Below are 57671 nucleotides of genomic sequence, written 5' to 3' on the forward strand. Positions count from 1 at the left end.
ATGCGCTCGTACGCGGGCTCGCCGAAGCGGGCGGTGAGCGTGGCGTAGTGCTCGGACGGAGTCTTGCCGGTGACCGCCGTGATCTCACCGGCGAGCAGCGCCAGGATGATGCCGTCCTTGTCGGTGGTCCAGACCGAGCCGTCCCGGCGCAGGAAGGAGGCGCCGGCCGACTCCTCGCCGCCGAAACCGAGCGAGCCGTCGACCAGCCCGTCCACGAACCACTTGAACCCCACGGGAACCTCGACCAGTTGACGGTCCAGGTCGGCGGCGACCCGGTCGATCATTCCGGACGACACCAGGGTCTTGCCGATCCCCGCGTCCGCGGGCCAGCGTTCACGGTGGGAGTAGAGGTAGGAAATGGCGGTGGCCAGGTAGTGGTTGGGGTTCATCAGCCCCGCGTCCGGTGTGACGATGCCGTGCCGGTCGGCGTCCGCGTCGTTGCCCGTGGCGATCCGGAAGCGGTCGCGCCGTTCGATGAGCGACGCCATCGCGTAGGGCGACGAGCAGTCCATACGGATCTTGCCGTCCCAGTCCAGTGTCATGAAGCGCCAGGTGGGGTCCGTGAGCGGGTTGACCACCGTCAGGTCGAGTTCGTGCTGCTCGGCGATGCGGCCCCAGTAGGCGACCGACGCCCCGCCCAGTGGGTCGGCGCCGAGAGGCACGTCGGCGGCGCGGATCGCGTCGAGGTCCAGCACGTTCGGCAGGTCGGAGACGTAGGTTCCGAGGAAGTCGTACCGGCTGGTGGTGGAGGCGGCGAGGGCCCGGGCGTAGGGAAGGCGGCGCACGTCCTTCAGCCCGCCCGCGATGATCTGGTTGGCGCGGTCCTGGATCCAGGACGTCGCCTCGGAGCCGGCCGGTCCGCCGTTGGGCGGGTTGTACTTGAAGCCTCCGTCGGCGGGCGGGTTGTGGGAGGGGGTGACGACCACGCCGTCCGCGAGGCCGGCGGAGCGTCCGCGGTTGTGGGTGAGGATGGCGTGCGACACCGCCGGGGTGGGCGTGTAGCCGTCCGCCGCGTCGATGAGCACCGTCACCTCGTTGGCGGCGAACACCTCCAGGGCGGTGACCTTCGCGGGCTCCGACAGCGCATGGGTGTCGGCGCCCAGGAAGAGGGGGCCGTCTGTGCCCTGGCCGGCCCGGTATTCGCAGATGGCCTGGCTGGTCGCGGCGATATGGTCCTCATTGAACGCGGTCGTCAGTGACGACCCGCGGTGTCCGGACGTGCCGAACGCAACGCGCTGCCCCGGTTCGGCCGGGTCAGGGTGCAGTGCGTAGTACGCGGTGACCAGTCGGGCGACGTCGACGAGATCCTCGGGACCGGCCGGCCTGCCCGCTCGCTCGTGCACCATGTGCCCGCTCCTCCACATCTGTTGACCGTCCCTTGCGGTCTCATCTTTCCTTGTCACGGCCGCAGTCCGCGAGTGCCCCACCGGGCAAACCCTGGGATCGGGGCGGGTGTGTCTTCACCTGGGTCTTCCAGGAACCCTCATCGGGCACTGCGCATCCCTGGTGACCGGAGAAGGGGCGGGGCGTCCGGACGGGCCGTCAGACGCTCCTGTTCCGGCCTTACGGTGTGACGGCGGCGACAGCCTCGCTTCCGCCGCCCAGGGCAGCGGACCCGGAGCGGGGCGGAAGGGAGTAAGAGCCGCTGCCGCGGCCGGTATTGGACGCCGGTTCGGGAAGGGGCGCTTCGGGAGCCGCCGGTTCGAGCAGGGACGGTTTGCGGAGCAGGAGCAGCGCCGCGTCGTCGTGGAGCCGGCCGCCCACATGCGCCAGTAGTTCGTCGTGGAGCGCGGTGAGGGTGCGCGACGGCTCGTCGGACACGTGGCGTGCCAGACCTTCGGCGAGCGGGTAGAACTCACGACTGTGGTTGCGGGCCTCGGTGACCCCGTCGGTGTAGAGGAGCAGTTGATCCCCGTCGGCGAAGGGCAGCACCTGCAGGCTGGGAGTCTCGCCCGTGAGGGCGCGGAGCCCGAGGGGTGGGGCCGGATGGGTGGGCTCTACCGCCACGACGGCCCCGGATTCGCGGACCAGCAGCGGAGGCGCGTGTCCGCAGTTGACCACTTCCAGATGCCCTGCCTTCGGGTATCCGGCGACGACGGCGGTGACGAAGTCGTCAAAGCCGAGGTTGCGCGCCAGACTGCGCTCGATCCTGTCGACGACGTCGAGGATGTCGGGTTCGTCGTAGGCGGCCTCGCGGAAGATACCGAGCACAAGTGCGGCGGTCGACACGGCCGGCAGCCCCTTGCCGCGCACATCGCCGACGATCAGCCTGACCCCGTACGGGGTGGGCACCAGTGCGTAGAGATCCCCGCCGATACGGGCCTCCGCCGCTGCGGCGCTGTAGCGGACGGCCACCCGGAACGGGCCGACGGTCGCCGGTATCGGCTTGAGAAGCGCGTGCTGGGCGGCCTCCGCGACCGAGCGGACGGCCGCGAGCACTCGTTCACGACGCCCGCGCAGCACGCTGGCCAGGCCACTCGCCAGAGTCACGGCCACCACGGCGGACAGTACGGCCGCCAGCTCGCGGCCCGGAGCACCGTCCAGCGCTCCGAGCATCGCGCCCAGCGTCACGGCGAGGAGACCGACACTGAGGACTCCGCGCGGCCCGCAGGTGGTGGCGGCCAGGGCGGGCCCGGCCGCGAGCAGTGGCAGCCAGATCATCCCTGCTCCGCCGACGAGGTCGACGAGCGCGATGGCGGAGACGATCAGCACGGGCAGCACCGGCGTACCGGTGGCCAGCTGTGCTGCGACGCGTCTCCGGGCCGACGCCCCGGGACTGGCCACTGGGTTCCTGCACAGCCGTATCAGCCGGTGGTCGCCGCCATGGTCTCGGGCCTGACTCATGTTCTGTCTGCAGTCCTCACCTGGGCGCGGGGCGCATTCCTGAAATGCCTGTTTCATCCAGGAAACGGCCTTCGCTCGGGCGCCACAAGGACAGGATTTTCAGATAGTGAGCGACAGGCTCCTGGTCACACGACTCGCGGTCGGGAGCAGCCGCGCCCGGATCTCCTCAAGTCGGGAAAGCCGGTCCGCCGGAAGTGAGACGCCGAGCGAGCCGAGCGTGTCCCCGCTGTAGACGGGCACGGCGACGCAGACCGTGCCGAGGGCGTACTCTTCCAGGTCCGTGACGGCCGGGGCCATGGGTGAGGAGTCGAGTCGCCGGAGCAGTTCCGGAAGGCTGGTGATGGTCCGTGGCGTGAGGTCGGCGAGGTCGTGCCGGGAGAGGTAGTCCTTGCGGGAGTCCTCGTCCAGCTCGCGCAGCACGGACTTGCCCAGCGCGGTGGCGTGCCCCGCGTCCTCCATTCCCACCCAGAGGTCGACCCGGGGCGCCCGGGGACCGTCGACGATCTCGGCCACCCGGATCTCGCCCTCCTCGTAGAAGGTGAGGTAGGCGGCCGTCGCAAGCTGGTCCCGCAGCGCGGCGAGCGTGGGACGGACCCGGCTGAGCAGCGCCTGCCTGCTGCTCGTGGTGCGCAGCCCCTGCAGCTTGTCGCCCAGGATGAACCCGCCGTCGTCCAGCTTCCGTACGTATCCGTCGTGCACCAGCGTCCGCAGCAGGTGATACGCGGTGGCCAGGGGCAGGTCCGTCTCACGTGCCAGCTGCTTGGCCGGCGCGCCGTTCTCGTGGGTGCTCACCGCTTCCAGCAAGCGGAAGGCCCGCTGCACGGAAGTGATGAGCGTCGGGCCGTCGTGAGCACCCATACGACCAGCGTGCCCCGGGCACGCGCCGCAAGCAAGGCGCGCACGGTCCCGCGCGACCCCGCACACTGGAGCCCGCGCCCGGAACGGAGGGCCGGGACGGGTGATAGGCGTGCGAGGCTTCGACGGTCGGCGAACACGGCCGGAGTCGTGGACCGGCCCCGTACCTCCCCGGGGGCGGGTACGGCGCCGGTCCTGTTTCTACTGGTGAGCCGTGTGGCAGCATCCGGCGGTACCGAGGCGCCGCCAGATCTGGCCGGCGCCGGCGGCGAGGAGCCCGGCGGCCCGTGCGGACGGGCAGCCACGGGTTCCAGGCCGGGCAGATCATCAGGTGGTCCCCCTGACATGCCGCCGGGTGGAGCAATGCCCCGTACGCCGTGCCGGGGCCCAGCAGGCTGGTCCTCTTGCCGAGATCCGTGCCAGGAGTCCCGTGTGTGCAGGCTGCGTCAATCGAGCCGTCAGGTGCGTCGTCCGCTCGTAGGCCCCGCCCCGGGACACCTCGCCGGTTCGACGGCATCCGGGCGCAGGAGGGGGGCAGTGAGGTGGCCGGGCCGCGCCGCGGAAGCAGGTCACCGTGAGTCGCGGCCGGGCGGTGGCGGTGAGGCCTTGCCGGCACCACCGGCGTGGATGCGCTGGATGCCCGTTCTCTACGTCGCGGCCGTCCTGCTGATCGAGCCCCTCACGCCCGTGCAATGGCCGGTGAGCTTCCTGCTGATCGCCCTGCCGCTGGTGGCCGCCTTCGCCCACGGACCCGCGGTCGTCGCGGGCGTCACCGCGTTCGCCATCGCCTTCGAGGGCGTCCTGGCAGGCACCCCGTGCTGCGCGGGCCGTTCCGTCGGTTACCTGTGGGACCGCCACTACGTGGCCGCCTACTTCTGCACCGCTCTCGTCGGCACCCTGGGAACCTTCCTCGCCACCCACCGCACACGACGCGAACGGACCCTCGCCACGGTGCGCTTCGTGGCCGACACCGCCCAGCGCGTCCTGCTGCGGCCGCTCCCCCACCGGATCGGCAACATCCTGGTGGAGAGCTTCTACCTTTCCGCCGCCGCGGAGGCGCGCATCGGTGGCGACCTCTACGAGGCCGTGCCCACCACGCACGGGGTACGCCTGCTGATCGGCGACGTCCGCGGCAAGGGCCTGCTCGCAGTGGAAACCGCCGCGACCCTGCTCGGCGCGTTCCGCGAAGCCGCTCACGACGAACCCGACCTCGCCGAGCTGGCGGGCCGGGTGGAGACCAGCATGGGTCGCAGGGCCGCCCAGCTCCCCGGGAGCGACATGAGCGAGCGTTTTGTGACCGCCGTCTTCGCCGAGATCGTCGCCCAGGACCACATCGTCCGTATCGTCAACTGCGGTCATCCACCGCCCTTGCTCATCCGTCCGGACGGAGTGAGTGAGCTGGAGACGTCCCGGTCCGCTCCGCCCCTCAACCTCGGCATGCTCGTCGGGGAGCCGTACCACGTCGACGAACACGCCTTCTGCCCCGGCGACCAGCTGCTCCTCTACACCGACGGCATCACGGAAACCCGCGACCCGGCCGGCACCTTCTACCCCCTCATCCAGCGCGTCCGCTCCTGGGGCCCGCTCCCGCCGCGACAACTCCTGGACCGCCTCCATCACGATCTCCTCGCCTACAGCGAAAACAACCTGCACGACGACACCGCCGCTCTCACGGCCTGCCTCCTGCCCGATGGGGCACCACCGCTGACCTAACCGGGCAAGCGTCCGAAGACCGGCCGCGCCCAGACCGGCGGATCCGGAGCCCGCCCCGGCTGCCGCACGCCCGAAACACCGCGGGACCCCGCCTGCACGGGCGCATACGCTCCCTTGTCGGCTCCGCCCGCGGCAGCCCGCAATGCCGCCACGAACTCCAGACAGGAGTCGTAACGGTCCTCGGGAACCTTCTCCAAAGCCTTGGCCAGAACGCCGTCCAACGCCGGCGCGATCCCCTGCCGCTTCTCACTCAGGGCAGGGGGCTGATCGTATTGATGCGCCCACAGCAGCGCTATGTCCTCATCCCGCTGGAAAGGCGGACCGCCTGCAAGGGTTTCGTAGACGACGCAGGCGAGGCTGTAGAGATCACATCTGCCATCCACCGGTCGGCCCGAAATCTGCTCCGGCGCCACATAGTCCAGGGTGCCGACGAACTCGCCCACGGTCGTGAACCCGGTCAACGACAAGGACTTCTTGGTGAGACCGAAATCCGTGAGATAAACATGCTCAGGATGATCGCTGTCAGTCCCCTGAGCAACAAGAATATTGCCCGGCTTGACATCGCGGTGCACCAAATCATGCTCATGAGCCGCATCAAGCGCCGACGCCACCTGAGCGGCAATACGCAGCGCGGTTTCCACCGTCAACGGACCGTCCCGGTCGAGCAGAGCCCGCAGGTCCAGCCCCGACACATACCGCATGGCGATATACAGCACACCATCCATCTCACCGGCCTCAAAGATCGGCACAATATGAGGATGGTCAATCGCGGCGGCCACACGTGACTCGTGCGTAAAGCGGCGCCGGAACGTGTCATTGCGCGCCATCTCGGGCGCAAGCAATTTCAACGCAACCGTACGCTCCAGGCGCAAATCCTTCGCACAATATACAACGGCCATACCCCCACGGCCGATCTCACGCTCCACGCGGTAACCCGCGATCTGCGCCCCGATCAGCCCCGATGGCCGACCCGAATACTGACTCGCCCCATCCGGCGCGGAATCCATCACACATCACCCCCACTCCACCGTGCGAGAGCGCGGAACTCGTCAGTCCCAGAGTTTGTACGTCACTTCCCGCTGCTGCAGCCGCGGGGGCCTGTTGTCGGTATAGATCAGCCGCAGCCGGGTGAAATGCTGCAGTCCAGGATGCTTTCGCCAGCTCTCCGGGCGGTCGAGCCGCACGCTGACAGGGAAGGTGTGGAATTTTCCGGCGGCACAGTAGGGCAGACAGTCATTCACTGCGTCCAGTCCGCTACCCACCGCGGACGTCGGCCCCCAATGGAACCACCGCAGCGCCGTCAGGCGGTTGTTGCCGTCCCCGCAGGCCAGCAAGAAGTCGCGCGGCCGTATCTGCGCCTTCGAGAAACAGTCGACGGCCACCACACGAGTTTCCGCAGGCGACTCAGCGGAAGCGGACGCCGGCACCACTGCCCCCGCCAGCGCCGCGGCGGCACACAGCAGAACCGCTGACTTGAGCTTCTGTCTCTGCATGCCGGCTCCCCAGCTGCCTCATTGCGAGCCCACGCGGCCCTCGGTGCACACCTCATCCGCCCGCGCACCTCGGTCAGCGCGCCAGGAGCAGTCGCCCGTGACAACGGCGCCTCATCCAGCAGTTGCTCCTCACTCGACGCTACGACCACGCCCCGCGATACACCACCCGAACAAGCGAGACCATGCATCGGCACGGGTCGACAGCGGTACGCGCCGCCCCTCCCCCGTTCAGCCGCGTTACACCGGGTTTTGGCGGAAGCCTCGTCGTGCGGGACCTGCGGCGGGGCACGCGATTCACGAGACGCGCCGCCCCGGTTCTCGCACAGGCAAGCACAAAACGTGTGTTATTCAGCCATGCACACACATACGCGGCGCACCTTGCTCGGTGCCTCGATCGTGGCCGTCGGCTCGGGATTCCTGTCTGCCTGCTCAGGGACCGACTCCCGCTCAGGGACCGATTCCGGCTCAGGGACCGACTCCGGCGCCCGCCCAGGGCCCGGCTCGCACCCGGAGCCCGGATCCCACGCGAGGACCGACTCCCACTCGAGGTCTGCGACAGCCGGGCACGGCAGCAGGGCCTTCGTCCCCAAGGGGCCCAAGGGATACGTGAACCCGTCCGATCCCGAGGTCATCGCCGCCGAGAAGGCCCGCGGGCCCGGCCCCGTCCGCAGGTTCAGGCTGACCGCCGCCGAGACCACCCTCGACCTGGGCGGGCGAACCGTCAGGTCATGGGCGTACGGCGACACACTGCCCGGCAAGGAGGTCAGGATCACCGCGGGCGACATCCTCGACCTGACGCTCGCCAACCACCTGCCCGTGACGACGACGCTGCACTCGCACGGTGTCCGCATGCGCTGCGACATGGACGGCGTACCTGGTCTGACCCAGTACCCCATCGAGCCCGGCGCGGACTTCAGCTACCGCTTCGCCGTGACACACCCAGGCACGTACTGGCTGCATTCGCACTCGGGAATGCAGCTCGACCGCGGCCTGTACGCCCCGCTGATCGTCGAGGACCGCAGGGAGCCCTTGTCCTACGACAAGGAGTGGGTCATCGTCCTCGACGACTGGGTGGACGGCGTCGCCGGCTCCACTCCGGACGGCGTGCTCGCGCAGTTGCACCACGGCAAGAGTGCGATGGACATGGACATGGGCATGGATGAGGGCAGCGAACACGACGGCTCCGGCCATGACAGGTCCGCCGGCCCCTCCCGCGTCCTGCGGAACTCCCACAGCCGCATCCTGCACAGCGAGGGCGGCAATGTCGACTACCCGTTCTACCTGATCAACGGCCGCCTCCCGCACACTCCTTCGGTTTTCCGGGCCCGCCCCGGGGACCGCATCCGGCTGCGGATCATCAACGCCGGGGGCGACACGGCCTTCCGCGTGGCACTGGGCGGCCACGAGATGACGGTGACGCACACGGACGGCTACCCGGTCGAGCACAAGAGGACGGACGCGCTGCTGCTCGGCATGGCTGAACGCTACGACGTGCTGATCACCGCAAAGGACGGGGTGTTCCCGCTGGTCGCGCTGGCCGAGGGCAAGAACGCCCGAGCCCTGGCACTCCTGCGCACCGGCGGCGGGGCCAGCCCCCGGGCATCCGTACATCCACGGGAACTCGAGGGCCAGATCGTGCCGGCCAGACGCCTCGTACCACACGAATCCGTGGCCCTCTGCGGCCGCAAGCCGGACCGTGAGATGCGCGTCAGGCTGACCGGCAGCATGCGGAGATTCGACTGGAGCTTCGACCACCAGCCCTACTCCATCCAACAACGCCACCCGGTCCGAGAGGGGGAACGGGTCCGCCTGACCCTCATCAACGGCACCGACATGTGGCACCCCTTGCACCTGCACGGCCACACCTTCGCCCTCAAGGGCATCGACGCGGTCGGAGCCCGCAAGGACACCTCCGTGGTACTTCCGCACCGCAAACTCGTCGTCGACTTCAACGCCGACAACCCCGGCCTGTGGATGCTCCACTGCCACAACCAGTACCACTCCGAATCCGGCATGATGACCATCCTCGGCTACCGAAAGTGACCACGGTGTCGACTACCCGCCCACCACCGTCGTCATAGCACCGCAATGGGCTTATCGGCCTCCGGAGTTGTCATGAATACCTCCCCTTGCCGAGTGCAGGGCCGGGGGTGGCCGTCTCCAGCTCCGGAGGTACCGAAGGAGCCCGGGAATCGAATGTGTGAACGACTGCCCAGCCGGCTGCCGTCTCCTGGTAGCGCGGGGTGACGAGGATCGGACGGCACTCACCGCTCGGCACCTGGACCACGGCAACAGACCTCCGGCGATCAGACACCAACTGCTCATCGATGAGGGGAAGTTGCGCATGGAGTTGTAGCCGACCGCCCGAACCCCCGGGCCCATCTGCCGCGCTTGACTTCGACGCGATCATATGCGTAAGTTAGAGGCGGATTAAACCAAATGTCCGTCTTCACCTGATGAGACGAACAATCTCAACACGCGACCGCCGATCACCCGGTCGTCGGTTGTACGACGGACGAATGCCCCGCCGCGGGGACTGCCGAACTGAGCAGCCTCGTCGGGCCCGATGCTGCGCATTCAGCGCATGAGTCGGCGACGGCAACTCCCGTCAATTCCAAGGCCGATGTACCGGACCCCTTCGCGAACGTATCAGTGCCCCACAAGGTGCTGACGTCACCGCGAGCGTGCGGAGCTCGGAGCCGTCGACGCTCCCGGGAAGGGGAACACCATGCGGGTTATGACATCAACGGCTTTCCGGCTGCTCGCCAGCCTGTTCGCTGCCCTGGCTCTGGCCCTGGGCGGAGCAAGCATCGCCAGTGCCACCACCACGGGCCACCACGATTCGTCCGACGACAACTGCAGCAGCAGTTACTGGAGCGGCCACGACTCGTGCAATGACGACGACTGGGGTCGCAGTCACGACGACCATGGGAACCGTGACTCCGATAACGATCACGGTGGGTACGGCAATGGCGACCACGGCAACGGTGACCACGGCAATGGCGACCATGGCAACGGCGGCCACGGCAACGGCGGGCACGGCAATGGCGGGCACGGCGGCGGCGGTCACGGTGGCGGCGGTCACGGTGGCGGCGGCGGTCACGGCGGCGGCGGCGGAAACGGCGGCCACTGACGCTTGAAGTTTGACGGCGAGTCAACTCGGCAAGCCAGTTGGGCCCTCTCTGGTAGCCCCGCGTCGCCACAGCTACGCGGGACTACTTGTCGCGCCGCGCATGGGTCGCACCCCCGCAACACCGGCCGGGCGTAGAGAAGTTACCCGGATCCGCTCGGATTCGAACGAGGGGCCGGAGCCTGTAAGGGTTCCGGCCCCTCCCCACGGGTCAACGCACATCTGACGGACCGTGAACCGACGAAAAGCGTGTGAGCTCTACGTCGTTGGGCGCGCCAGGAGTGTGGCGCTGAACGGAGTGACGGGGCGCTCAAGGACTTCACCGTCCACGGTGATGTCGACTGCTTCGTTGTAGAAGGCGATGCGCCGTTCGATGGCGGCCACGGCGGGCAGCGGGTGCAGATAGCTCCAGGCGAGGTTCGGCGGCGCGTCGGCTTCGCCCTGCCGGGACCAGTACTCGGCGGTGCCCTTGTACGGGCAGCCGCTGGTGTGGTTTGTATGGACGAGCAGGTCCAGGCGAACGTCCTCGCGCGGAACGTAGTAGCGCACAGGCAGCCCGGTTTCGAAGAGCAGCACAGGCCGGTGGGTGTCGGCGACGACCGTTCCGTTGATCTCCACCGTGACGTGCCGGCTGCTCGGCAGTGCGTCCACCCGCTTGTGCGGGTCGCGAGGGTGGATGAAGATCTCTTCCTCCTCCTCGTACCAGTGGGCCAGTCCCCTGCCGCTGCGCTGGAACCATTCGAACGCGACGAGGTCGGCCAATTCGTCGGCGGGGAAGGTCCAGGCCGCGTTCTCCAGCAGTTCGTCGCCGATTTCCAGGTCGTAGAAGATCTGCGAGCCTGAGTGCGTGCCGATCGGCGGGTTCTTGGCCGGGCGCAGCAGGTCGGCCCGGATCTCCTCGCGGGGGAAGGCGTACAGCGGGACCGGCCGACCGGGCTCCCAGACAAGCACCGGATGCCTGCTGTCGACGACGGTGATGTCGCCGGTGCGGCCACGCACCCAGCGTTCACTCGGCTCCCACAGGATGCCTTCCGGCGTCGTCCTGACGGACCGCGCTGTGAGGAATGTGCTCATGACCGGCTCTCCTTCCAGAGGGTGACCACGGCGTACGCGATGCTCGCGCCGGGCCACGACCCGGGGTCCGCACCGTCACTCGTACGGTCGCACATGGAGTACGGCGACCACCCGCCGCTACGCCCGCCACCTGCGGTTCGTGAACGGGTCCATGGTGCAGGTGTTGCCCTCCGGAGCGCGTTGTGACGTAATCGGAGAACCCGCAGAGCGGATCTTGGCAGTGCCGGTGCCGCGCCGGAAGGAGCGGCTGGTATGCACGGGTATGGAACCGGGGACGAGGACGGGGTCACCGCCGCGCCGGGCGGCCTGCTCGACCTGTTGCAGGTCGCGGCCGTGGTGCTCGACAGCGACGGCCGCATCGTGTTGTGGAGTCCGGAAGCCGAACAACTGCTCGGATATCGGGCGGATGAGGCTCTTGACCACGGCGCCGACGACCTCCTGGTCTCGCCCGACAACCGGCAGCGGGCGCGCGAGCTGTTCGCGCAGGTCCGGTCCGGAGCCAGATGGGCGGGTGTCTTCCCCTTGCAGCACAGGGACGGCACGGAACGCTCGGTGGAGTTTCGCACCATGCGGCTGCGCGACAGCCACGGGCAGGCCCATCTTCTCGGCCTGGCGGCGGATGCCACCACGGTACGGCGCGTGGAGCGGGAGCTGGCACTGTCCCACAGCCTGGTCAATCAGACCCCGCTGGGCATCGCTGTCTTCGACACCGATCTGCGATGGGTGGGCGTCAATCCGGCCATGGAGCGGATCAACGGTCTGCCCGAGGAAGCGGTCCTGGGGCGCCGTATCCGGGAGGTGCTGCCGAGTCTGGACGCGGAGACCATCGAGTCGCGCATGCGGCTTGTCCTGGCCAGCGGAAAATCCCTGTTGGACCAGCAGACCGTCGGCAGGACGGCGGCCGGCACCGAAGACCGCGCGTACTCGGAGTCGTACCACCGCATCGAGGACGCCCAGGGCCGCGTCCTCGGACTGGCGATGGCCATCATCGACGTCTCCGAGCGGCAGCAGGCGGCTGCCGAGGTCGCCCAGGCCCGTGAGCACCTGTCCGTGATCGCGGACGCCGGTGTCCGTATCGGCACCACGTTGGATCTTCAGCAGACCGCTCGGGAACTGGCCGACGTCGCCGTACCGGAGCTTGCGGACCTGGCAGCCGTCGATGTGCTCGAGGCGGTGGTCGCCCACGGCACCACCACCGCGGTCACCGGAGACGCCCATGCCGAGTTCAGGGCGCTGGCCGTATCGGCCGGGTACCTCACGGACGCCATCCACGCCGCGGACCCGGTCGGTGAGCTGGCCACCTACAGCTCCACCCGGATCATCACCCAGTGTGTCCGGGAAGCCAGGCCGATCCTGGTGGAGCGCGTGGATTCCGGGATGATGCGACGCATCGCCAGGGACTCCCATGCCGCCCAGACCCTGCGTACGGCAGGCGTCCACTCCTACCTGGCCGTCCCGCTGGTGGCCCGGGGCGAAGTGCTGGGCACGCTCAGTCTGTACCGCACCATCAACTCCCGTTCGTTCAACGAACAGGACCGCATCCTCGCCTCGGAACTCGCAGCCCGCGCGGCGATCTGCGTGGACAACGCCCGGCTCTACGGACGCGAGCGCACGGCGGCGCTGACCCTCCAGCGCAGTCTGCTGCCGGCCATGCCCGTGGACCACGAGGGCCTCGACATCGCCGTCCGATATCTTCCGGCGTTGAGCGAGGTCGGCGGGGACTGGTACGACGTGCTGCGCCTGAGCCGGGGACGGACCGGTCTGATCGTCGGCGATGTGATGGGCAAGGGTGTCCAAGCCGCGGCCATCATGGGGCAGTTGAGCACCGCAACCCGCGCCCTGGCCCGTCTCGATCCGTCCCCCGCCGAACTGTTGCACCATCTCGACGACATCGCCGGCTCCCTCGGTGACACGATCGCCACCTGCGTCTATGCCGTGTGCGACCCCCGTCGGGGCACCTGCGAGCTGTCCAGCGCCGGTCACCTCCCGCCCGTCATGATCCGTCCCGACCGCAGTGCCGAACTCCTGGACGTGCCCGGCGGCGTACCCCTCGGCGTCGGCGGTGTGCCCTTCGGCACCATGAAGCAGGAACTGCCTCCGGGCTCCTTGCTCGCCCTCTACACCGACGGGCTGGTCGAGAGCCGGAGCCAGCCCATCGACGTCGCCCTGGAATCCATGACGAGGATCCTTCAAGGCCCGCAGCACTCCTTGGAGAGGACCAGCGACATGCTGCTCGGCACGTTGCGCCCCGATCCCGACGACGATGTGGCACTCCTGCTGGTTCGCACACTTGGCTGACAGGTGACAGCGGCCAGGGGTCGAGGGATGTCGGACTCAGGCGACTGACACCGGGCGCACGTCGTAGTGGGTTCTGCGAGTCGGCTTGTCCACGGCCTCGGTGCTCATGGGCACCGGGGCCGCTCTCGCCATCCATGCGTCCGCACCCACCGGCACAGCCGCTTCGCAGGCCATCGGAACGACCGTGCCTGACGCGGCCGTGCGTCCGCGATCGGGCGTTGTCAGTGGTCGCCAGTATGTTCAGTCGTGTCCCGCCGCTGTGGTGTGGAAGTCCCCCTGCGTGCATAGGAGATGGTGCGTTGTCGGATTGGGAGAGGTCGAGCACGGCACGGGTGATAGCACCCGCGCGGCCGCGCAAGCTGGCCAAGGTCCCGTTCGTCGAGCTGGCCGACGGACGCCTGCAGGGCGTGGTGTCCAGCGGCTCGGACATCGAGCGGGTCTATGTCTCGTCGGTGGCGGCGGGCACCTACGGGTTCGCTTGCAGTACGAACAACAACCGACCCTGCGGCGGCGCAAGGGGTTCGTTCTGCAATCACATCCGGGCCCTGATCAACGAGGCGGTGCTGCAGTACGGCGCCGGGCGCGTGGCCCGCTATCTGAGGGTGGAGATCGTGGACGGGGAGCCGAGCGCGCAGACCATCGCCGCCGTCATGAGCAACACACGTCCATCGCAGGGGGACACCAAGGCCGCCGCGCCGGTCTTCAGCCGGTTCCTGCGTCATCTGGCCTATCTGGAACTCGCCCCGAGCACCGCGCCGTTGACGGAGATGCAGTGGTTCCCGCCGACCAGGGCGGTGGCGTGATGCGCGCCGACCTGCTGTCCGAGACCATCGCCGGGCTCGACGAAGCCGTGGCGGCCGTCGACGCCTTCGACCGGGCTCTCGTCGCCGGCCTGCTCCGTCCCCAGCCCGCCCAGGCCGCCGGTCTCACAGAGCTCGCCGACGCCGTCGCGGGTACCCCACTTGCCGCCAGGGTCGCCGAGGCGGCCGAGAAGACGGCGGCCGGAGCCGCGAGCGAAGACCACTTCATCGCCCTCGCCGCCGCTCGTACGGCACTCCTCGGCTCCGTTCACGACGCCCTCGTGAGCCGCCTCGACGAGGCCACCGGCCGCACCCGCAGCGAGGAGACGGCCCCGCCGGCCGCGAGGCGGCAGGCCGCGAATCTGCTCGTCGCCGCCCGCTCCTGGCTGTCCGATCTGGCGCGCTCGGGGTGGCAGGGAATCGACCACGACGTGGTCTCCGGGTCGGCACAAGTCGTCTCGGCGATGCTTCCGGACCCGAGCCTGCGCCGCCTCGCGACGCTGCTCGACGGCTTCGCCGCCGAACTCGCCGCATCCTGCCCGGGCGCGTCACTGGACCGTGCCCCGGAGCGCCGATGGGGAGATCTCTGGTCGCGCGCGATGCTCCTGACGCTGCCCGGCGCCGTCGCCGGGCCCGCGACCGGTACGGCCACCGGACGCCTCCTGCCCCTCGGCGTCGACCTGCAGGAGCACGCGACCGCCGTACAGGCCCAGGTCCACGCGGTGTTCGAGCCCGCGGACGGCGCCGCGCCCCGTCTGGTGCGGGCCGGCGTGTCGGTGCCGAAGCCCGACACAGTGGTCGGAGCCGGCCTCTGGCAGCTGGTGCGCCCGCACATGTCGCTCCTGGCGGCCGTCAGCGAAGGTCGCTCGATGGACCTCGCCGGCATGCCGGTCACCGCCGAGGGCGACCTGATCTGGAGCGACGAGCACGCACGCCCGAGCGAGCCCGCCGACGCCTTCGCCACCGCACGCGTCGCGCTGCCCTCCGCCACCGACGCGGCGACCGCACCCCTGGACCGGCACCCGGCGCGTATCGCCGTACCCGTGTTCCTGGAGGGCTACGTCGCCCAGACAGACGACGACGCACTCACGTTCACCGTCGCCGGACACCCGCTCGCTGTCGACACCGACCGCATTCCGACCGCCGGGCCGCTCACCCCTGAGGCCGTCGCGGCGTCCGGCGCGTGCATCGGGCTGCTCCGCTGGGACGCAGGGACGTATCGCGTCCAGCCGCTGGCCGTGGAGACGACCGTACGGAAGAAGGCTGTCGCGATCCACGCCGGAGGATGGGCCGGGGGCACGACCGACAAGGCGGGCGTCAAGGCCGAGAAGGCCGCCATCGACGCCGTGGCCGTGCTGCGGGAGCGTGCGGGGAGGCTGTTGCGGAAATGACGGAGCACGCGACCGATGAATCGCCCGCGCACGCGACCCCACAGAACCCCGAGGTGGACCCCCACGACAACCGCCGTCAGGTCCTTTACTGGCGGCTCCTCGCCCGCCTCTTCGACCACGAGGAGCAGGGCACCTTGGAATCGGCGAGCCTCGCCGTCGTCGAGGACATCGGTCTGCCGTCCGCGCTGCTGGACCCGCAGGCCTCCGCGGACTCGATCGTGCAGCGCCACCCGGAGCTGGCCGTCGAGTTCGACGGTCTGATGGCGCCCGAGCCCGACGAGGGTGCGCGCGACCGGGCAGCCGAAGTCCGGCGCGCCGCCCTGGTGTCGAAGGTGCTGCTCAACGTCTTCGCCTCCGGCGCGGGCACCGTCACCGCCGGGCAGCTGGCTCGCTGGCAGTCCGACGCGGGCTGGCTGGAGCTCGCGCTCGGCTGCAAACCCGGCGAACTGCGCGGCGGACGGGCCGGGGGAAGCACCGCAGGACCGGGCGTCAGCCCGACCGGCACCGGCGGGCGGGGGACGACGCCCGATCTCAGCCAGCTGATTCCGGCGATCGGCCCGGAACTCGGCGCCATCGAGGCCGACCTCGTCAAGCGGATGCATCTGCGCGAGGTGCTGGCCGACCCCAGGCTCGCCGCGCAGCTGACCCCGAGCATGTCGCTGATCGAGCAGTTGCTGCGGGACAAGAACAACCTCTCGGGCGTGGCCCTGGCCAACGCCAAGGCCCTGATCCGCCGTTTCGTCGACGAGGTCGCCGAAGTACTGCGCACCCAGGTGGAGAAGGCCACGGTAGGCGCCCTGGACCGCTCCGTCCCGCCCAAGCGGGTGTTCCGCAACCTCGACCTCGACCGCACGATCTGGAAGAACCTCACCAACTGGAGCCCGGAGGAGGAGCGGTTGTACGTCGACCGCCTCTACTACCGGCACACCGCCCGCAAGACGACGCCCCAGCGGCTCATCGTCGTCGTGGACCAGTCGGGCTCGATGGTCGACTCGATGGTGAACTGCACCATCCTGGCGTCGATCTTCGCCGGGCTGCCGAAGGTGGACGTCCACCTGATCGCGTACGACACCCAGGCGATCGACCTCACGCCGTGGGTGCACGACCCCTTCGAGAGCCTGCTGCGCACCAACCTCGGGGGCGGCACCGACGGCACGGTCGCCATGGCGCTGGCCCAGCCGAAGATCGCCGAGCCCCGCAACACCGTCGTGGTGTGGATCTCGGACTTCTACGAGTGGCGGACCGAGCAGCTGTTCGAGAGCATGGCCGCCATTCACCGCTCGGGAGCCAAGTTCATCCCGGTCGGCTCGGTGACCAGCTCCGGCCGCGGCAGCGTCAACCCGTGGTTCCGGGAGCGCTTCAAGGACCTTGGCACGCCGGTGATCTCCGGCCACATCCGCAAGCTCGTCCACGAACTCAAGACGTTCCTCGCTTGATACCAGCCGAGAAAGGCCCCGATATGTCCGACCTGCTGCGCGCCCCTGCCGAGATCAAGTACGCCGAGGAACTGGACTGGCTGGAGTCCATCGACGACAACCCCAAGCCCTTCTCCTGGCGCCTGTCCCCGAAGATGGTCCGCCTGTTCGTCCTGGGCTCCGAGCGTTCCGACGGCCTGGAGCGGGAGATCCCGCAGAAGTGGTACGGCGACCGCAGTTTCGTCGAGCGGTCCATCGTCACGCTGGCCTCCGACCGTGGCCTGCTGCTCATCGGCGACCCCGGCACCGGCAAGAGCTGGCTGGCCGAGCTGCTGTCCGCCGCGATCTCTCGCAACTCCACGCTGGTCGTGCAGGGCACGGCCGGCACCACCGAGGACCACATCAAGTACTCCTGGAACGTGTCCATGGTCATCGCCAAGGGTCAGTCGCGGGACTCGATGATCCCCTCGCCGATCATGACCGCGATGGAGACCGGCGCGATCGGCCGTTTCGAGGAACTCACCCGCTCCACCAGCGACGTCCAGGACGCGCTGATCTCGATCCTGTCCGAGAAATACATCTCCGTTCCCGAGCTCGACAGCGACAACATCGTCTTCGCCAAGCCCGGCTTCTCGATCATCGCGACCGCCAACAGCCGCGACCGGGGCGTCAACGACTTGTCCTCGGCGCTCAAGCGCCGCTTCAACTTCGTCCGCATCCCGGTGGTGACGAACAAGAAGAGCGAGGCGGAGATCGTCCGGTTCCGCACCGAGGAACTGCTGCGTCGCCACCAAATCGAGCTGGACGTGCCGCCGACGCTGCTCGACGTGCTGCTGCAGAGTTTCGCGGACCTGCGCGCCTCGGCGGCCGCGGCCGGCAGCGACGACGAGAAGCTGGAGTCCGCGCTGTCCTCCGCCGAACAGATCGGCGTGCTCGAGGACGCGATCCTGCACAGCAACTTCTTCGGCGAACGCGCCCTGACCGCCCGCACACTGGCTTCCTCGCTCGTCGGGTCCCTGGCCCGGCGCGAGCCCGAGGACCTGGCCATCCTCAACAAGTACCTGCACGGCGTCGTCGAGCCGCGCAGCAAGGAAGAGGGCGGATCCTGGCCGGAGTTCCTGGAGGGCGGCCGCGACGCGATCGCCACCCTCTCATGAGCGGCACGCACGAGGGGACCTTCGAGGCACTGCGTGGGCAGCTGCAGGAGGCCGCGGCGACATTCGCCGACGGACCCGACGCCCTGGAGGGCATCCTGCTCGGACTCGTCGACGACGTCGACCGCGCGGTGCGTGAGCCACTGGAGATTTTCCCCGTCTGCCACCACTCGCCCGCCTCGGCGATCGCGATGGCACGCCGCCTGCGGGAGAAGCAGCCGAAGGTCGTGTATCTGGAGCTGTGCGAGGACATGGCACCGTTGCTGACCGAACTGCGCAACTGCAGGCTGCCGGTGGCGGTCCAGGCGTTCGCGACCGAGGTCGACGGCTTCCCTGCCGACTGGTCCCCGCTGTCGGTGGTCGCACCGATCACCGAGGCCTCGGCCGAGTACCAGGCGATCGCCTACGCGCTGGACACGCCGGGCGTCGAACTGGTCCTCGTCGACCGTTCCTCGGACCACGTCTTCCAGTGGGACGCGCGCGGGACTCATTCCTCCGAGTCGGCCGATCCGGATGCACCGCCCGCCGATGAGGAGGCCGCGCTGCACGGCGACGCGGTCGGTGTGGAGATCGGCGACCTGCGGCCGCGCTTCGCCGAACTGGAGGAACACCTGCTGCGCCACGGCAGGGTGCGGCACTGGTCGGAGTGGTGGCACCAGTACGTCGAACTGCCGCTCGGCGACAGCGACCACGACACCTACCGCCAGGTCATGCTCCTGATCGGCAGCCTTTTCCGGCGCCTTGCACCCGGCGACCCGCATCGGATGCGGGTGGACGAGGACCGCGAACGGTACATGTGGACCAGGATGCGCGAGCACCTGTCCGCGACCGGTACCGATCCCGCGGACTGCCTCTACGTGTGCGGAGCCTTCCATGCGGCAAGCCGTGTCGCGGAGTTCGGCGTCCAAGGCGCGGACACCTTCGAGATCAGCCCGCGCAGTGCCACCAAGTGGCAGTACGGACTGATTCCGTCCAGCCACTCGGCGATCGAAGCGCAATTCGGCCTCGCCGCGGGCTCGGTGTCGATCGCCGCGACGGTATGGGCGAAGAACATCAGGCGCACGCGCGTGGAACCGTACCGCCTTGCGGGGCAGGCGGGCGCGAAGAAATCGAAGGCCAAGAAGACCGCGGCCGCGGCGGCTCCCGTACCGGCGGTCCCGCCCTCGGACAAGCTGACCGGCTTTCTGCGGCAACCGCCCGTCCTGGACCGGCTGGACGAGACCGAACTGCTCGGCTGGTCGGTGGAGATCGTGCGCGCCGCGCGCCGGAACGGCTATCTCGCCTCCACCGCCGACGCCATCGCCGTGTTCGAGACGTCGATCCTGCTGGCCGGGATGCGCGACCGGGCCAAGCCGACGCCGTACGACTTCCAGGACGCGGCCGTCACCTGCATCGAGAAGGACACCGTGCCCGGCCGGCGCGACGTGCGCCGGCTCGTGGAGATCATGATGGGCGGCGACAGGGTCGGCCAGGTTGGCTACGACGCGCTGCCACCCCTGGCCCGCGACGTGCACGACCGGCTCGCGCCGCTGAACCTGAAACTCCAGCAGCGCGGCGTACAACGGGCGCTGCTCGACATCGCCTCCAAGCCGGAACTGGAGCGCTGCTCCGACGTGTTGTGGATGCTGCGCTTCCTGATGCCGCAGGGCGCAGCGCGACCGATCATGGGCGAGCGGAAACTGGGCGAGCGCCCGATCCAGGAGTCCTGGGATCTGGCACTGGGCACCCACCAGCGTGCTCTCATCGAGCTCGGCTACGAGGGCGTCAGCATCGAGCAGGTCCTGGAGCAACGCCTGCGCCGCACGGCATACGCCCCGCAGGCCACCGCTGCGACCGTCCTGGAAGCCGTCGAGGACGCGACGCTGTATCTGGGCAGCCGCCGCCTCGCCGACGAGCTGGGCACCCGCGCCCTGGAGGTGCTGTCGGCCGAACGCAGCGTCGACGGCGCACCGGAGGTGCTGCGCCGGGTGCGGCGGCTGCTGGCGTACTACCGCACCAGCGAGCCGGTGCTGCCACCGTGGATCGAGTCCTTCGTCAAGACCGGATACGCGCACTACTGCACCCTGCTGCCGACGGCCTTCACGGACGACGACGCCACTGTCCGCCAAGTGGCGGCGATGCTGGGCTTTCTGTTCAGCATGGAGAGCCTGGCGCTTTCGCTGGGCTGCGACCGGACCCAACTGGAGCTGGCGGTCGCCCAGTCGCATCCGCAGGACCCGTCGCGGACGGCGCTGCTATGGGCGGCTCAGGTACAGCTCGGGAATCTCTCCCGCGCGGACCTTCGGGCGAGGTGCGACGAACTGCTGGGCAACCCCTTGGTGGTGCCCGCCTATCCGCGCTACCTCAGCGGCCTCGTCCACGCACTGGAGCCCGTCCCCGGTCTCACCGACTTCGTCGTGGAGGCGGTGTCGAACGCGTTCGGACGGCTGCCGGACCCGGTGCTTCTGCCGTGGCTGCCGACCCTCATCACCACCCTGCGATCGGGCGGCGCCGAACTGGCCCCGCTGCTGATCCGTGAGGCCGGGCGGATCTTCCCCGTCCGGCTCGCCACGCTGGACGAGTGGGTGCCGCCGTGGCGGGCCCGGCCGGAGCCGGGAGCCGCTCAGTCGGCCCGGCGCGCGGACGGCAGCCGCGGTCTCACACTGCTCACCGCCCACCCCGCGACGTGCGACGCCGTAGCGAGCCTGCTGGGCTGCGACGGGGCGTGGGGGTCGGCGGATCTTCGCCCGCGAGGCGCGGAACTGGTCGGGCGCCATCCGGATACGGCTGTGGCGTTGGAGGTGTTGCTGGCCGACGCATGACTTCGGCGGGGCGTCAGCTGCCGGGCGGCGGCCGCCGTCATGTCCAACCGGTCGGCCCGGACACGGAGTTCGGGCCGCGCCGGGGGGCATCGAGACGAACCCGACGACGTCTGATCACGCCGGAACTCGCTCGTGGTTCGCGGAGGATCGCGACCCGCGAGTGGGTTCCGGCTTGCGCACTACCAGGTTTCCGTGAACCCGCGTGTTTCCGACTGAGCCATGGGCAAAGTCCGCCCTCCGGCCAGCACGCACCGCAGCCCGTCAGAAGACCTGCGCGAAACAGCCGAAGGCGATCACGACCGCCACCAGGACTGCCGACAGGTTTTTGAGGATCCTGGGTATCTTCACGTTCTACTCACAGACAGTTACGAACGAGCCACTCGTCGGGGTTGTACGCGTCTTTCGCCGGATCCGGCACCGTGGCCGGCTTCTCTTCAACCGTGTCTTCCAGCCGGATTCGTTCCGGCAACCTGCCAAACCGTGCATGGCGCATGGCCTCGGCAGCATCCGAAGTCGTCTTCTCGCGCGTCATCTCGCCCTCCTCAGCTTGACTGGTGACCATGCTTGCATCCGCTGCGTCACCCGTCAAGGTAGTGACGGTAAAGAAAGGGAACCCTTCCATGACATAAAAGAGCGGCATCCGTATCGAGTTCGTCACCCTTGCGACAGGTGACGCTACCCTCTGCAAAGGTCATGCCCCGCAGGCCATGGCACACGCCGGGGCCGCTGATCGAGCGCAAACCGGGCAATCGCGCGAGGCTGGTGGCTGCCCGATGATGCGGAGGGAAGGTCTCTGATGTTCAAAAGGCGGAGCTTCAACAAGATCGCGGGTGCGAGTGCGGTCGGGGCGTCGTGGGCTGGTTGGGCCGCATCTTCGGCGCCGGCACAAGCCGCAACGGGCGAGGGGAGCTCGCCGACGCTCTCGACGATCAAGCAGCGGCACACATCGTTTGCCTCACTGCGGCAGATCAGGGCCGGTGTCCTGGACGTCGGTTACGCGGAGGCCGGGCCGGCCCATGGCCACGCCGTCATCCTTCTGCACGGATGGCCTTACGACATCCACAGCTATGTCGACGTCGCCCCGCTGCTGGCAGCACAGGGTTACCGAGTGATCGTCCCGCACCTGCGCGGCCACGGGACGACACGTTTCCTCTCCAGCACCACGTTCCGCAACGCCCAGCAGTCGGTGGTCGCTCTCGATGTCATCGCCCTGATGGACGCGCTGCGGATCGAGAAGGCGGTCCTCGCCGGGTTCGACTGGGGATCGCGGACGGCCGACATCATCGCCGCGCTCTGGCCGGAACGCTGCAAGGCGTTGGTCTCCGTGACGGGGTACGTCATCACCAACAGGGAAGCCAACAAGCAGCCGTTGCCACCCAACGCCGAATGGGCTTGGTGGTACCAGTACTACTTCTCCACGGAACGGGGGCGGCTCGGGCTCGAGAACGAGGAATACCGGCACGATCTGGCAAAGCTCGTCTGGAAGTTCAACTCCCCGTCGTGGAACTTCGATGACGCCACGTTCGAGCGCACCGCCGCCGCCTTCAAGAACCCCGACTACGCCGACATCGTGATCCACAACTATCGCTGGCGGCTGGGTCTCGCACCGGGCGATCGACGATTCGACACTCTTGAGCAGCGGCTTTCCCAAGGACCTGTCATCGGAGTACCCACGGTCACCCTTGACGGCGAATTGGATCCCTTCACTCCCGCCGGGGACGGCGCGAAGTATCGGGACAAGTTCTCGGGCCCTTACGCACACAGGAACCTGAAGGGCATCGGACACAACGTGCCCCAGGAGGCCCCCGAAGCCTTCGCCGAAGCGGTTGTCCAGGCCGACGGCTTCGACAACCGCTGAGCCATGAGCGCCACGAGAATCGATACCCGACGCCACAGCAACGGGTGCTGGGCCGCCTGCCCGGCGTGCATCAGTGAGCGGCAGGCTCCTGGTGATGCTGCTTCTTGCGTGCGCGGTAGGCAGCTGCCTTGAGCTTGTTCCCGCACGACTCCATGCCGCACCACTGCCGGCGTGTGCCTCGCGAACGATCGATGTAGACGCGGGTGCATTCCGGATTCCCGCACTCCTTCAGCAGCGGCACATCGGGTCCGCTCAAGAGCTCGACGGCATGCCGCGCCACCGTGGACAAGGCCTCCTCCGGCGTGGCGTCCGTCCATCGCCCCGTCGCGGTGAGCTGCGGCGTCGCGCACGGCTTGCGGGCGGCACTGTTCACCACCGCGAGCGCCCTCCTGTCGTACGCCTCCCCGGCCCGCCGTGCGGTGACCAGCTCATAGATGGCCTCGCGAACGGTGACCGCCTGCTCGACGTCGGATTCACGGCTCGGGGTGACGGCGTCGACGATGCCGGACTCCATGTACCAGGCGTCCAGCCGGTCCGGCGACACGAACATCTCGAACCGTGCCGACCGGCGGGCGCGAAGCGTCGCGGCGAAGTCGAGGGCGGGATTTCCGCACGGAAAGACATGATCCAGGTTCACGTCACCATTTTGACAGGTGACTCTCACTGCCTGCAAGGTTCGCGCGAAGAGGCTGCCGACCCCGGCGGCACTCCTGCAACGGGGCGAGGATCCTCCACGTCGACGACGGCCGGGCCGTGACGGCCACTGACAGCTGTACAGGGCCGTCACGGCCCGGCCGGCACCCGCGTCACGGACCTCGCCAGATGTTGTCGAAGGCCGCTTCTTCGATGGCTCGCCGCTGTCGTACGGCCACCAGTTCCGTGACCGCGTCATCGACGGCGGCCAGCACGGTCAGCACCGCCTCGTCGGTGACGCTCGGGAAGTCTTCCGCCGCCTTGTCACTGATTCCGACGACCGTCGCAAGAGCGGTGAGCACGGGCTCCTGCGAGGCCCAGCGGTCGGCCGAGCTACGCCGAGCGGGTGAATCAACCGGCACCGTTTGGCCGGTCCGGGAGGGCAACCAACGTCGGCGTTGCCGCGTGCCCGGCCCCTCCGCATCAAGATCGGCCAGATACGCCGAGTACAGTCCGCGACCTCTGCGCCACAGCCACTCCTCGACCGACTCATAGGGCGCCTGTCGAGTGATGGACGACGCCGCCTCGGCCAACAGGCGATCAGCTGGTTCGGACCAGTCACCCGGCACGATGAGGTCGCCGTCCAGCGTGACGGTATGGGCATCGATGAGGTCGATCACCTCGGCTCCCGCGAGCGCCAGCGACAGGTCGCCCTGCTCAACGGGACGAGTGTGCTCCACATCCATGGCCACGACGAACAGGTCCCGCGGTGTGCTCATCAACGGCTCCACGTCAGGGGGCGGCGACGTCGGCGGTTGGGCCGGGCGCGAAGCCCCACCGGACGCCACAGAGGGTGTTTCGGAAAAGGCACTTCACGTCCATGGTCGCGTACATGGTCGACTGTAGCGCGGCTTCGTCAGGGGTGGTCGGTCGAAGCCGCGGCGGCTTCTGGCGGTCCGGACCGTCGTCCCGGAACGGTGTGCCGTACGACGGCCATCCGGTGCGGGAAGCCGATGCGCAGAACGGCCGCCGCAACGGCTGCGGCGACGACCACGACGGCCGCGAGGACGAGGGCCTGGTGGTAGCCGTCGTGGAGGAGGGGAGCGACGGCCAGCGGCCCGAGGACCTGACCTGCGGAGTACCCGGTCGTCAGCAGGGCGACAGAACGGGGAAACTGCAGGTGGGCGCCTGTGGCCAGGGCGATGGTGCTGACACCGAGGAAGGTCGCGCCGAACAGGAACGCGGACACCAGAGCGGCTGCCACTCCCCCGACGACGGCGGGCAGGACGATGCCGACGGCTTGGACCACGAGCGCGGCGAGCAGCAGGTCGGGGCGGGACCAGCGGCGCCCCAGCCAGGCCCACCATGCCGAGGACGGCACGGCCGCCAGGCCGACCAGCACCCAGGCACCGCTGCCGATCCAGCCCGGTGAGCTCTGCCCGATCGCCGCGACCAGGAAGGTCCCGGCGACGATGTAGCCGATTCCCTCCAAGGTGTAGCTGGTGAACAGGGCGCTGAACCAGCGATGGGTGCGCGGCGCCGACGGGCTGACCGTTACCGCCCGAGATCCCCCGGAGGCTGCCACAGGCTGTTCGGGGCGGAGGTTCCACGAAGCCGCGGCGAGGAGGCCCGCGAGGCCGGCCGAGGCCCACCAGGCGGCCTGCCAGTCGGCGACCGTGCGCAGGATCAGCACCAGTAGCCCGGACAGGGCGATACCGGCGCCCACTCCGCCGAAGGCCCAGCCGGGCAGGTGTGCGGGTTGGTCCCGGAGGTGGCAGAGGAGGGAGCTGACCGCGATGACGAAGATCAGGGCGCTGGCTCCCCCGGCCAGCAGCCGGAGCACCATCCACACCGTCGTGCTGTGTGTGGCGGACATCCCGGCCAGAACGCCGGTCAGGACGACCAGGGAACCGCGAAGCACCGTGGGTGAGCGGACCAGAGCGGGGGCGAGGATTCCCGCGAGCGCACCGACGAGGTAGCCGACGTAGTTGGCGGTGGCAAGGTTCGCGCCGGCGCCGGCGGACAGCCCCGCCTCGCTGTGCATCAGGGGAAGGATCGGGGTGTAGACGAACCGGCCGACGCCCATGCCGGCCGCGAGCGCAGCGGCGGCCCGGGCGACCTGGGCCCACGGCGAGAGGCGTTCGGCTCCTGGTTCGAGGGTTCCTTGTTCAAGGGTTCCTGATTCAAGGGTTCCTGATTCAAGGGTTCCTGATTCAAGGGTTCCTGATTCAAGGGTTCCTGATTCGGGGGTTCCCGCACCGGCGGGAGAAAGGCGCCGTATCTGCGCGCTCATGACAAGGTCCTCGTGAGGTGGTCCCGGCATCCGGGGCAGGGTCCATCCTCGCCGGCGCAGCCGTGTCGACGCCGCGGCGAGTACGGAAGGTTCGGACAGTGGGTCGGATCTTCAGGACGCTGCGTCGGCCTTGCCCGGGTCGTTGGGGTGGGACTCGAGCGCGGTCACGTCGAGGGTCATCCACGGGCGCAGCGGCAGCGTGCCGAGCACCTTCTCGTGCAGCTCGTCCTCATCGGCGGCACGCCAGATACCGAGGCTGCGCAGCTCGCCGACCGGGCGCCACAGCCGCGCCAGGTTGCCGGTGCCGGCCAGTTCCTTGGCGCGGAGGGCCTCGGCGGCGCGCCGCCGGTCGACCTCGTCCTGACTGGTGCCCTCGGGAATGGTGGTGGTGATCTCGACCAGGAACTCTCGCATCATCTTTCTCCGATGAGCCGGGCGCTCGCCGGGAGCGGGAACGCCACGCGTGGTGAAGGGGTTCTGTGTTCTCGAGCGGTGGCCGATCCAACGATGCGGTGCTTGCGGTCGTCGGCGCATACGGAGACGTCGGTGCGTACGCCCAGGAACCGAGGTGTCGGGTCGCCGGCGAGCGCCGCCGGTGAACGGGATCGCCCGGTCGCCATCGGCGAAGCGTTCGGCGTCGAAGCCGACCCGCACAAGCAACGGGCGGCGGGAGCGGCCTCGCCGATCAACCCCACCGCGATCGCCTGCCGTGCATCGGCCGGGGTCTCCGCGGCGACGCGCTGTCGCGTTTCCATGAGTCCATCGTCGGGCTGACACCAGGGCAGACGCCACGACAGGCTCTCTCCCTGCTGGTAGGCAGAACCTTCCACCGACGTAGCATGACGAGCGTGGAGCTGCGCCAGCTGCGGTACTTCGTCACGGTCGCCGAGGAACTGAACTTCGGCCGGGCCGCCGAGCGACTATTGATCGCCGGCCCCTCCCTTTCGCAGCAGATCAAGGCACTCGAACGCGACCTCGGTGTACGACTGTTCGACCGAGACCGCCGCTCCGTGGCCCTCACTCCGGCCGGTGCCTCCCTGCTCCCGCCCACCCGCGCCCTGCTGGAGCGGGCCGACGACCTCCGCCGCCGCGCGGGCCAACTGGCCGGATCGGAGACAGTGCGTCTGGGCTACGTCAACTGGCTGCCCGCGGACCTGACCACCCGCACCGCCGCGGTGGCCCGGCTGCACGTCGACGCGTGGGTCGCGCCCTCCCACACCCAGGCCGCCCGGGTCGCCGACGGCAGCCTCGACCTGGCGGTGTGCTGGGCAGAAACCACGGAGCTGGAACGACAGGGGCTGGAGGCCCGACTCCTCGGCGCCGACCGGCTCTACGCCGTTGCCACCGGCGACGACAGCAGCGACGTACGGGTCCGGGACGCCCTCGTTCTGCTCGACGACGACACCACGTCGTGGGCATCCTGGAACGCCTTCGCGGAACAGCTGTCCCACAGCACCGGTGCCCGCGCGGTCCACATCCGCGACGGCGGCATCACCGGCCCCGCGTTCTTCGACCACGTCCGCCGCAGCCGCCGCCCGGTCGTCAACTCCCCCAAGGGCCAGACCACCCCGCTGCCACCCGACCTGGTCCAGCGTCCCCTGATCGCGCCGAAGGTCTACTGGACCTGGTCGCTGGTCTGGCGCAGCGGCGAAGAACGTGCCGCGGTCCGGGCCGTCGTCGACGCCCTGACCAGCGGCGTCAACGACCTCGGCATCCACGCGCCCGACGCCTGGCTGCCCGACGACGACCCGCACAGGCAGTAGGCCGCGCCCCGGCCGCAGAAACGTACTCACGAATCCTCCGGCGCCCACACCCGGTCCGCGTAGTCCAGGAAGTTCCCGCCGAGGATCTTCTCGATGCGCTCGGAGCGACAGCCGCGCCGTTCCAGGAGGCGGATCAGCTCTCGGAACTCATCCACTCCGCGCAGGTCGAGAACGAAGAAGAGGTGTCGCTGCGTTCCCCGGGTCAACGGCTCGTCCAGCACTCCGAGAGCCTGATCACCGGGGCCGCCATCACCCTCATGTCCAGGCGACTCACCTGCGAACAGGGAGAGCCGCGTGCCTGTGGCTGCCTGATCACGACTCGGAGGACGGCATTCGCCAGGCGAATACCTCGGTACTGGGCTGGCGTTCGGAGAACCGGCCGGCCGGAGAAACGTCCCGCAGCAGTCGACGAAGGTCCGCCTCGAAGTCCTCGCGGCGGGCGCCGAACAGGTGAGGAGCCGAGGATGACATCGAGAAGGCCCACGCGATGACATCGTCACTGCTGCGTTCAAGCGCCTGCCCACCGGGCACGACATGTCGCTCGGGTCCGCAGAACCCAGCCCGCGCGAGCACCGCCGCCTCGCCCCCGGGTGTCCCTTTCAGCAGCACCCCGCGGCCGGCTCGCCGGACGGGTCCCAGATAGTGCTTGACCAGTTCATCCACTGCTGCGTAGGGCACGGCCGGATGCGGAAGATCCTCAACGCTGCGGGTCTCGGTCTTCAAGTCCGAGATGTGCACCACCGCCCCGCCCGGCCGGAGCATGTTCCGGATGCTTGCCGCCACCAGGTCGCGATCCATCCAGTGGAAGGACTGGCCGAAGGACGCCACCGTGAACGAGCCAAGGCCTGCCGGAAGATCCTCGGCTCGGGCCTGCACCCACTCCGCCTTCCCGGTCACTCCCGCATCGGCTGCCTGGCGCCTGGCTTCGGCGATCATCCCGCCGTCCGGGTCCACACCGACGACCTCACTGAACAAATGCGCCAGGCTCACGGCCAGGGTGCCTGGTCCACATCCCACGTCGATGAGACGCCCACGCCCGTCGAGCTTGAGAAGTTCGGCCAGCGCCTCCGCCAGCCCAGGGGCATAAGGAAGTCTCCCCCGCTGGTAATAGGCGGCTGTTCCTGAGAACAAGGTTTCGTCCCACTCCCAGCCGTCAACCACTGTCAGCCTCCACCCTTCACGAAGCCATGTGCCTACCCGAACGCTCGATGATTCCACGGCTCAACCAGCGGTGAGGGGTTCGATCGCCGGCGCGGGACCGTGCTCCATGACCGCGGGCGCGTGCATGGGCGCACACGCTTTCCGGCGGCACATCCAGGTCCTGGCTGAGCGTCGTCCCTGACCGAGCGATCTGTCCGATGCCAGCTGGAGGTTGATCGAGCCGGTGCTGTCTGCCGGGCGGGAACGACCTCCGAGGGGCGTTCGATCGCATCCGAGACGAGCTTGCTGCCTGGCTCCCATGACAGCCGCGCGTCACCACGGTCCGCGGGCTCGATCTCCCGCGCTACGGCCGGAAGCACTCCCTGCCACCGCTCCCGGCGAACTCGGCGCATGCCTTGATCGCCTTCATGTCCCCCGCTCTCACCGCGACCATCGGCGACGAACGGTAGATCCCCGTCTCGTACTTGTCCGCGATCACCATGTGCTGTGCGACCACACCGGGCGCGGAGACCTCAAAGCGGTCGCCGACGTGCTGCCCGGTGACGCGCACCCAGGCCGCGCCGCACACCCGCTTGTAACGGATTTCCACCTCGACACCCGACCTCCTGAGCGTCCGAAGGGTCTTCGGCGCCCCCTCCACCTCCACATCCCCGCAGCCTGACGCCAAAGGCTCCTTGCCTGTGCACTCGGCACCATGGCAGAGGACCTGCCGGTGGCTGTGCGCGCTCACACGAGGGGGAGAATCCGGCTCGTCGGTTGGCCAGAGCGCCACCGTCAGCACGACAGTGAGCGCACACACCGCAATGCCTGTAGCCACGGCCGTCATCACGAAGGGACGGCGCCACCACGGCATGTGCGACGGTTCCGGCTCGGGGTCGACCACTTCGGGACGAGCGCCTCTCCCGCTCCAGGCCACCTCGGCCAGCTCCCACAGCGCCACATGCCGGGTGGCGGGCACACCCGCCACCCGGCACAGCGCTTCCACTGCGGAACGCGGCGGCAGCTTTTTGCCGTTGAGATACCGCTCCCAGGACGACTTGCTGAAGGCGGTCTTGGCGGCGAGCGCGGCCAGGCTCAACTCCGTACGGTTGCGCAACTCGCGCAGCGCCTCGGCGAACCGCACGCATTCCGGCGCCTCTCCCGGACCCCCTCCCTGCCCCTCAGTCCCGCCACAGCCGGGCCTCTGGTGCGAGCTCATTTGCTGAGCGCCCCCCAGGTCTGCGGTCCGACCAGGCCGTCGACATCGAGCCCCTTCTCGTCCTGAAAGCGCTTGACGGCGATTTCCGTATTCGGGCCGAAGCGACCGTCAATCTGGCCCGGCGGGAACTCGGCGCGCTTGAGGAGGCATTGGGCCTCTACCACCTGCCACCCCTGCCCGTTGAGTCCCACCACCCTCTTGTGGTCCGCGCTGTATCCCGCGTACATACGGCCGTTGTGCCGCTTGAACTCGCAGCGGTACGTTTTGCCGATCTTGAACGTCCCCTCATGAGCGGTGGTCAACGGCCCCTGCTGCGGCTTGCCGCCGTCCGTGCCGTCGCCCTCCCAAGGCGCCGACACGAGCAGAGCAACGATGAGACCGCACGCGAGGGCGAGGCCCAGCGCGCCCACGGTCATCCAGAGTGCTCGCCGACGCGGTGACGCTACTGCGCTCAGGGGCTCGGTCTGCCGCTCCCCGAGCGCCTCGCCCTCCCCGCCCCGAGTCGGTACCGATGCCTTCCACGCCGATTCGGCGACCTCATGAAGGGCCAGCAGCCGCTCGGCGTCACCACCGCAAACCCGGGCCAGCTCCTCGACGGCGGAACGCGGCGGCAGCTTCCTGCCGTTGAGATACCGCTCCCAGGACGACTTGCTGAAGGTCGTCTTCGCGGCGAGCGCGGTCAGGCTCAGCCCGCAGTGGTCCTTCAGCCGCCGCATCTGTACGACGAGTTGCCACACTCGCTGGTCAAGCGATGCGGGTAACTCCTTCCAACGTGACATGTTCCACCCCATGTCCGGTGTCTCAGTCCCCGTTGCGGGAGCAGGCCCGTGTCATCACGACGCGGTCTCCGTCAGAGCAAAGTCAATTTCCTCCCGCAACGGCAATTACGCGCCGCCACCTTGCATGGTTCCCCTCCCCCTGTTCCCGGCCACCGCTATTCGGCCACCCGAGCACCGCCCCCGAGGCGGCTGACACGTCCCAGGGCCGCACCATCACCGGTGGTATCCCAGCAGGTCAGAGGCTAAGACGTCCCACGATGCCCCAGAGGGGTCCAACTCACTGGCCCCCCAGGCGAATTGGCGAGCATCGTCGGTGGTGCAACCGGGCGGCGTGGTCCACCCCACGCCGCCTCCACCGACAGATATGGGGAAACGCGAACATGAACGCTCGCAAGCGCATCGCCATCGGTGTGGCGACATTCGCCCTCGCGGGGGGCGCCACCGCGGGGGGCGCCATCGGCGGAGGCGTCGCCATGGCAGGCGGCGCCAGTGGAAGCGGCGGCTCCATCACGGCCGCCGGAGCCGCTCGGCACAGCGCCGTCAAGCAGGCCGAGAACCGTGACGCACTCACCAGCACAGACGGCAGCTCGTCGGTAACCGCTCAGCGGGCTCCGAGCAACTGCCCCAGGGGATACCTCTGCGTGTACCCCAAGGCGAACTACAAGGGCACGGTGAAGAAGGTCGCGCAGAACAACCGCAACCTTGAGGAGTACGGCGGCGCCTTCGACACCCCGTACTCCGCCTACAACAACGGGGCTTCCTGCAATGTCGTGGTGTACGAGGACACGAACTACCACGGCACCCACTACAAGCTGAACCGCGGCACCGGCTGGAAGTACATCGGCTACAACCTGCTCAACATCTACTCGAACAAGTGGGTCAACTGCAGCTAGCAGTTCCCGGACGAGGCGGAAGCGCTACTTTGAAGGTGCCACGGCGCCGCGGCCACAGCCATGCGCGCTCGTAGTACGGCCTCGCGGACGTCGGATCCTCGTGTCCAGATCCAACCCTCGGGGTCGATGAACACATCTGGCACCACGTGTCCACCAAGCCGATCAAGCGCGCGGCATCCGGGCATCCGGGCATCCGGGCGAACAGATTCCTCGGTCAGGCGCGGCGCTTGGGGCGTTGAAACCGCGCATTGCTCCTCGCCATGATGGTTGTCGTGAACCTAGCCGGCATAGCGGCCGCCCTCGCCCTGGTGAGCATTCCAGTCAACGCCCTGGTGGCGAGATGGCAGATACGCAGCACCTTGCAGCAAGCAGAGATGAACCAGCGCGGCGCAATGGCGCTGACCCGGACTCAGGTTGAAGCTGAACGTCGGCGTCTGCAGATGGAGACCCGAGAAACCGAAAATCGCATTTACGCTCCGAAACGCGTTGAGTTGGACAAAGCCATGGCTGCCGCGCTCCAGCGGAGATGGGCGTGACAGGAGCCGGGCGCCGGCGCTTCATCCCACCGCGCCCAGGCCAAGGCCCCTCGCTTCGAGTTCGACCGCCGCGCGGTGCGATCGACCATCGTGAGGACCCGGGCGCCAGCGCTAACACCTGACCGGCAGACGGCGGACGCTGTCCGCCGGCGAGGGATCACGCGGTTCGGCAACGTCGAAACGCCAACCACTGACCAAGACGACATCAGGCCCTGGACGCCAGCGCCCTGAGGGAAGGGAGGACTTCCGGACCGCGTTCCCCCAGGCTTTCGCAGTCTGACTAGGCGTCATGAGGGGACCGATGTCGTATGCCCGCCGCTTTCACTTCCCCGATGGGGTGGTCCGGCGCGCAGGCATGAATGTGCCAGTACCACGAGAGGAACGGGTTCGGGCCAGCAGCAAGGTGACGTCGTCGGTCGGTGAGTGGGTGCGCTGGGCGTCGACTGCCATCGCGCACAGCTCCTCCAGGGGCAGCCGCGGGTGGGCCAGGACGGCAGCGAGGCGCCGCATCCCCGACTCGATGTCCTCGGCCGGAGACTCGACCAGCCCGTCGGTGTACAGGGCGATCAGGCTTCCGACCGGGATCTCCAGCTGGGCGGGCTCGAAGAGACCCAGACCCAGGCCGATGGGGACACCCGAGGGGATCTGCTGCACAGCCGCCTCGCCGGCGGGGGTGACGACGACGGGAGGGGGGTGTCCGGCGGCGGCGATGTCGAGGAGTCGTGTGGCCGGGTCGTAGACGACGTACAGGCACGTCGCGCCGAGTATGGAGCAAGCAGCGCTTGGGGAGTTGGTGAGGGAGTCTGTGTCCGCCTGCGCCAGGCGGGCCACAGTGTGGTCCAGGCGGGTCAGGAGCTCGGCGGGGGGCAGGTCCATGTCCGCGAGGGTGCGAAGTGCGGTGCGGAGACTGCCCATGCTCGCCGCCGCATGGATGCCGTGGCCGACCACGTCGCCGATGACCAGGGCCACCCGGCCGCCGGGCAGCTGTATGACGTCGTACCAGTCACCTCCCACGCCGTGGTCCATGTCTGCGGGGAGGTAGCGTGAGCACACCTCGAGGGCGGGTCCGCCGGACAGGCGGCGCGGGAGGAGGTTGCGCTGCAGGGCCAGGGCGGCGGTGTGCTCGCGTGTGTACCGATGGGCGTTGTCGAGGCTCAACGCGGCGCGGTCGACGAGTTCCTCCGCGAGGACCAGGTCGTCCTGTTCGAATGGTGCGGGATTGTCGGTCCGGGCGAAGACGGCGATACCGAGTACGGTGCCCCGCGCCTGGATCGGCACCATCATCACGGTGTGCATGCTTGTCGCGCCGATGACCTGGGCCCGCTGCGGATCGCTCTGCAGCCAGGAGTCGAGGGCGGTGCCCAGCGCAGGCTCGAGATAGGACTCGCCCGAGGTCAGGACCTGGGTGAACGGTGAGGACGGCGGGACGAAGACCGGCTCGCCGCGTTCCCACAACGACTCCGGAATGCCTTCATGGATCGACGCCACCCCCGCCCGGCGGAAGACGGGGATGCGTCCGGCGTTCGTCCCCAGCCGCGCCAGGGGCTCCTCGCCGAGCGATGCGGACTCCGCCAGATCCACGGTGGCGTAGTCGGCCAGGCGCGGGACGACGTAGTCGGCCAGCTCCTGGCCGGTGTGCATGACGTCCAGGGTGGTGCCGATCCGGGTGCTGGCCTCGCTCAGCAGCGAGAGTCGCTCGCTTTCGTGTTGCCGGCGGGGGGCAGGGTGGGCGTCGATCGCGGCCAGCCATCGTCTCGCGCCGTCCCGTGCGGACAGTCGGGAGATGCGCAGTCGCACCTCAAGCTGGTGGCCGCTGCGGTGACGCAGCTGTGCACTACCGGACCGGCCCGCCGCGCCGGCAGGAACCAGCAGGTTGGCGAAGGGCCGACCCAGCACCTCCTCGGCGGCGTAGCCCAGGAGCCGGTGGGCGCCTTGCGTCCAGCCGACAACTGACCCATCCGCGTCGATCACTGCCGCCGCCGTGCCCTCCCTCTCCACGGCCGTGCCACTCGTCCCGTGCGGGCGACCGGCCGGGGCTCCCTCAGCGGTACTCATGGCCGTCTCCCGGTGAGCAGGCAGGCCACTGCGCCGACGGTGCCGTGGCAGAGCCTGCCGCGCTCATCGGATCGCGGGTGGTGCGGGTCCGGGCCGTTTCGGTCACTGGGCCGTCCCACCTCTGTCCATGGTGACGACGGCGCCAGTGATGAAGCGGGCCTCGTCTCCGGCATGGTCTGGTACTGCTTGCCGCGGCTCACGTGGGGGTCCCGTGGTCTGGTACTGCTTGCCGCACATCACGTGGGGGGTCCCCACCTTGTCCGACTCCCGCGGCGCCGTACGCAGCAGCCCGTAGTTCTTGGTGCACTCCTTGCCGCCCGGGGGCACGACGTGGTGCGTGCGGTCGAAGTGGACCGGACGTCGGCCAGGCCGCCGAAGCCGGCGATGTCGGTGGTCTGCGAGCGGCCCGGCGGGATCTGGCCCAGGTCGTCGGGTTCGCTGCGGCCTCATCGCTGGGGCGCGCGTTGTCCCGCCGATTTCGGGCCCGGTCGGCGGTGCCGCGCTGCAGCCGGCGGAAGTGGACCGTGTCATCCTCAGCCGCGATGAACAGGCCGACCGGCCCGCTGACCAGCCCGAAGCTGATCCATCGGTCCAGATCGCGCAATCCGGCGGCGATGTGCACGAGCTCACGGGCCAGGCTCGCCTACGGATGACGTGCGGTGATCACGAGGTGAGACCGAGCTGACGCAGCATGCCGAGCTCATCGCTGCTACCCCAGCGCTCGACCATTTTCCCGTCGGCGAAGCGGCTGATCTGCATGCCTCGGTAACTCACCGTCTTTCCGGTCGCGCTGTGCCCCATCAGTTCACCGAGATGCGTGCCCGTGATGGTGTACGCGAACGCGATTTCGTCGTCGGTGGCCATGACGTGCTCGACCTCGATGTGCAGATCGGGGAAGGCCCGCCTCATCGTGGCGAACATCTCCTCATAACCTTCGGGTCCCGGAACCTGTCCTGGGGCCGGGTCGTGGTCCACCGAGTCGGGCGCGACGTATGCGTCGAGTTCGCCGAGGTGGTCAGTGTTCACCGCTGATCCGAAGCTCTCCAAGACGGCGAAGTTGCTGTTGCGCGACATGACGCGCTCCTTGACATTGCCATCGTGGGCGCGCACACATCCAGGATGTGCACTCGCCCCTTCCTACCATCCACGGTAGGTCTGGCGGCTGGAGGTGGCCTGCTGGAACGGGACGTGAAGACCCTCGCCCGCAGTCAGGGGCATGTAGCGGTGCAGATGCTCGTGCTCGGTCTGGTCTTCGACGCCATCGCGGGCGACAGAGGCTCGGTAGCGTCCAGCAGGCATTCACCCCCCGGTCACCCCGGGCATGCCGGTCACTGCGGGACACAAGCAGTGACCTCAGTGAAACCGCCGAGGTGGAATTCGGCAGCCCTGTCGTGGTGACCATTCGCACGCTTTGCGCATCCGCCACGGCCGCGGTCGCAGGAAGTGCGAGCGCTCTCGGGTCGAGGAGCAGATCGGTGATGGCCCACACGCACGAGTCAAGCAGGCCCGGGCCACACCGCGACGGCATGAACCAGGACGCTGTGGTCAACCGTCGTGGAGTGTGGTCAACTCGCAGCCGTGGACACCGTTTTGGCCAGCGTCGTAGCCGTTGCAGGCACACTGATTGGCTCACTGAGCACCTATCTGTTCCAGCGGCGCACTGTCGAGCGCGCGGAGGTCATGGCCCGTGAGGAACGCCTGCGGCAGGAGCGTCTGGCCGCGTACGGCGGATACGCGGGCGCGGTCACAGAACTCAAGCGCGGGGTCATCACTTTGTGGTTCCGCCGAAGGCGATCACCTCGCGACGAGGATGCGTACAGGGCTGCGCAGCTGGAGAGCGACCGATTGGGAGCGGCCGCCGAAGCTGCCGCCTTCCGTCTCCACCTTGTGGCGGACGAACCGGTACTGCGTCAGTTGATGGACGCCGTGTCTGCCAAGATCAGCGAGATCCGTCAGGCTGAGGATCGGCAAAGGCTCATCGCACTCGAAGCCGAGTTCGAACAGGCGGTGCGCGCGTTCCTCGACGCGGCCGCCCGGCGAATCCAGTGACCACGTGCCCGGATCGGACTGCACGCGACCGTCGGCCCCACGCTCCCCGTCGTCCTCGCCGGCCACCTACCCGGCCGACGGGACGAGACCGGACTCACCCTCTTCAAATCCACCGGCCACGCAGCGCTGAACGTCGCCGCCGCACATGTCGCCCACACCGTCGCCGGTGCCGGCGGTTGGGGCACACGCATCGGGTCGTGACCGGCTCAGGAAGGCTCAGGGGCCCTAGAAAGGTGTCAGGGTGAGGCCGATCGCCGTGGGCGCGGTGTCCTGGATGTAGGAGGCGAAGTCGGCGACGTCGTCGAAGGCGAAGCCGTAGGCCTTGCCGTCCTCGGTCGCCGCGTGGATCGCCTTGGAGTAGTGGTTGGTGAGCTCGGCCTTGTAGAAGTCGCCTGCGCTGGTGGCCGGTTGGGCAGGGTTGCTGAGCAGTGTGGAGCGGTTGAAGCCGGCGCCGAGAACCGCGGCGACGGGGCCGGTGGTGCCGTCGTTGGGCGCGGCGAGGTTGCCGTCGCAGAAGAGGACGTCACGGGAGGAGGGCTTGCCGAAGGAGACCGAGGCAGGGCCGTCGAACGTGAACTTGTCGGCGCGCACCCGGCCGGTGAAGGTGCCGGCGTTGGTGGTGACGGTGAGGTCCTTGCCGGTGTACGTGCTCCACACCTCGTCGATGTACGGGGCGAAGTAGTCCTTGGCGAACAGGCCTGCGTCCAGTCCGTGCCCAGGGGCGATGACGCGCACGTCCTCCACCACCAGCGGCGCGAAGCCCTCGATCTGCCGTACGGCGGCGAAGGCGGCGGCACGTCCGCCGTCGCGCAGGGTGCCCGTGGTCTGCTCCTTCGCCCCGTTCAGCCGGATGCTCATCGGCACGCTGAACATGTCGACCATCGTCGTGTTGCAGAACATGCCGGCCGCGCTGTAGGTGAACTCGGCACAGTCGTGCAGCACGGCGAAGTTGGGATCCGAGGTGACCCAGCCGGCCGGATACTGCAGAGCCGCGTTGCCGTTACCGTCCGCCACGGCCTTGAACTTCAGCTTCTCGCCGAGCGACACGTAGATACGACCTGACATGTACGGCAGGGAGAGCTGGGTCTCGCCGCTGCCGGACAACGGGAGGGCGTAGTCGGTGAAGCCGTCCGCGCCGTTGTCCGAGAGGGATATGGGCGCCGGGGTGCCGTCCTGGGTGACGCGGACCTGCTTCCCGTCCTGGTTACCCACGATGTAGACGTGCACCGACGCGTTGCCGAACGAACCGCTGTTGTTGACGATCGTCAGGGGCAGCGAGCCAGCCGCCGCCTTGGTCGACCCTTCGGTCGTTCCGGCAAGGGCGTACGGCGCGACGGCGGCGACGGCCGGAGCGGCGACGGCCGCGCCGCCCAGAGCGATGAACAGCTTGCGGCGGGTGAGGTTGCGCTGGTGACGAGGTGTCATGTGCGGTGTGCTCCTTGGTGCTTGTGCCTCTGCGAGGCAGTGGGGGGATGAGGAGAAGAACGCGGAGCGGTGACCATCGGCATCGAAGGCAACGTTGTCGGTAACCCTTTGCGCAGTAGTCGATGCCTCGCACGCTTGAGAGCGCTCTCTCGCGAGCGACGGGCGCCGCCGATGGGCCCCGATGCTACGCACGAACCACTCCGCGGCCAACCGGTCGGCGAGATCGTCAAATCCCCCTGGCCTGGGGTTATTTGAGGTAACTCGGACGGAGGAAGATTGCTTAAGGCATGCTTAACCCGCAATTAAGACTGATCGCCCAGCGTCAGGGACAAGCGCTGCGCCGTGCTCGATGTGGACGTGAATTCACGGCAGTTGACCACGGCGCGCATGACCTGCGTTGCCGCCCGGATGAGGTCCAGCCGTGGCGGCCGGTTCGTGCCGACGACGAGGCGGGCCTCCATCCAGGTCGTGGTCGCGCTGACGTCGGTACGAACGGTGCGTTGTCCAGTGAGCCAGCGCGTCGTGTCGCTGACGCCGGTGCCGCGCAGGACGGGGACGCTGTCGACATCGGCGCTCAGGCTGCCGTCTCCGTGCAGCGTCCAGCGGGCTCCACGGAGAGGGTCGACCAGGTCCTGGGCTTGAGCCTTGGATCCGGACAGCACTTCGACGGATGTGACGCTCAGGGTGCGGAGGGTGCGCGGTCCGTCCGCAGGGGGTGGCGCCGAACCACCGGACGCCGTCGGAAGGCCGCCGCGCGTGAAGGAAGGGAGCCCTGGTGGACGCGTCGGATCAGCCGGTGCGGAACGGCTGGGGCACGCCGTCGACGTACCGTCGGCCCCGTCGCCGCCCTCGCTCGGTCCCCCCGTGGACGCCGTGGCGCGCCCGTCCCCGGCGTCGGCGAAGACGTCCCCGGTCGGGCGGGACGCAAGAGGCAGAAGTCCGACGAGCAGGACAACCGCGGGGAAAAGGACGGCTGTCGTGTACACCCTCGACGAGAGGGAGAAGGCCGGTGCCCGCCGGCCTCCGGCCGAGGATCGGACAGTGGCCGCCAGGGGCCAGACGAGGACGACGGCGAGTGTCGCCCACCATGCGGGGTCCGTTGTGAGCGTGTCGTGGGCCAATGCGAGGACTTCCCTGGTGGCTCGATCCCGCGACGCGCCCAGAAGCACGTACGCGGGCACCGCGCCCAGCATGGCCAGCAGTAGCTGGGCGAGCAGAGCCACCGGCCACAGCAGCGTCAACAGGAGCTGTGCCCCGCCGGTTTCCCCACGAGTCGCGAACCAGATCCGTACCCCTACGGGAGGGTGGTAGAGCCGGGCCAGGCCTCCGTGATCCCCCTCTGCCAGGCGACGCAGCGCGCGTACGAGGGTGTCGGGCCCCGCCGCCTCGGCAGCCCACCGGTCCGCCCCCAGTTCCGCCGCCCAGAGCGCGGCCACCACCAGGAGCAGTACTTTCGGCACGCTGCACAGGACCAGGACGACCTCGGCGAGCGTCAGCCGGGCGGTCGCATTGCCCGTGACGAACAACAGGGTGACGGGCAGGACGACGAAGCCCGCGAGCACATACGGCCAGACGCGGACAAGGGCGGTGAAGGGGCTGCCGAGCCCGGCGACATGCTGTTCGCCGCGGCGCAGATGCCCGAGCTCGTGCAGGAGGACCGCGCGGGCCGCCTCCACGTCCGTCTCCCACAGGTGGACGAGCGGCGCGAACACGCCGACCCTGATGCCGCGCCAACTGCTCGGGTAGACGCGGGCGGAGAGTCCGGATTGGGTGCTGAGGCGCAGTCGGGTGCCCGGCGCGTGCTCATTCAGGAACGCCGTCATCCGGTCGTGGAAGTGAGGTTGAGAGACTTCGCCGGGTGCCGGCGGTGGCCCTGCCGCCGGGGCCATCAACGGATGGTCGGGCGGAAGCAGTCCGTAGCGCCGCTCGACGAAGTGGCAGCGCATCCGCGGGGCGAAGATCGCGAGGACGGCTGCCAGCAGGAAGAAGAGGGGCAGGAACTGCACCAGACTGAACATCGCGGTGACGAACCGGCCCAGGCGCGCTCCGTCGAATTGCTCCAGCCCCGAACCCACCCAGAAGGCGTGCCCGATGAGCGAGGGGACCTGCACGATGAACAGGAGCAGCATCAGCCACAGCCACGGAGGCGGACTCCATGAGCGGGCCGGCAAAGAGGTCGGGGATCCGCTCATGGCGTCGTGCGGCGGTGTCCGCCGTGTCGGCGCGGTGGGTGGGAGCGTCCGGTCGGCGGTTTGCTCATCCGTGGCTCGTTCCGTCCGAACCCGGCGACGGTCGGGGGCCCGTCGTGCGCGGCCGTCCGACGCGGGACAGCAGGCCCGACGCGGCGGCAGCTAACCGGTGCAGTCCTGTCCGCCGGGGCTGAGCCCCGCGCACGGCCGGCTGTGGCGGCTCCTCGGCAACGAGGGCGTCGAGGAACGCGGCCACCTCGGCCGGATCGTCGTGGGCCAGCAACTGGGCGGTCACCCGGGCGGCCAACTTGTCGGCCTCGGACGGCTCGATCCCCCGGGCTCGAAGCCGTCCGCTCATCTGCAGGGCGGCTCGCATGACCTCCGTCGTGGGCGCGGACGATGGGCGGGTGTCGTCCGTGGTGGGATCCGGGTCAGGACTGTGCATCTGACCGGTCCGGCCCGGAGCATCCCCGCTCGCGTCCGGATCCGCGCCGTCGCCCCCGTCGGCGTGTCGTGGCAGGACCGGGTCCCTTCCGTCCACAGCGTGTCGTGGCGACGCCGGGTCGCTTCCCTCCAGAGCGTGTCGTGACGATTCGGAACGCTGCGCCCGCAGTCCGAGCAACAAGCCGGCGGCGGACAGCATGTTGCTCAACTCCGGGCTCGCCAACGCCGACTTGATGGCCTCGGCGGCGTAGGCCAGTCCGTCCAGCACCGCGGGCAGGACAGAGACCGTCCCGCCGCCCATTCCGCCGGGTGCGTGTCCGCGCGAGGAGAAGAGGTTCCGGCGGGTGGTGCCACCCGCGGCGTAGGCCCGAGTGGTCTGAGCGGCCAGCGCTGTCTCACCGGGCGCGGCCCACGCGGCGATCCGTAGGCTCCAGCGGTCAAGTCGGTCGGTCGTCGTCATCCGGCCTCCCCGCGTCCGGTCTGCCTGTGTCGGGTGTGCCTGTGTGCGGTGTGCCTGTGTCCGGTCTTCCACGTCCGCCGCCTCACGAGGCGGTCCCTTGGAATTCGAAGCGGAACTCGATCAGGCTGTCGGTGCTGGTGCCCTCTGCCGTCAGGGATGCCGTGGAGCCGTCGAGTTGTCCCGCGAAGGTCGTACCGGAGGCCAGTGCGTGCGGATAGCCTCCGGGCAATTCGCCGAGGTCGGATCGACAGGCCACGACAGGGCTCGGCCAGTTGAGCAAATTGAGGGCCACGGCCTCCTGGACGTGCGGGTCGGTCAGCCGGGCGTCCAGTTCGCCGTCGGACCAGCCCACATCCCAGTACGTCAGCAGCAGGTGCGGATCACGGGGGTTGCCCGCCAGGTCCTGGCCGGAGGTCGTACTGACCGCCGAGGACCAGAACGACACAGCACCGGCCTGGGACGGGTCACCCGCAGCGAACAGCAGGGAGAATGGGTTGTCCTCGGTCTCGTCCCCGCCGGTCCGCGGCCGGCTCAGGTTGAGCGTGCTCGCCAGGGAGTAGGTCTGGCTGTCGGCCAGGCGGCGGGAGCCGTCGGCGTTGCAGAAGTCGTAGATGTCGACGGAGACGTCGGCGGTACCGCTGTACGCCTTGCCCCACAGCGCCGACGCGTCCGACGCGCCGTCGGACAACGGTTCGTCCTCCGGAGACTCCGTGACCGGGTCGTCGGTCCGGGTCGTCGGTACGTCGGTGACCGAGGGCGTCGGTTCGGGCGGCGAGGTGGACGCCGTCGGACTGGACGCCAGGGCGCTGGGAGGAGCCGACGACGCGCCGGCATTTGTCGAACCTCCGTCCCCACACCCCGTAAGCGTGGCGCATATGAGTCCCAGGCAGACCGCTGCGATCAGGCGAGTCCGAGCGATTCCGGGCAGCCCTCGTACCCCCGTCATGACGGACATGACATCCCCTCCCCCACACCTGGTGGCTCCCCCACGAGCCCCCAGGACAGGGGACGTTACGCTTCGAGGTCGTTCAATTACGCCACACAAATCCTTCGTTACCGTTTCGTGCCCGCGGGCGGCGAGGGGGCGCCCGACGGGGCTGATGCACCATGGGCGGGCCGGGCGCAATGGCCGGTTTCCAGCGACCTGGGGGTGTGTGGCGATGAGCGGAGACCGGGGCCGTGTCCTGGTCGTCGACGACGACGCGGCGATACGGCGCTCGCTGGAACGCGGGCTGCGGCTCGGCGGGTTCACCGTGGACCTCGCCGACGGCGGCCGCCCGGCGCTGGCCGTGATCAGACGGACGCCACCGGACGCGATCGTGCTGGACATCTCCATGCCGGACCTCAGCGGCATCGACGTGTGCCGGACGCTGCGCGGCGAGAACAACGACGTACCCGTCCTGATGCTCTCCGCGCTCGACGAGACCACCGACCGGATCGCGGGGCTGCAGGCCGGCGGCGACGACTATCTGGTCAAGCCCTTCGCCCTGCAGGAGTTGGTGCTGCGCCTGCAGGCCCTGCTCCGGCGCCGACCGCCGCGGGACACCGACACCGTACGAGTGGGCGGACTGCTGCTGGATCCCGCGGCCCGCCGGGTGAGCCTCGACGGGAACCCCGTGGAACTGACGCGACGCGAGTTCGAGCTTCTGCACGTGCTCGCGCGCAACGCCGGCCTCGTGCTCAGCCGCGACCAACTCCTCGACCGGGTCTGGGGGTACGACTTCGAGGTGCGCACCGACGCGGTGGACACGTTCGTGAGCTATCTGCGGCGCAAGCTGGAGGCATCGGGCCGCGCCCGCATCGTCCACACCGTACGAGGAGTGGGCTTCGTACTGCGGGACGACGGTGCGGGGGCCGGGCGATGAGACTGTCCACTCGGATCGCCCTGGCTGTCGGGGCCACCGTGCCCGTACTGGTCCTGGCCACCGGCTGGCTGCTGTTGCGGCTGGTCGCGACGGATCTGCACGACGAGCAGGACACTCACCTGCGCGAACGCGCCACAGCGGTGGCCAAGGACGCGCGCGGGCTGCTGCGCGCGAGCGCCGCCGACCGTTCGGCGGCGGTGGAACAGGCCCGGGAGCGGCGGCTGTTCACCTCCGCCCTGGACGTGGGCGTACGGCTGATCGGTCCCGAGGAGACCTTCGTCGGCGGCCCGCAACCCGACGAAGGTGTGGCGCTGCCGAAGAGCGCGGCGGTCCCGGTGACGTTGCGGGCCGACGGCCGGAGCTGGCGGGTTCTGTCGACGCGGGTGACCGGATCGCGGCCCGGCGTACGCGGCACGCTATGGCTGTTCGCGCCGGACACGGCCGGTGAGTCCCAACTGCGCCTGGTCCGCAGGCGGGTGGTGACCGTCGCGCTGCTCGCCGCGCCGCTGTCCGCACTGCTCGCCGGGGCCGTCGCCACCCGCGCGAGCCGTCCGCTGCGCCGCCTGCGGGACCGTGCGAGCGGCCTGGACCCACGTAGCAACACGGCCCGGCTGGAGCACGTTGCGACGCGGATCGCCGAGGTCGACGACTTGGCGCATACCCTGCAGACCGTCCTGACCCGCTACGACGAACAGGCCGCCAGAACCGCCGAGGCGCTCGCCACGGCCCGTTCCTTCGCCTCGGCCGCCTCGCACGAACTGCGCACTCCGCTGATGAGCATGCAGACCAATCTAGAGATCCTCACCGAACATCCGGAGCTTCCCGGGCCCGACCGCGACGAAGTGCTGGGCGACCTGCGCCGCGAGCACGCCCGACTGCTGGGGCTGCTGGTGATGCTGCGCGAACTCGGTCGCGGCGACCTGGTCGAGGCGGATGCCTTCGGCCGGGTGGACCTCGCGGACGTCGTCGAGGCGAGCGCGCAGGAACAGCGGCGACACCATCCGCTCGCCCGGATCTCCATCGACTGCGCGGTGGGACTGCGCGTCCACGGCTGGGAGCCCGGGCTGCGCGTGGTCGTGGACAACCTTCTCGCGAACGCGCTCGTGCACGGCTGCGAGGACGGTCGGCCCGCGCAGGTCGAGATCACGCTGCGCGCGAGCGGCGGCTCCGCGGTCCTCGTCGTCGACGACCGGGGACCGGGCATCCGGCCCGACCAACGCTCTGAGGTCTTCCAACGCTTCAAGCGCCGACCGGACAGCCCGGGTTCTGGCCTCGGGCTCACCCTCGTCGCCCAGCAGATCGACCTGCACCGGGGCCGGATCCGCATACTGAACCCGCCGACAGGGCCGGGCACCCGGATCGAGGTCACCCTGCCGCTGATCAACGGCTCGGCGGGCGCGGAGGCCACGCTTCCCCTCCAGCGCAACTGGATGATCACGACCGCGGGCCGGCCACAAGAATTCCACAGAGAGGACTCCTAGCTTTCCGGGCGTGAGGGCAACCGCCCGTGAACGCAGAGGAGTTCGCCATGCCAAGGACCAGGACAACCGTCGTCTCGCTGGTCGCCGTCGGCACGCTGTTCGGTGCGGCAGGCGCCGCGACGGCCGACGACCCGCAGCCCACGCCATCGGGCGCCCCCACGGGGGACGGCGCGCCCGCGCTGTGCAAGCGCGCGCCGAAGATCGACCACCGCATCCACCGCATCCTCGACCGGCTGCAGGCGGACGCGTCACAGCGTGGCTCCATCGCCCGCCTGGAACAGCGCGTGGCCCATGCCAAGTCCGCCGGACACACGGAGATCGAGACCTATCTGAACGGCCGGCTCACCTTCCGACGATCCCTCGTACCCACCCTGGAGGCGCGCCAAAAGGATCTGGCCGACGTGGAGAAGTGGTGCGAGGCACACGACAACGGAGCCGACAAGTGATCCGCGCGCGCCACGCGGGAGTGGCCGCCGGCGCCGCCGTGCTGCTCCTTTTGACAGCATGCGGCAGCCACGGCGACAACACGCAGAGCCCTGCGCCTGCCTCCTCCACGGATCTCACGCATCTGCAGAAACTGGTCGAGGACGCCGAGTCGGCGGCGAGTTCCGCGGAGTCCGACATGGCACGGGAGTGACGCACAGGGTTGTGGCTGGCCGACCGCCGCCCACGAGTGAGTGCGCCCCACCCGCCACTGACAGCGGGCCCGGGCAGCACAGGTGATCGACACACTTATTACGTACACGCCTTTCTCCGACCGATCCAGATTCTCAGCGAGCCGTGGGTGCCGCCGGGAACCGGCGCCCCTCTCGGCCGGCGCCAGGGCGCCGTATCAGCGCAGCCGGTCATCTCTCCGTGCCTGACGCGCTGCACTGCATGGTGGTCGTCGACAGGGTCGACTGCGATCATGCGGGCGCGGTCTACGACGCCTTCGCCGCGTACCGCGCGCTGCGGACGTTCCGCGAGATCGGCGACACATCGCCGCTGCACGCCACGGCCACAGGGCAGGCGATCCTCACCCATCTGACCGCCACGGAGGCCGGCAGACGTGCGGCGGCACGGCACAGGACCGTCCTCCCTGTGCCCGATCGGACGAGGACCGGGCACAGGGGCGGCCCGCGCGGTGCGAGGTGCGACGGCGGGGCGGCGCCGGCAGGGCATGACCGCCGCCCCGCCCGTCATCGCACCGGCACAGCGAGGTACTTGTAATCCAGGAACTCCTCGATCCCGACACTGCCGCCCTCACGTCCGAGCCCGGACTGCTTGACGCCGCCGAACGGCGCGGCGGGGTTGGACACCAGCCCTGTGTTGAGGCCGACCATGCCGACCTCCAGCCGCTCGCTGACCCGCAGCGCACGGTCGAGGCTCTCGGTGAAGACATAACCGACGAGGCCCCACGGAGTGTCGTTCGCCGCGCGGATCACCTCGTCCTCGTCGTCGAAGGTGAGGATCGCCGCCACCGGCCCGAAGATCTCGGTCTCCATCAGCCGACTGCCCGGGTCCACACCGGCCAGCACGGTCGGCGGATAGAAACAGCCGGGCCCGCTCGGCGCGGCGCCGCCGACCAGCACCCGGGCACCTCGTCGGACGGCGTCGGCGACCAGTTCCTCAACCTTGGCGCGCCCCGCGTCGTCGATCAGCGGGCCCACGTCCACGCCCTCCTGTGTGCCGGGGCCGACGACGAGCGCCCCCATGCGTCCTGCGAGCCGCTGCGCGAACTCGTCCGCCACGGAGCGGTGTACGAAGAAGCGGTTGGCGGCCGTGCACGCCTCGCCCATGTTGCGCATCTTGGCGGTCATCGCTCCGTCCACGGCAGCCTCGAGGCCGGCGTCGTCGAAGACGATGAACGGGGCGTTGCCGCCCAGTTCCATCGAGGTGCGTACGACGGTGTCAGCGCACTGGGCGAGCAGAATCCGCCCGACCTGCGTGGAGCCGGTGAAGGACAGCTTGCGGATGCGGCCGCCCCGCAGCAGCGGTTCGACGATCTCACCGGCACGTGAGGTGGTGACAACGTTGAGCACGCCGTCCGGCAGCCCGGACTCCTTCAGGATGCCGGCCAGGGCGAGGCTGGACAGCGGGGTCTGCGGGGCGGGCTTGAGCACCATCGTGCACCCGGCCGCGATCGCCGGGCCGATCTTGCGGGTGCCCATGGCCAGCGGGAAGTTCCACGGGGTGATCAGCAGGCAGGGCCCGACGGGTCGGCGCATCAGCAGCATGCGGTTGCGGCCGTCGGGCAGCGTGCCGTAGCCGCCGTCGATGCGTACGGCCTCCTCGGAGAACCAGCGGAAGAATTCGGCCGCGTACGCCACCTCCCCCCTGGCTTCGGCGAGCGGCTTGCCCATCTCGGACGTCATGAGGAGGGCGAGGTCGTCGGTGCGATCGAGGATGATCTCGTACGCGCGGCGCAGGATTTCGCTGCGAGCCCGGGGCGCCGTACGGGCCCACTCCTCCTGCGCGTGAACAGCCGCGTCCTCGGCCAGCCGGGCGTCCTTCGTGCCCGCGTCGGCGACGTGGCAGAGGATCTCGCCGGTCGCGGGGTCGTCCACGGGCATGGTGGCACCGTCTGCGGCGTCCACCCAGGCGCCACCGATGAACAACTGCTTCGGTACGTCCGTCATGAGGTTCCTCCTGGTTGATCGGCGGCTGGGTCGAGCAGTTCCGCGAGATGGAGGGCACGGACGCCGCGGCCACCGGCGAGGTGGTCGACCTGCGTGGCGCAGCTGAAGCCGTCGGCCACGACGACTGCCCGTTGCCCGTCCGGGAGTTCGTCGGGGCGTGGCTTCAGGGCCAGCTCGGCGACGGCCATCGAGGTGTCGTGTGCCGCTCCTCGAAACCGAAGTTCCGGTCCCGGCGATACGGGCCACCAGACCCGCCAGGTCGCCGGTGGCGTCCGTCATCGGCCGGACGCCCCGGCAGTACCCGCCTGCACCGCCGCCGCCCACGCCTGGAGCCCCGCGTCGACCTCCGCCTCGTCGATCACCAGTGCCGGGATCATCCGCACGACCTGGTTCCAGGCCCCGCACAGCAGCAGGAGCAGGCCCTCGTCCACGGCGGCGCGCTGCACGCGGGCGGCGGTCTCGGGGTCGGGGCTGCCGTCCTCGGTGACGAACTCGGAGGCGAGCATCAGCCCGAGACCCCGTACGTCTCCGATGGCCGGCGTCCGGTTGGCCACCGCCTCCAGGCCGGCGCGCAGCCTGGCGCCCATCGCCTCGGCGTTCCCCACGAGCTTCTCGTCGCGCACGACGTCGAGCGTGGCGCAGGCCGCGGCGCACGCCACGGCGTTGGCGCCGTACGTACCGCCCTGCGAGCCCGGCCAGGCCTTGCTCATCAGTTCCTCTGAGGCGGCGATGCCCGACAGGGGGAAGCCGCTGGCCAGGCCCTTGGCGGTGACGAGGATGTTCGGGGTGACGCCGAAGTGGTCGTGGCCCCAGAAGCGGCCGGTGCGGCCGACGCCGGTCTGCACCTCGTCGAGGATCAGCAGGAAGCCGTGGCGGTCGGCCCGTTCGCGCAGTCCCTCGAGGAAGGCGCGGGTGGCAGGCACGTAGCCGCCCTCGCCAAGCACCGGCTCGACGACGACCGCGGCGGTGTCGGCGGGCGAGGAGATGGTCTGGAGGGTGTAGTCGAGTTCCTGGAGGGCGAAGCGGGTGGCGGTCTCCTCGTCCCAGCCGTAGCGGAAGGCCGTCGGGAAGGGGGTGACGACCACTCCGCTCATCAGCGGGGAGAAGCCGGACCGGAAGCGCGTGCCGGAGGTGGTCATGGAGGCGGCGGCGACGGTACGGCCGTGGAAGCCGCCGTGGCAGACCAGGACGTTCGGCCGGCCGGTGGCCTGCCGGGCCAGCCGCAGCGCGGCTTCGACGGCCTCGCTGCCGGAGTTGGTGAAGAACAGACTGTCCAGTCCGGCCGGCAGCACCTCGCCCAGCCTGTCGACCAGCCGCCGCAACGGCTGGTGCATGACTGTCGTGTACTGGCCGTGGACAAGCGTGCCCACTTGCTCCTGCGCGGCGGCCACGACCTCGGGGTGGCAGTGCCCGGTGCTGGTGACGCCGATCCCGGCGGTGAAGTCCAGGTAGCGTCGGCCGTCCTCGCCGTAGAGGTGGACGCCCTCGCCCCGGACCGCCACCACGGGCGTGGCCTGGCGAAGGTGCGGCGACAGTGCGGTCATGATCGTCTCCCGGCCGTACGTTGTGGTCTGCTCCGGCATCCCGAGCATCTCGGCCGCCCTGGACGCGGGCAACGCGTGATGTGTCCGGCGGAGACCCGGTGTTCGGACGTTGTGTCAACCGCCCCGGTCGGCGAAGCGCCGCCGGGGCCGCACGGCCAGCCGTTGGACCGCTCTTGCGCAGGTCAACGTCACTTGTCACAGTGTCCGGGCACGCAGGGAGGCACTATGAGTGACAACGACGGAACGTCCCGGCCGCCTGACACGGGCGCCCTCGACTCCCCCACGACAGGCCGCCCACCCACCGTCGCCGACGTCCTGGCCCTCCCCGTTCTGGCCGCGGGACAGCCGCAGGTCGTCACCGGCGTGACCCACCTCGACCGGCCGGTCCGCTGGGTCCACATCACCGAGCTGACGGACCCCGCTTCCTTCCTCAAGGGCGGCGAACTCGTCCTGACGACCGGCATGCCCCTGCCCGAGGACGCGGCGGGCGTGCGCCGGTACGTCGACGAACTCGCGGACATCGGAGCCGCAGCCCTGGTCATCGAACTCGTGCGGCGCTATCACCGCCCGCCCGACCCGCTCGTCCACGCCTGCCGGGCCCGCGACCTGCCGCTCATCACCCTGGCCAAGGACGTCAACTTCCTGGAGGTCACCCAGGTCGTCCACGCACTTATCCTCGGCAGCCAGGCGGACGCGATGCGCAGGACGCAGCGCATCCACGAGGCGTTCACCGCCCTGACGCTCCGCGGCGCGGGCCCCAAGGACGTGGTGCGCGCCGCGGCGGAGATGAGCGGCCACACTCTCGTCCTGGAGAACCTGGTGCACCAGGCGCTGATCTGCGAACCCTCCGCCAGCACGCTGGAGGAGGCGCTCACCGGCTGGGAACAGCGCTCCAGGAAGACCCCGTCCCGCGATCACACGGAGGTGTGCGGACCCGAGGGCTGGCTCGTGGCACCGGTGGAGTACCAGGGCGAACGATGGGGCCGCGTGACCATGCTGCCGGCCCCGTCCGGCGCGTCCGTCTCCGAGGCTTCCACCACTTTCGGACCCGAGGACGTCACCGTACTCGAGAGGACGGCGATGGCCCTGACCATCGCCCGCCTGATCCACTCCACGCCGTGGGAACGCACCGCGCACCGAAGTGCCTTGCGGGATCTCGCCGAGCAACGTCACCGCTCCCCCGAGGACGCCCGCGCCCGCTGCGCCGCCCTGGGCCTGCCCACTGAGGGCAGCGACTTCGTCGCCCTACTGGTGGACGTCCGCTCGGAGAACGCCCGCGCCGAGCCGGAGATCCGACTGTCCCAGGAACTCCGCACGGCAGGCATCCCAGCACTCGTCGGCCAATTGGCCCCCGGCCGCCTCGGCATCCTGTTGGCCCTGCGTTCCTCCCAGCCCTGGCGGCCCACGGTCGAGCGGCTGAGTGATACTGCGCTGGGCCTGGTCCCCGGGGCGGTGGTGAGCGTCGGTTCCGAGGTCACGGACCTGGCCGACACCGCCCGTTCCTTCCGCGAGGCGGCCCGCGTGGCCGAGGCGGCGGTGCCCGGCGAGCCACTTCCCGAGGGCCGGTCCTTTTACGAGCTGTCCGACATCGGTCTGCGCCGACTGCTGTACGCGCTCCGCGAGGACACTCGCGTCCAGGACTACGCCGAACGACAGCTCGGCCGCCTCCTCGACCACGACACCCGACACGGCACGGATCTCCTGACGACGTTGCGCCACTACCTGGACGTGGCAGGCAACAAGACCACCGCCGCGCGCCGTGGCAATCTTTCCCGGGAGACCGTCTACCAGCGCCTGCGGACCATCGAGCGCCTCCTCGCGTGCGACCTCGAATCCGGTGAACAGCGCACCGAACTGCACGTGGCGGTCACCGCACTGGACGTCCTGCGAGCCGCTGACTCATCGTGACCGGCGCGACTCCCTCCCCTCGGTTGGGAAGGCGACCGCGCGCCGTGAGTCTGCCGATCCCGCCGTACGTCCACCCGGCCGAGGATCCGGGCGCCTGGCACCGCCTGATCGCGGCAGCCACCCGTGCGTACGCTGCTTCCTCGACCGGGTGACCGCGACCTCGGCCGAACTGCCCGCCCGCAGACGGCCGGTGGGGACCGTCCGTCGGCTCGGCGCCGCGCCCGTCGTGCTCAACCCGGACGTCCACCCGCGCCGGGTTACGCCCGCGTCGCCGACCTGGCCGTCACCTTCGAGGGCCACTGGTCCACCTACGTGTGGGCGTTCAGCAGACCGGCCTGGTCCACGCGGCGCCCGCCCGAGCGGTTCCGCCACCTCGTCCACGGCGTGCCCGAGGCGCTCGTCCCGCCGGCCGTCCGCACCGCACGCGATCGTGGCGCGGCGGTCGCCGGGCCGGTGACGGGCGAACTCCACAATGCCTGGGCGCGGTTGACGCCCGCGTTGAGCGAGGGGATTCGCAAAACGCCTTGATCGACCCTGGCGGTCGGCGCCACGCAAGCCGGACACTGGTGCCGCCATGGGCCCACGGGGGGAGGCGGCATGACCGAGCCGACAGCCGCGTCGGGGCGACGCACGGAGCTGGACGCGATCCGCACCCTGGTCGTCATCGGACTCGTCTTCTTCCATTCGGCGTTGGTCTTCGCCACGGACAGCGACTTCTACGTCAAGAACCGCGACACCACCGACACGATCCTGGTCATCGGCGGTTTCGGGGTGGTCTGGGCGATGCCGATGCTGTTCTTCGTCGCGGGCCTCGGCTCCTGGTACTCGCTGCGCCGCCGCGGTCCTCGCGGCTTCGCCCGGGAAAGGCTGTTGCGGCTCGGCGTACCTCTGCTGTTCGCGACGGCGGTGCTGCTGCCGGTCCCGCAATGGCTGCGCGAACGGGCCTCGCACCCCGGCTACGACGAGTCGTATCTCCGTTTCCTGCCGCGCTTCTTCGACGTACATCTGGACCTGTCCGAGTTCCCCTTCGTCGTTCAGGGCGAATACTTCGAGACAGGGCATCTGTGGTTCGTGGTGCTGCTGCTCACGTTCTCCCTGTTGCTCGCGCTGACGGCGCCGTGGGTTCCAGCCGTGTACGTGCGGCGGATCCGCGACGGTGTGGCCCGTGCGTGCGAGCGGCGGGGCGTGGTGCTGCTCGCGGCGCTGCCGGTTGCCGTGATGTGCGCGCTGCTCGGCCTCGAGGAGAACTACGCGGCCTGGCATCGGTGGACGTATCTGCTGTTCTTCGTGTACGGATTCGTGCTGGCCGGCGACGAACGGCTGCGGGCGGCGATGCGTCGTGACGCGGTGGTGGCGGCCGTGCTCGGTCCGCTCCTCTTCGCCGCCAGTGCGCCCGGCCTCATGGCCGACGGCGACCCTTTCATGGACTGGACCGGTCCCGCGGTGCTGGCGCGGACGCTGTACGGAGCGGCGGGCTGGTGCTGGATCGTGGGCATCGTCGGCCTGCTCGACCGGCGACCGCGGCCTGCGCCGGCACCCGACGAAGGGCGCGGGGGCAAGGCCGATGTCGGCCGGCGTCGGCGGTTGTTCGGCTATCTGGCCGTCGGGGCGCTGCCGTTGTACGTGCTGCACCAGCCGATCGTCGTGGCGGTGGCGTACGGCGTGGTCGGTACGGATGCCTCGATCCCGGTCAAATACGCGCTGATCGTGGCGGCTTCGCTCTGTCTGACCCTGGCCGCCTACGACCTGCTCGTGCGGCGCACACCAGTGACGCGTTTCCTGTTCGGGATGCGCCCGGGCGCGCCCCGGCCCGTCCCCGGTCGCCATGACTAATGGCATGTCTCGGTCAAATCTGTCAGGCTTCCCGCACCCAGCCGCCTCCGGCGCACCCCAGCCGTCCGGGCGGCTATCGAGCAGGCCGGAATCCCGGCCGCCGTAAAGGAGTTTCGCGTGAGACCAACCCCCCGCAAGGCCCTCGCCGCGAGCGTCCTCGTCCTCGCCGCGTCGGCCGGTGTCTCTCTCCCCGTCGCCCCTGCCGCAGCCACGCCACACGCGGCATCCCGGGCCGCCGCCTGCACCCCGGCGCAGGTCGTCACCAACGGTGGCTTCGAGAGCGGCACTTCGCCCTGGAACCAGTCGTCGACCAGCGTGATCACCAACCGCTCCGGGCAGAGCGCCCACGGCGGCACCAGCTTCGCCTGGCTTAACGGCGTCGGCAGCACGCACACCGACACCCTCGCGCAGAGCGTCACTATCCCGTCCGGATGCGGCAGCGCCACCCTCACCTTCTGGCTGCACATCGACACCACCGAGACGACCTCGTCCACCGCGTACGACAAGCTGACGGCGAAGATCGGCAGTACGACGCTGGCGACGTACTCGAACCTGAACAAGGCCACCGGCTATGTGCAGAAGTCGTTCGACGTGTCGGCGTTCGTGGGTCAGACCGTGAACCTCGCCTTCACCGGCACCGAGGACTCCAGCCTCCAGACGAGCTTCGTTCTCGACGACGTCGCCCTCAACACCTCCGGCGACACCACCCCGCCGGCCGATTCCACGCGCACCCCGGCCGCACCCTCGTACACCGTCAATCTGAGCAGCAACACCAGCGGCACCGTCTGGACCGGTCATGAGAGCGCGGTCTTCACCAACGCCTCCTCCACCGCGCTCAGCGAGGTGTACCTGAGGCTGTGGGACAACTACCACGGCACCTGCTCGTCCATGCCGATCACGGTCAGCAACGTCACAGGCGGCTCCGCGGGCGCGCTCTCGGTCGACTGCACGGCCCTCAAAATCACGCTGCCGACACCCCTGCCACAGGGACAGACGGCCACGATCGGCTTCGACCTGGGGATCACCGTCCCCAGCGGCGCCGACCGTTTCGGCCACGACGGGGCCTTCAGCTTCATCGGCAACGCCCTGCCCCTCCTCGCGGTCAAGGACGCGGCGGGCTGGCACCTGGACCCGTACACCAACAACGGCGAGTCGTTCTACTCCCTGGCCGCCGACTTCAAGGTGACCCTCGACCACCCGAGCACCCTGCTGGTGCCGGCCACCGGCGCCTCGGTCGACACCCCCGGCTCCAGCGGACGCACGGTCACCACGGCCACCGCCTCCAAGGTCCGTGACTTCGCCTGGGCGGCCGGCCCCTTCACCAAGATCTCCGGCACCTCGACGGCCGGAACCCCGGTGAACGTCTACTCCGTCTCCGGCATCAGCTCGTCCGATGCGCAGTCGATGCTCACCACGGCCAAGACCGCCGTGGACGCCCACGCGTCGCGGTTCGGCGCCTATCCGTACGGCGAGTTGGACGCGGTGATCGACAACAACTTCTGGTTCGGCGGCATGGAGTACCCGGGGTTCGTCCTCGACCTGGTCAGCACCACAGCGCTCACCCATGAGATCGGACACCAGTGGTGGTACGGGATTGTCGGCGACGACGAGTACAACAACCCCTGGCTCGATGAGGCGTTCACCGACTACGCCACCGATCTGGCGCTCAGCAAGACCGGCACCAACTGCTGGAACAGCGTCTCGTGGGCCTCGACGGCCGAGAAGATCACCAATTCGATGGCCTATTGGGACGCCCACTCCTCCCGGTACTCCACCGTCGTCTACGGATACGGCAAGTGCGCCCTGCACGATCTGCGCCGCGTCCTCGGCGACAGTGTCATGGCCAAGCTCCTGAAGGACTACGCCACTTCGCACTGGTACGGCGTCTCGACCACGGCCGAGTTCAAGGCCGCCGCCCAGGCCGTCACGACCACGGACCTGACCTCGTTCTGGACCCAGCACCGCATCGACGGATGACATCGCCCGGTTCGCCGCGGCCGACGCCCTTCGGCGTCACCCGCGGCGAACCGGAAGCGCCCCAAGGGATCGTCCCGCTCGACGTCTAAGCCAGAGCTTCAACGTGTGGCGGTGGCAACACCTTGATGAATGTAGCCCTCAAGTCCCCAGTTCTCGGAGGTGCGGGCGGTGTGGGTAGTGCTGGAAGGTCGCCCTCGATGAGACCGAGGTGGAGGACTGCCTCTGGCCCCTGTGCTTCGACTGCGGTGTCTGCCCGCAGATGGATATGGCCATACAAATCGGCCCGACTGGCAAGAAGTTGTCGCCTTTGATGGTCAAGAACGCTGGTCCGACGCCCGCATCGCCACACCCATTGACGTGAGCGGAGCACTCGATGGGGTGATGGAGGCCCTGGCGGGGGCGAGCGAGGGCGAGGCGGTCTTCGCACTGGTTGCGGCTGGCGATTCCCGCTCTCGCCCGTCTGCGCCGGAGGTGTCCTCCTGACACCGTTGCCCAACACTGGAAACGCTGCGGGGATCGTCTCCGGGATCGAGTGGGTCTGAGGGCCGTCCGGAGTCACCATGCGGCCGAGAGCAATTGAGCCCCCTTCCTTGATTGGGAGGAGGCTCGCTGGTGCCCAGACTCGGTAGTCGCAAGACGTCGCTCAGGCGAGGCGGCACCGCGCACCCGCGGCCGCGTTCGCGGCCGCTTCGGCGATGCCGGCATCGAGCCTGTCGCGGGTTGCGACCAGAGCGCTGATCTGCCGGTCGATACGATCTCTTTCCGCCGCGAGCCGCTCGAGCAGCGGCGGCGTCACCATGCCGGTCGCGAGGTACGGCAGGATTTCCGCGATCGACTTGCTCGGCAGCCCCGCCTGGTACATCTCCTGGATCAGATAGACGTGCCTGACCGCGCCGTCCGGGTAGTGCCGCTGCCCACCCGGGCTGCGCTCGGAGGCAAGCAGGTTCTGCTCCTCGTAGTAGCGCAGGGCTCGCACGCTGACCCCTGCCTTCGCGGCGAGTTCGCCGATGCGCATCGATGCCTCCTGTGTGACCCGGGCCACAGAACTTGCCTCTGACGTCAACGTCAGGTTTTAGCGTAGCCCGCGAACGGCTTGACCAACTTCCGAGGCAAGAGAGAACCCCGTGACCAGCATTTTCGACAGCTACCAGCTCGGAAACCTCACGCTTCCTAACCGCATCGTCATGTCACCGATGACCCGGAACCGGGCCACGTCGGACGGCTTGGCGACGCCGTCGATGGCGACGTACTACGCCCAGCGCGCCACCGCAGGTCTGATCGTCACCGAGTCCACCCAGCCCAGCCTGCAAGGACAGTCGGCCCCCTGCACCCCCGGACTCCACAACGACGAGCAGATCGCCGCATGGCGGACCGTGAACGCCGCCGTACATGCCAACGGCGGGAGGATCTTCGCCCAACTGCTGCACGCGGGACGGGTCAGCCACCCCGAGATCGCTGGCCGGCATCCTGTCGCGCCCTCCGCGATCGCCCTGAGCGCCGACGTGTTCACCGGCCCCAAGGGGCTTCTTCCCGCACCCGTCCCCCGCGCCCTTTCGGTGCAGGACGTCAGGGACCAGGTACAGGCGTTCGCCGACGCGGCGCGCCGCGCGATCGACGCGGGCTTCGACGGTGTCGAACTGCAGGGTGCGAGCGGCTACCTCATCCAGCAGTTCCTCTCCTCGAACGCCAACCAGCGCACCGACGCCTACGGTGGTTCCGTCACGGGCCGCATCCGCTTCGCCGTCGAGGTGGCCGAGGCTGTCGCCGACGTCATAGGCGCCGACCGCGTCGGCATCCGCGTCTCACCCGGAGGCCAGGTCTGGGAGATGGTCGAGGACGACGTTCCGCAGCTCTACTCGGCCCTGACCGACGCGCTCGCACCGATCGGTCTCGCCTACATCCACGTCATCGCCACCACCGAAGAGGATGTGCTCATCGCGCTGCGCAAGGCGTGGCCCACCATGTTCATCGTCAACCCGGGCGGCATGTTCGGTCCGCGCTCCACCGACCGGTCGTGGGCCGACCAGTGGCTCGCCAACGGCGCCGACCTGATCAGCTTCGGCCGCGCCTACATCGCCAATCCCGACCTGGTGGAGCGCCTGCGCATCGGCGCCCCGCTGAACGAGTCCGACCGCGACACCTGGTATGGCGGCGGCGACGCCGGTTACCTGGACTACGTCAGCCACCAGCACTGACCCATCGAGTCCAGGGCTTGACCGGCGCGGACTGTGGCTTGACGCCAGTGGAGTTCCCAGCCGGGACGCAGTGCTCGTGCGGTCCAGCCGTCTGTGCGTTCGGACGGGATATCGGCCCCGGCCGAGCAGGCAGCGCGGGCGACGTTGTGGGCTTCGCGTGCGGTTCGCAGTGCCTCGCGCATGGAGGCTGCGCAGCCTGTGAACACACGCCAGCCGCGTTGGTCAGGGCAGTCCGTGTTGCTTGTCGGAACGGTCACTTGAAAGTACTGGTCGGACATGGCGCATCGGTTTCCGTCGTCGTTGGTCGCGGTCGTTGTCCGCGCGAGGTTCGTGCGTTGGCGCGGCATGAGGGCGGGAGTCCCCTTTGGATCGCGGGCGGGCCAGAGGGAGATTCCTGCCAGGCGGGGTTCGGCCGTTGATCCGCCGGCGCGGGGATCAACGGCCGAACCCCGTGGTGCGGGAGGAGCGCGAGCGGCCAGGGTCCTGACCTGACGCGCGGGTCGGGGTGCCCCAGCCGGGCACTGCTTCTGTCCGGATTGAGCGGATCGTGCCGGGTGGCCGGTCGTCAGGGCACGGTGTAGCCGCCGTCGACGGGCAGTGCGATGCCGGTGACGAAGCTCGACTTGTCCGAGCAGAGCCAGACCACGGCGTCGGCGATCTCCTCTGCGCGGGCGATCCGCCCCAAGGGGTGGGCGGCGTCGAGCGACGTGCGCTGGTCCGCGTCCAGGGCCGCGATCATCGGGGTGTCCACCAGGCCGGGGCATACGGCGTTGATGCGGATGCCGTGGGGTGCGGCCTCAAGTGCCGAGCTCTTGGTCATGGCGATCTCGGCGGCCTTGGTGGCCGCGTAGCCGGAGTACCCGGGGACGCCGATCAGTCCGGCGCCGGAGGACATGTTCACGATCGCCCCGGAGCCCTGCGCCGTCATGTGCCGGAGTTCGTGTTTCATGGACAGGAACACACCGCGCACGTTGAGGGCGATCATCTGGTCGAGCATTTCGGTGGAGTAGTCCTTGGTGAGCTGGAACTCGCCGTCGTAGCCCGCGTTGTTCAGCGCGAGGTCCAGGCGGCCGGTGTCCGCGACAGCGGCCTGGACGGCCTTTTCCACTTGGGACTCGTCGGTGATGTCGGCCACCACGTAGCGGGCCAAGCCACCGGAAGCCTCGATCAGCCGGACGGTCTCTTTCAGGGTTGCTGCGGTGCGGCCGGCGACTGTCACCAGCGCTCCTTCGGCGGCCAGGGCCAGGGCGGACGCCCGTCCGATGCCGCTGCCGCCGCCGGTGACGAGCGCGGAGGTGCCTGCAAACTGCTGGATCATGTTTGTGATCTCTCTTGTTGCGGTGGGGGTGTTGTCTTTTACGGAGTGGTCGGTCAGGAGCGCCGCGGCACGGCGGTCACCTGCGGTCAAGGGCCTTGAGGGCGGGGGCACGGCGGCGCCTCGCACCGGAGGGAAGCGAAGTGCCGCCGATGGTCACGAGGTCGGTCCCGTTTAGCCGGTGACCGGTGGTGCAGTGGTGGCCATTGCTGGTGCCGCACCGGTCGGCGG

General features: G+C 69.3%; 49 protein-coding genes and 2 pseudogenes (1 of these 51 only partly in view). 24 read left to right on the top strand and 27 right to left on the bottom strand.

The annotated features are described in order from the left end of the window. The 3 genes from pgm to AB5J53_RS01460 all read right to left on the bottom strand — a co-directional run. Positions 1-1346, bottom strand: partial view of a phosphoglucomutase (alpha-D-glucose-1,6-bisphosphate-dependent) gene (gene pgm / locus AB5J53_RS01450; protein WP_369243817.1) — the 5' portion only. 295 nt of this gene lie to the left of the window's left edge; the window shows 1346 of its 1641 coding nt (coding positions 1-1346); the start codon lies at positions 1344-1346; its stop codon lies off the left edge, out of view. A 217-nt stretch (positions 1347-1563) separates the two neighbouring features. After that, the gene (locus AB5J53_RS01455) at positions 1564-2844 is read right to left on the bottom strand and encodes a PP2C family protein-serine/threonine phosphatase (RefSeq protein WP_369243818.1); all 1281 of its coding nucleotides are present in this window, start codon (positions 2842-2844) and stop codon (positions 1564-1566) included. A gap of 99 nt (positions 2845-2943) precedes the next feature. Then, a complete protein-coding gene (locus AB5J53_RS01460; protein WP_369243819.1) occupies positions 2944-3702 on the bottom strand; it encodes an IclR family transcriptional regulator in 759 nt (252 codons plus the stop codon). A gap of 633 nt (positions 3703-4335) precedes the next feature. Here AB5J53_RS01460 and AB5J53_RS01465 point away from each other — a divergent pair. Further along, on the top strand, positions 4336-5412 hold the full coding sequence (locus tag AB5J53_RS01465; RefSeq protein ID WP_369243820.1) for a PP2C family protein-serine/threonine phosphatase: 1077 nt from the start codon (positions 4336-4338) through the stop codon (positions 5410-5412). Here the strand turns inward: AB5J53_RS01465 and AB5J53_RS01470 are convergent. Beyond that, entirely contained in the window at positions 5409-6419 is a 1011-nt protein-coding gene (locus AB5J53_RS01470; RefSeq protein ID WP_369243821.1) for a serine/threonine-protein kinase, read from the bottom strand. The genes AB5J53_RS01465 and AB5J53_RS01470 overlap by 4 nt on opposite strands. 42 nt (positions 6420-6461) lie before the next feature. Then, positions 6462-6905 (bottom strand): hypothetical protein, encoded by a 444-nt coding sequence (locus tag AB5J53_RS01475; protein WP_369243822.1) that lies wholly within the window; start codon positions 6903-6905, stop codon positions 6462-6464. Positions 6906-7259: 354 nt separating this feature from the next. Between AB5J53_RS01475 and AB5J53_RS01480 the strand changes: the two genes are divergently transcribed. Continuing rightward, positions 7260-8948 carry a multicopper oxidase family protein gene (locus AB5J53_RS01480; RefSeq protein ID WP_369243823.1) on the top strand — a complete coding sequence of 563 codons (1689 nt, stop codon included), beginning with the start codon at positions 7260-7262 and terminating at the stop codon, positions 8946-8948. A 700-nt stretch (positions 8949-9648) separates the two neighbouring features. On the opposite strand, the gene AB5J53_RS01485 is transcribed toward AB5J53_RS01480, so the two are convergent. Beyond that, positions 9649-10035, bottom strand: coding sequence for a hypothetical protein (locus AB5J53_RS01485; RefSeq protein ID WP_369243824.1), 387 nt, complete (start codon positions 10033-10035; stop codon positions 9649-9651). A 258-nt stretch (positions 10036-10293) separates the two neighbouring features. Next, a complete protein-coding gene (locus AB5J53_RS01490; RefSeq protein ID WP_369243825.1) occupies positions 10294-11109 on the bottom strand; it encodes a DUF427 domain-containing protein in 816 nt (271 codons plus the stop codon). A 252-nt stretch (positions 11110-11361) separates the two neighbouring features. Between AB5J53_RS01490 and AB5J53_RS01495 the strand changes: the two genes are divergently transcribed. The 6 genes from AB5J53_RS01495 (at position 11362) to AB5J53_RS01520 (ending at position 20968) form a co-directional block, all read left to right on the top strand. After that, positions 11362-13407, top strand: coding sequence for a SpoIIE family protein phosphatase (locus AB5J53_RS01495; RefSeq protein WP_369243826.1), 2046 nt, complete (start codon positions 11362-11364; stop codon positions 13405-13407). Positions 13408-13706: 299 nt separating this feature from the next. Further along, a complete protein-coding gene (locus AB5J53_RS01500; protein WP_369243827.1) occupies positions 13707-14210 on the top strand; it encodes a hypothetical protein in 504 nt (167 codons plus the stop codon). After that, positions 14180-15598: a hypothetical protein gene (locus AB5J53_RS01505; protein ID WP_369243828.1), complete on the top strand. Its 1419-nt coding sequence runs from the start codon at positions 14180-14182 to the stop codon at positions 15596-15598. The genes AB5J53_RS01500 and AB5J53_RS01505 overlap by 31 nt, the downstream gene beginning before the upstream one ends. After that, complete coding sequence (locus AB5J53_RS01510) at positions 15595-17034, top strand: VWA domain-containing protein (protein ID WP_369243829.1); 1440 nt, start codon at positions 15595-15597, stop codon at positions 17032-17034. The genes AB5J53_RS01505 and AB5J53_RS01510 overlap by 4 nt, the downstream gene beginning before the upstream one ends. 23 nt (positions 17035-17057) lie before the next feature. Further along, complete coding sequence (locus AB5J53_RS01515) at positions 17058-18170, top strand: AAA family ATPase (protein ID WP_369243830.1); 1113 nt, start codon at positions 17058-17060, stop codon at positions 18168-18170. Continuing rightward, positions 18167-20968, top strand: coding sequence for a hypothetical protein (locus tag AB5J53_RS01520; protein ID WP_369243831.1), 2802 nt, complete (start codon positions 18167-18169; stop codon positions 20966-20968). The genes AB5J53_RS01515 and AB5J53_RS01520 overlap by 4 nt, the downstream gene beginning before the upstream one ends. Positions 20969-21323: 355 nt before the next feature. On the opposite strand, the gene AB5J53_RS01525 is transcribed toward AB5J53_RS01520, so the two are convergent. Then, positions 21324-21500, bottom strand: coding sequence for a hypothetical protein (locus tag AB5J53_RS01525; protein ID WP_369243832.1), 177 nt, complete (start codon positions 21498-21500; stop codon positions 21324-21326). A gap of 264 nt (positions 21501-21764) precedes the next feature. Here AB5J53_RS01525 and AB5J53_RS01530 point away from each other — a divergent pair, with 264 nt between their 5' ends. Beyond that, positions 21765-22826 carry an alpha/beta fold hydrolase gene (locus AB5J53_RS01530; RefSeq protein WP_369243833.1) on the top strand — a complete coding sequence of 354 codons (1062 nt, stop codon included), beginning with the start codon at positions 21765-21767 and terminating at the stop codon, positions 22824-22826. 70 nt (positions 22827-22896) lie between these two features. On the opposite strand, the gene AB5J53_RS01535 is transcribed toward AB5J53_RS01530, so the two are convergent. From AB5J53_RS01535 to AB5J53_RS01550, 4 genes are all read right to left on the bottom strand, one after another. After that, positions 22897-23463 carry an ABATE domain-containing protein gene (locus AB5J53_RS01535; RefSeq protein ID WP_369243834.1) on the bottom strand — a complete coding sequence of 189 codons (567 nt, stop codon included), beginning with the start codon at positions 23461-23463 and terminating at the stop codon, positions 22897-22899. 169 nt (positions 23464-23632) lie between these two features. Next, complete coding sequence (locus AB5J53_RS01540; RefSeq protein WP_369243835.1) at positions 23633-24238, bottom strand: GPP34 family phosphoprotein; 606 nt, start codon at positions 24236-24238, stop codon at positions 23633-23635. 137 nt (positions 24239-24375) lie between these two features. Then, positions 24376-25545, bottom strand: coding sequence for a YbfB/YjiJ family MFS transporter (locus AB5J53_RS01545; RefSeq protein WP_369243836.1), 1170 nt, complete (start codon positions 25543-25545; stop codon positions 24376-24378). Between the two features lie 318 nt (positions 25546-25863). After that, on the bottom strand, positions 25864-26166 hold the full coding sequence (locus tag AB5J53_RS01550; RefSeq protein ID WP_369243837.1) for a muconolactone Delta-isomerase family protein: 303 nt from the start codon (positions 26164-26166) through the stop codon (positions 25864-25866). 425 nt (positions 26167-26591) lie between these two features. Here AB5J53_RS01550 and AB5J53_RS01555 point away from each other — a divergent pair, with 425 nt between their 5' ends. After that, positions 26592-27515 (top strand): LysR family transcriptional regulator, encoded by a 924-nt coding sequence (locus tag AB5J53_RS01555; protein WP_369243838.1) that lies wholly within the window; start codon positions 26592-26594, stop codon positions 27513-27515. Between the two features lie 26 nt (positions 27516-27541). On the opposite strand, the gene AB5J53_RS01560 is transcribed toward AB5J53_RS01555, so the two are convergent. The 4 genes from AB5J53_RS01560 to AB5J53_RS01575 form a co-directional block, all read right to left on the bottom strand. Then, positions 27542-27736: a hypothetical protein gene (locus tag AB5J53_RS01560; RefSeq protein ID WP_369243839.1), complete on the bottom strand. Its 195-nt coding sequence runs from the start codon at positions 27734-27736 to the stop codon at positions 27542-27544. A 91-nt stretch (positions 27737-27827) separates the two neighbouring features. Beyond that, positions 27828-28676 (bottom strand): class I SAM-dependent methyltransferase, encoded by an 849-nt coding sequence (locus AB5J53_RS01565; RefSeq protein ID WP_369243840.1) that lies wholly within the window; start codon positions 28674-28676, stop codon positions 27828-27830. Between the two features lie 343 nt (positions 28677-29019). Then, positions 29020-29799: a helix-turn-helix domain-containing protein gene (locus AB5J53_RS01570; protein WP_369243841.1), complete on the bottom strand. Its 780-nt coding sequence runs from the start codon at positions 29797-29799 to the stop codon at positions 29020-29022. A gap of 71 nt (positions 29800-29870) precedes the next feature. Then, positions 29871-30653 carry a peptidoglycan-binding protein gene (locus AB5J53_RS01575; RefSeq protein ID WP_369243842.1) on the bottom strand — a complete coding sequence of 261 codons (783 nt, stop codon included), beginning with the start codon at positions 30651-30653 and terminating at the stop codon, positions 29871-29873. Positions 30654-31033: 380 nt separating this feature from the next. On the opposite strand from AB5J53_RS01575, the gene AB5J53_RS01580 reads away from it, so the two are divergent. Both AB5J53_RS01580 and AB5J53_RS01585 read left to right on the top strand, forming a co-directional pair. Continuing rightward, positions 31034-31546 (top strand): peptidase inhibitor family I36 protein, encoded by a 513-nt coding sequence (locus AB5J53_RS01580; RefSeq protein WP_369243843.1) that lies wholly within the window; start codon positions 31034-31036, stop codon positions 31544-31546. Positions 31547-31818: 272 nt separating this feature from the next. Next, on the top strand, positions 31819-32082 hold the full coding sequence (locus AB5J53_RS01585; protein WP_369243844.1) for a hypothetical protein: 264 nt from the start codon (positions 31819-31821) through the stop codon (positions 32080-32082). A 321-nt stretch (positions 32083-32403) separates the two neighbouring features. On the opposite strand, the gene AB5J53_RS01590 is transcribed toward AB5J53_RS01585, so the two are convergent. Together AB5J53_RS01590 and AB5J53_RS01595 are read right to left on the bottom strand one after the other, a co-directional pair. Then, complete coding sequence (locus tag AB5J53_RS01590) at positions 32404-34137, bottom strand: SpoIIE family protein phosphatase (RefSeq protein WP_369243845.1); 1734 nt, start codon at positions 34135-34137, stop codon at positions 32404-32406. A 663-nt stretch (positions 34138-34800) separates the two neighbouring features. Beyond that, positions 34801-35211 carry an ester cyclase gene (locus AB5J53_RS01595; RefSeq protein ID WP_369243846.1) on the bottom strand — a complete coding sequence of 137 codons (411 nt, stop codon included), beginning with the start codon at positions 35209-35211 and terminating at the stop codon, positions 34801-34803. 504 nt (positions 35212-35715) lie between these two features. On the opposite strand from AB5J53_RS01595, the gene AB5J53_RS01600 reads away from it, so the two are divergent. After that, the gene (locus AB5J53_RS01600) at positions 35716-36186 is read left to right on the top strand and encodes a hypothetical protein (protein ID WP_369243847.1); all 471 of its coding nucleotides are present in this window, start codon (positions 35716-35718) and stop codon (positions 36184-36186) included. 225 nt (positions 36187-36411) lie between these two features. On the opposite strand, the gene AB5J53_RS01605 is transcribed toward AB5J53_RS01600, so the two are convergent. From AB5J53_RS01605 to AB5J53_RS01620, 4 genes are all read right to left on the bottom strand, one after another. Continuing rightward, positions 36412-37611, bottom strand: a complete 1200-nt coding sequence (locus AB5J53_RS01605; RefSeq protein ID WP_369243848.1) for a beta-1,3-glucanase family protein — start codon at positions 37609-37611, stop codon at positions 36412-36414. A gap of 302 nt (positions 37612-37913) precedes the next feature. After that, the gene (locus tag AB5J53_RS01610; RefSeq protein WP_369243849.1) at positions 37914-39740 is read right to left on the bottom strand and encodes a M48 family metalloprotease; all 1827 of its coding nucleotides are present in this window, start codon (positions 39738-39740) and stop codon (positions 37914-37916) included. 127 nt (positions 39741-39867) lie between these two features. Beyond that, positions 39868-40704: a hypothetical protein gene (locus tag AB5J53_RS01615; protein WP_369243850.1), complete on the bottom strand. Its 837-nt coding sequence runs from the start codon at positions 40702-40704 to the stop codon at positions 39868-39870. Positions 40705-40786: 82 nt separating this feature from the next. After that, complete coding sequence (locus AB5J53_RS01620; protein WP_369243851.1) at positions 40787-41392, bottom strand: hypothetical protein; 606 nt, start codon at positions 41390-41392, stop codon at positions 40787-40789. A gap of 472 nt (positions 41393-41864) precedes the next feature. Here AB5J53_RS01620 and AB5J53_RS01625 point away from each other — a divergent pair, with 472 nt between their 5' ends. From AB5J53_RS01625 to AB5J53_RS01645, 5 genes are all read left to right on the top strand, one after another. Beyond that, positions 41865-42569, top strand: coding sequence for a response regulator transcription factor (locus AB5J53_RS01625; RefSeq protein WP_369243852.1), 705 nt, complete (start codon positions 41865-41867; stop codon positions 42567-42569). Next, complete coding sequence (locus AB5J53_RS01630) at positions 42566-44050, top strand: sensor histidine kinase (protein WP_369243853.1); 1485 nt, start codon at positions 42566-42568, stop codon at positions 44048-44050. Before AB5J53_RS01625 ends, AB5J53_RS01630 begins: the two co-directional genes overlap by 4 nt. 47 nt (positions 44051-44097) lie before the next feature. Next, positions 44098-44496, top strand: a complete 399-nt coding sequence (locus tag AB5J53_RS01635; protein WP_369243854.1) for a hypothetical protein — start codon at positions 44098-44100, stop codon at positions 44494-44496. Next, the gene (locus tag AB5J53_RS01640; RefSeq protein ID WP_369243855.1) at positions 44493-44687 is read left to right on the top strand and encodes a hypothetical protein; all 195 of its coding nucleotides are present in this window, start codon (positions 44493-44495) and stop codon (positions 44685-44687) included. Before AB5J53_RS01635 ends, AB5J53_RS01640 begins: the two co-directional genes overlap by 4 nt. Positions 44688-44905: 218 nt before the next feature. Further along, the gene (locus AB5J53_RS01645; protein ID WP_369243856.1) at positions 44906-45259 is read left to right on the top strand and encodes a hypothetical protein; all 354 of its coding nucleotides are present in this window, start codon (positions 44906-44908) and stop codon (positions 45257-45259) included. Here AB5J53_RS01645 and AB5J53_RS01650 read toward each other — a convergent pair. The 3 genes from AB5J53_RS01650 to AB5J53_RS01660 all read right to left on the bottom strand — a co-directional run bounded on the left by AB5J53_RS01650 (position 45229) and on the right by AB5J53_RS01660 (position 48212). Then, on the bottom strand, positions 45229-46668 hold the full coding sequence (locus AB5J53_RS01650; protein ID WP_369243857.1) for an NAD-dependent succinate-semialdehyde dehydrogenase: 1440 nt from the start codon (positions 46666-46668) through the stop codon (positions 45229-45231). The two genes, AB5J53_RS01645 and AB5J53_RS01650, sit on opposite strands and share 31 nt — an antisense overlap. Then, positions 46665-46856, bottom strand: a complete 192-nt coding sequence (locus AB5J53_RS01655) for a hypothetical protein (RefSeq protein ID WP_369243858.1) — start codon at positions 46854-46856, stop codon at positions 46665-46667. The genes AB5J53_RS01650 and AB5J53_RS01655 overlap by 4 nt, the downstream gene beginning before the upstream one ends. 87 nt (positions 46857-46943) lie before the next feature. Then, complete coding sequence (locus AB5J53_RS01660; RefSeq protein WP_369243859.1) at positions 46944-48212, bottom strand: aspartate aminotransferase family protein; 1269 nt, start codon at positions 48210-48212, stop codon at positions 46944-46946. A gap of 225 nt (positions 48213-48437) precedes the next feature. Here AB5J53_RS01660 and AB5J53_RS01665 point away from each other — a divergent pair, with 225 nt between their 5' ends. From AB5J53_RS01665 to AB5J53_RS01685, 5 genes and pseudogenes are all read left to right on the top strand, one after another. Next, positions 48438-50120, top strand: coding sequence for a PucR family transcriptional regulator (locus AB5J53_RS01665; RefSeq protein ID WP_369243860.1), 1683 nt, complete (start codon positions 48438-48440; stop codon positions 50118-50120). A 44-nt stretch (positions 50121-50164) separates the two neighbouring features. Beyond that, positions 50165-50648 (top strand): annotated as a pseudogene (locus AB5J53_RS01670) (hypothetical protein). Positions 50649-50717: 69 nt separating this feature from the next. After that, a complete protein-coding gene (locus AB5J53_RS01675) occupies positions 50718-51953 on the top strand; it encodes an acyltransferase family protein (protein ID WP_369243861.1) in 1236 nt (411 codons plus the stop codon). A gap of 117 nt (positions 51954-52070) precedes the next feature. Beyond that, positions 52071-53930 carry a M1 family aminopeptidase gene (locus AB5J53_RS01680; RefSeq protein ID WP_369243862.1) on the top strand — a complete coding sequence of 620 codons (1860 nt, stop codon included), beginning with the start codon at positions 52071-52073 and terminating at the stop codon, positions 53928-53930. A 181-nt stretch (positions 53931-54111) separates the two neighbouring features. Next, a pseudogene (locus tag AB5J53_RS01685) lies at positions 54112-54291 on the top strand (hypothetical protein); the annotation flags it as partial. A 282-nt stretch (positions 54292-54573) separates the two neighbouring features. Here AB5J53_RS01685 and AB5J53_RS01690 read toward each other — a convergent pair. Next, the gene (locus AB5J53_RS01690; protein WP_369243863.1) at positions 54574-54945 is read right to left on the bottom strand and encodes a MerR family transcriptional regulator; all 372 of its coding nucleotides are present in this window, start codon (positions 54943-54945) and stop codon (positions 54574-54576) included. Positions 54946-55054: 109 nt separating this feature from the next. Here AB5J53_RS01690 and AB5J53_RS01695 point away from each other — a divergent pair, with 109 nt between their 5' ends. Then, a complete protein-coding gene (locus AB5J53_RS01695) occupies positions 55055-56125 on the top strand; it encodes an alkene reductase (protein ID WP_369243864.1) in 1071 nt (356 codons plus the stop codon). 565 nt (positions 56126-56690) lie between these two features. Here the strand turns inward: AB5J53_RS01695 and AB5J53_RS01700 are convergent. Then, positions 56691-57443 carry a glucose 1-dehydrogenase gene (locus AB5J53_RS01700; protein WP_369243865.1) on the bottom strand — a complete coding sequence of 251 codons (753 nt, stop codon included), beginning with the start codon at positions 57441-57443 and terminating at the stop codon, positions 56691-56693. Positions 57444-57671 lie beyond the last annotated feature (228 nt).

The sequence above is a fragment of the Streptomyces sp. R41 genome, from assembly GCF_041053055.1.
Taxonomy (GTDB): domain Bacteria; phylum Actinomycetota; class Actinomycetes; order Streptomycetales; family Streptomycetaceae; genus Streptomyces.

What these genes read in the sequence shown, in the direction of transcription:
- AB5J53_RS01455 (WP_369243818.1), bottom strand. Translation starts at nt 2,844, where the DNA reads ATGAGTCAGGCCCGAGACCATGGCGGCGACCACCGGCTGATACGGCTG.
- AB5J53_RS01460 (WP_369243819.1), bottom strand. Translation starts at nt 3,702, where the DNA reads ATGGGTGCTCACGACGGCCCGACGCTCATCACTTCCGTGCAGCGGGCC.
- AB5J53_RS01465 (WP_369243820.1), top strand. Translation starts at nt 4,336, where the DNA reads ATGCCCGTTCTCTACGTCGCGGCCGTCCTGCTGATCGAGCCCCTCACG.
- AB5J53_RS01470 (WP_369243821.1), bottom strand. Translation starts at nt 6,419, where the DNA reads ATGGATTCCGCGCCGGATGGGGCGAGTCAGTATTCGGGTCGGCCATCG.
- AB5J53_RS01475 (WP_369243822.1), bottom strand. Translation starts at nt 6,905, where the DNA reads ATGCAGAGACAGAAGCTCAAGTCAGCGGTTCTGCTGTGTGCCGCCGCG.
- AB5J53_RS01480 (WP_369243823.1), top strand. Translation starts at nt 7,260, where the DNA reads ATGCACACACATACGCGGCGCACCTTGCTCGGTGCCTCGATCGTGGCC.
- AB5J53_RS01490 (WP_369243825.1), bottom strand. Translation starts at nt 11,109, where the DNA reads ATGAGCACATTCCTCACAGCGCGGTCCGTCAGGACGACGCCGGAAGGC.
- AB5J53_RS01495 (WP_369243826.1), top strand. Translation starts at nt 11,362, where the DNA reads ATGCACGGGTATGGAACCGGGGACGAGGACGGGGTCACCGCCGCGCCG.
- AB5J53_RS01510 (WP_369243829.1), top strand. Translation starts at nt 15,595, where the DNA reads ATGACGGAGCACGCGACCGATGAATCGCCCGCGCACGCGACCCCACAG.
- AB5J53_RS01515 (WP_369243830.1), top strand. Translation starts at nt 17,058, where the DNA reads ATGTCCGACCTGCTGCGCGCCCCTGCCGAGATCAAGTACGCCGAGGAA.
- AB5J53_RS01520 (WP_369243831.1), top strand. Translation starts at nt 18,167, where the DNA reads ATGAGCGGCACGCACGAGGGGACCTTCGAGGCACTGCGTGGGCAGCTG.
- AB5J53_RS01525 (WP_369243832.1), bottom strand. Translation starts at nt 21,500, where the DNA reads ATGACGCGCGAGAAGACGACTTCGGATGCTGCCGAGGCCATGCGCCAT.
- AB5J53_RS01530 (WP_369243833.1), top strand. Translation starts at nt 21,765, where the DNA reads ATGTTCAAAAGGCGGAGCTTCAACAAGATCGCGGGTGCGAGTGCGGTC.
- AB5J53_RS01540 (WP_369243835.1), bottom strand. Translation starts at nt 24,238, where the DNA reads ATGAGCACACCGCGGGACCTGTTCGTCGTGGCCATGGATGTGGAGCAC.
- AB5J53_RS01545 (WP_369243836.1), bottom strand. Translation starts at nt 25,545, where the DNA reads ATGGGCGTCGGCCGGTTCGTCTACACCCCGATCCTTCCCCTGATGCAC.
- AB5J53_RS01550 (WP_369243837.1), bottom strand. Translation starts at nt 26,166, where the DNA reads ATGCGAGAGTTCCTGGTCGAGATCACCACCACCATTCCCGAGGGCACC.
- AB5J53_RS01555 (WP_369243838.1), top strand. Translation starts at nt 26,592, where the DNA reads ATGACGAGCGTGGAGCTGCGCCAGCTGCGGTACTTCGTCACGGTCGCC.
- AB5J53_RS01575 (WP_369243842.1), bottom strand. Translation starts at nt 30,653, where the DNA reads ATGTCACGTTGGAAGGAGTTACCCGCATCGCTTGACCAGCGAGTGTGG.
- AB5J53_RS01580 (WP_369243843.1), top strand. Translation starts at nt 31,034, where the DNA reads ATGAACGCTCGCAAGCGCATCGCCATCGGTGTGGCGACATTCGCCCTC.
- AB5J53_RS01590 (WP_369243845.1), bottom strand. Translation starts at nt 34,137, where the DNA reads ATGAGTACCGCTGAGGGAGCCCCGGCCGGTCGCCCGCACGGGACGAGT.
- AB5J53_RS01595 (WP_369243846.1), bottom strand. Translation starts at nt 35,211, where the DNA reads ATGTCGCGCAACAGCAACTTCGCCGTCTTGGAGAGCTTCGGATCAGCG.
- AB5J53_RS01605 (WP_369243848.1), bottom strand. Translation starts at nt 37,611, where the DNA reads ATGACACCTCGTCACCAGCGCAACCTCACCCGCCGCAAGCTGTTCATC.
- AB5J53_RS01610 (WP_369243849.1), bottom strand. Translation starts at nt 39,740, where the DNA reads ATGCTGCTCCTGTTCATCGTGCAGGTCCCCTCGCTCATCGGGCACGCC.
- AB5J53_RS01615 (WP_369243850.1), bottom strand. Translation starts at nt 40,704, where the DNA reads ATGACGACGACCGACCGACTTGACCGCTGGAGCCTACGGATCGCCGCG.
- AB5J53_RS01625 (WP_369243852.1), top strand. Translation starts at nt 41,865, where the DNA reads ATGAGCGGAGACCGGGGCCGTGTCCTGGTCGTCGACGACGACGCGGCG.
- AB5J53_RS01630 (WP_369243853.1), top strand. Translation starts at nt 42,566, where the DNA reads ATGAGACTGTCCACTCGGATCGCCCTGGCTGTCGGGGCCACCGTGCCC.
- AB5J53_RS01635 (WP_369243854.1), top strand. Translation starts at nt 44,098, where the DNA reads ATGCCAAGGACCAGGACAACCGTCGTCTCGCTGGTCGCCGTCGGCACG.
- AB5J53_RS01650 (WP_369243857.1), bottom strand. Translation starts at nt 46,668, where the DNA reads ATGACGGACGTACCGAAGCAGTTGTTCATCGGTGGCGCCTGGGTGGAC.
- AB5J53_RS01655 (WP_369243858.1), bottom strand. Translation starts at nt 46,856, where the DNA reads ATGGCCGTCGCCGAGCTGGCCCTGAAGCCACGCCCCGACGAACTCCCG.
- AB5J53_RS01660 (WP_369243859.1), bottom strand. Translation starts at nt 48,212, where the DNA reads ATGACCGCACTGTCGCCGCACCTTCGCCAGGCCACGCCCGTGGTGGCG.
- AB5J53_RS01665 (WP_369243860.1), top strand. Translation starts at nt 48,438, where the DNA reads ATGAGTGACAACGACGGAACGTCCCGGCCGCCTGACACGGGCGCCCTC.
- AB5J53_RS01675 (WP_369243861.1), top strand. Translation starts at nt 50,718, where the DNA reads ATGACCGAGCCGACAGCCGCGTCGGGGCGACGCACGGAGCTGGACGCG.
- AB5J53_RS01690 (WP_369243863.1), bottom strand. Translation starts at nt 54,945, where the DNA reads ATGCGCATCGGCGAACTCGCCGCGAAGGCAGGGGTCAGCGTGCGAGCC.
- AB5J53_RS01700 (WP_369243865.1), bottom strand. Translation starts at nt 57,443, where the DNA reads ATGATCCAGCAGTTTGCAGGCACCTCCGCGCTCGTCACCGGCGGCGGC.